Consider the following 42,004-nt stretch of genomic DNA (forward strand, 5'->3'; position numbering starts at 1 on the left):
CCGACGTGGAGGGCCTCGGCGACCACAACCCGGTGCGCACCGCCACCTGGGTGGCCAACTGGCCCGCCCTGCCCGAGGGGCGCGCCATGCTGGCCCGGGCGGAGCGTGCGCCCGGGCCGACGCTGCTCTACTTCGACGCCGGGCGGCGGCTGCACGCCACGCCGATGCGCACGGGCGCCCCGTACCGGGTGGTGATCGTGGGGCGTCACCTCGGAGTGACGGGAGCGGCGGCGCCGCTGGACGCCTACGTCAACGACGCCTGGGGGCTGGCCAGCCCGATCGGCGCGCATCTGGCGCTGGAGCGGTGGAGCTGGCCGGGGCACGAGAAGTTCCTGCGCAACTACTGGATCTTCGCCGAGTGGGCGCCCGAGCACCCGCCGCAGCGCGACCTGCTGCGGGCCGGAGCCGCACGGGAGACGGTCCTGGCGGCCCGGGCCGCGCTGGGCTGCGGCGAACTCGCCGAGCTGCGGGAGTCGGTACGCGCACCGCTCACCGCCGAGCGGTTCTGGCACAACCTCACCGGGTCGGTCGAGCGGACACGGTTCCGCTTCGCACGCTGGCCGGCGGCGGCACAGCGGGCACTGTGCGACTGACGGTCGGCAGGTGGGGGTAGCCGTCTCACCCGATGAAGTGATCCGGGGTCAGGGCAGGCGTAGGGCGGGAACATTCGGCGCATGCCCCAGACCCCCTCCGCCCTCCGGTGAGCGCCCCGGCCCTGGTCCGGCGGGCCGTGCGCGGCGCGACGGCGCTGCGCGGCGGCCGTGTCGGCAGGCTCACCCCGTACCAGTTCTACGGCGCCCTGTTCTGGCTGGTGATGACGCTGGCGTACTGGCGGATCCCGTTGTGCTGCGACGCCGGGCAGCACGCGGCGGTCGTCGAACGCCTCAAGGCCGACTTGCTGCACCCGGCCCACTCCATGGCCGACCTGCCGGGTGAGGGCAGCCCCTACTACGGCCCGTACGCCGTCGTCCAAGGGGTGCTGGCGCGGCTGACGGGGCTGTCCGGCTGGGAGGTCGTGAAGCTCGCCGGGCCGGTGCACCTGCTGGTGCTGCTGACGGGGCTCGGCCGGTTCGTCAGGACCCTCACCCCGCGCCCCTGGGCGCCGGTGTGGACGCTGCTGTTCATGACGCTGCTGTGGGGCACCGCACGGATCCTGTGGAGCGGCTACCTCGGGCTGATGTCGATGACGACGAACCTGGGCTACCCGTCCACGATCGCCATCGGCCTGACGTTCTGGGCGTGGGCCTGGACGGGCACCCGGGCGCGGGACGACGCCCCCGCCGTGCGCTTCGTCGGCCCGAGCGGGCTCGGCGGCTGGTGGGGGTACGCCGGGATCGGCGTCCTGTACGGGCTGATCCTGCTCACCCACCCCGTCACGGCGGCCTCGGCGCTCACCGGGGCGGTGGGGATCGTGGCGGCCCGGCAGCGCGGCTGGCGCCGTCCGGTCGTGGCCCGCTGGGCCCTCACCGGGGTGGCCTGCATGACGGTCGCGGTGGCGTGGCCGTACTACGACGTGCTGACGCTGGTCAGCGACACCGGCATGGACGCGATGCACCGGCAGCTGTACGAGAGGATGCTCGCCAATTCCTGGCTCGCGCTGTTCGGTCTGCCCGCGCTGTGGGCCCGGGCCCGCAGGTCGGCGCGTGATCCGCTGGTGTGGATGTTCCTGCTGGAGTGCCTGCTGGTGGCGTACGGCTGGGTGAGCGGGCACTACACGTACGCCCGGGCCCTGTGGGCCGTGCTGGTGCCGCTGCAGTTCGCCCTGGCGGTGGAGCTGGCGGCGCCCCGGCCCTGGCGGCGGGCCCGGCGCGTACTGGGCGGGGTGGCGGCGGCCGGGGTGTGCGTCGGGTTCGTCACCGTGCACGCCGGGGCGGTGGTGCCGCGCTCGGTCGACCCGGTGGGGTTCGCGCAGCCGACGCGCTGGCCGTCGTACGACTGGGCGGCCCGGCACATCGGGCCCGGCGAGGTGGTGATCACCGACGGGTACCTGGCCAGTCACGCCATCGCCGGGTACGGGCCGAACCTCGCCGCGCCCATCTGGCCCGACCCCGCCCTGGACGAGCGGGAGCGGAAGCGCCGGGCGGCCGACGTGCGCGCTTACCTGGCCGCCGGTTCGACCCGCGCCGAGCGGTCCGCCGTCGTCCGCCGCTATCACGTGCGCTGGCTGTTGCTGACGCGCTGGCACCCGGTGCCCGAGGAGGCCGTGGTGGTGGCGTGGAGCAGCCGGACGGGGGAGGTGCTGGCACGGGTCGGGGGTGGCGTGCGGGGGGTTACTCGATGACGAGGTCGACCTCGATGTTGCCGCGGGTGGCGTTGGAGTACGGGCAGACCTGGTGGGCCTGCTCGACGAGCTTGCGGCCGGTCGCCTCGTCCACGCTGTCGGGCAGCTCGACGCGGAGGGTGACGGCGAGGCCGAAGCCCTCACCCTGCTTGCCTATGGAGACCTCGGCGGTCACGGCGGCGTCGCTGACGTCGACCTTGGCCGCGCGGCCGACGAGGCCGAGGGCGCTGCCGAAGCAGGCGGCGTAGCCGGCGGCGAAGAGCTGCTCGGGGTTGGTGCCCTGGCCGTTGCCGCCCAGCGCCTGGGGCATGCCCAGGGCGAGGTCCAGCACGCCGTCGGAGCTGACGGCGCGGCCCTCGCGGCCGTGGGTGGCGGTGGCGACAGCGGTGTAGAGCGCGTCCATGGAAAACCTTCCCTCTCACGTCAACGTTCGGCGGCCCGCTTCCGGGCCGCCCGACACCCAGAATTAGAGCACACAATTCAGTTGTGCACAATTGAATGGTGGGCACGAGCTATCCTGGGAGCATGAACACGCCGGACGACGACTGGCTCCGCCTGGACCAGCAGATCTGTTTCTCCCTGCACGCGGCCTCCCGCGCCTTCAACGGCGTCTACCGCCAGATCCTCAAGGACCTCGGTCTCACCTACCCGCAGTACCTGGTGATGCTCGTGCTGTGGGAGCACGACGAGCTGCCCGTGAAGAAGCTCGGCGAGCACCTGCGTCTCGACTCCGGAACGCTGTCGCCGTTGCTGAAGCGGCTGGAGGCGGCCGGTCTGGTGCGCCGGGAGCGCAGTGCGCGCGACGAGCGGTCGGTGGAGGTGCGGCTGACCGAGGAGGGCGTCGCGCTGCGGGCGCGGGCGCTTCAGGTGCCGCGCCGGATCGCGTCCTCGACGGGCTTCGGCCCCGAGGAGGTCCGTGCCCTGCGCGCCCGCATCGACGAGCTCACCACCGCACTCGACGCGGCCGCGGCGCTCGCGGAGCCGCAGGGCGGCTCGCCCGGGACCGGGCCGTCGTAGCCGCCCCGGGCGGGATGCCGGCCGGCACACCGGGGCGTTCGTCGCCCGGCTGCCGCCGGACGTGGAGGCGGAGGACCACTCCGTCCCGGGTGTGCTGCTCCCGGACGGTGAACTCCTCCCTCAGGACGGCGAGCTTGGTCCGCTCGACCGGATCGGCCGGGGACCAGCGGGGGTTCAGCACGTGCGCCTCGGCGACGACCCAGACGCGGTCCACCGAGGCGAGCCGCCGGCGCAGCTCCCCGGGGGTCGCCTCCCGGCCCCACAGCGTCCCGGAGCGGGGCGCGGACTCCCGCAGCGCGATGTCCTGCGCCCGCCGGAACCCCTTCGGGTAGGCCAGCGCGGCGAGCCTGCCGACCGACGGCAGGAACAGCACGGGGTCGCCGGGGCGCATCCGACGGACGGCGAGCGCGGAGACCACGGCGAGGTTGTCCGGGCGGTGGGCGGCGGACCGGTCCTGGCGGTACACGGGGAGCTGGGTGAGGAAGGTGCCGATGAGGGCGAGGACAGCGATGCAGCCCATGACACCCCGCACTTGCCGACCGCCAACCGCCACCCGCCGACCGTCGGACCATGCCCGCGGTCCGCCGACCCACATCCGCCTGTCTATCCACTTTCGCCGCCCGTCGCCCCCTGCCGGGCGCCCGTCACAGCCCATCCGCCCCAGTGCCCGGCCCACTCGCCCGGCCCCGGCCGCGACCAGCAGGGACGCGCCCGCAAGCGAATAGAGCACGTACCGGTCGTGGTAGAGCGGCCGGACCTGCGAGACGGTCATCAGGATGCCCGGCGGCACGAGCAGCAGCGGCACCGCGACCGCGGCCGTGCGCCGCTCCCGGAGTCCCACGGCCATCAGCAGCAGCGCGCCCCAGAACACCGGCCCGGCCGGACCGGGAGTGAAGTTGCGGGCGAGCCTCTCGACCCGGTCCCACCCGGGCGGCACCAGCCAGGCCACCTGCCCGGCCTGCCCCTGCGACACCCACACCAGCGGCAGCAGAAGCAGTGCCACCGCCCCCGCCGCGCGCCCCCAGCAGGACCACATCCTCCTCGGCACCCGCAGCAGCGCCAGCGTCAGCGCGTGCGCGCCCAGCACGGGCACCGCCAGCTCGTGCAGCGCACAGGTCAGGGCGACGGCCGTCCCGTATCCCCACCAGGCCCGGGTCCCCGCCCCCTCCACGGCTCTCAGGAGCAGCAGTGTCGCCCCTGCCACACCTCCCGCGACCAGGGCGTACGACCGTCCCTCCTGGGCGTAGTGGCCGGTCATCGGGGTGATCGCGTAGAGGACACCGGCCCCCAGGCCGGCCCGGGGTCCGGCCAGCCGGACGCCCAGGGACGCGACCAGGCCGGCGGTCGCCGTCGCCGCGCACACCGCAGGCAGGCGCAGCACGACCTCGTCCGGGTGAATGGTGAGGACGGCGTGCATGAACAGGTAGTACAGGCCGTGCACCGCGTCCACGTCGTGCAGCAGCCGCCAGATCTGCGGGACCGTGCGCTGCGCGACCTGGAAGGTGACGCTCTCGTCTCCCCACATGCCGCCGCGGTCCAGTCCCCACAGCCCGACGGCGAGCATCACCGCCATGGGAACCGCCACGGGCAGCGCCCTCGTGGCGAACCTGCCGCTCCCCGTCGACTGTCCGCTCTTCACGGCCCGATTCTGTGCTGGATGAGAGGCTTCGCGCAGGTTTGATGGTGTGTTATCACTTTCATGTCATTCGCCCGGCTTACGATCCGTCGTGATGAGTGCCGAGAGTGAGACCGAGAGTGAGGCCCGGAACGTGACCGGGAGTACGGCCGGGAGGGACGCCGGGAAGCCGCTCGCCGAGGTCGCCGTCGTGGTGATCGGTTTCGACGACGCCGCCCATGTGACGGACGCCGTCCGGTCGGCGCTCGCCCAGGGACCGGTCGTGCGCGAGGTGGTGGCCGTCGACGACTGCTCCAAGGACGGCAGCGCCGGCCTGCTGGAACGGCTCGCCGCCTCGGAGCCCCGCCTGAAGGTGATCCGCCGCCGGGTCAACAGCGGCGGCTGCGGCACCCCCCGCAACACCGGGCTCTCCGCGGTGACCTCGCCGTACGTGATGTTCCTGGACAGCGACGACGTCCTGCCGCCGGGCGCGGCCGAGGCGCTGCTGCGAGCGGCCGAGGGCGCGCACGCGGAGGTCGCGGGCGGCCTGTGCGTACGCCGGGAGCTGCCGTCGGGGCGCGAGATCGCCTGGCAGGAGCGCCTCTACGCACTGCACGCCGTGGTACCGCACCCCGCGCGGCGACCGCGCCTGGTCCACGACACGCTCTGCGTCAACAAGCTCTACCGCACCGATTTCCTGCGCGTACACGGCATCCGTTTCCCCGAGGGCCGCTTCCCGTACGAGGACGTGGTCTTCACCGCGCGCGTGCTGGCCGCGGCCCCGCGCATCGCCCTGGTCCCGGACCGGGTCTACGTCTGGCACGTGCGCCGGTCCGCCGGGCGGCTGTCGATCTCCCTGGACCGGGCCGGTGTCGAGAACTGGCGAGCCCGCACGGAGGCGTGCCGGCAGGCGCACGAGGTGCTGCTGGGCGCCGGGCAGAAGGAACTCGCGCGGGCCGTGCGCGCCAAGTTCCTCGACCACGACCTGCGGATGTACGTGCGCGAGCTGGTGTTGCGCGACGTCGCGTACCGGCGCGCTTGGTGGGAGCTCACGCGGGCGCACCTCGCGGAGTACGACGCCGACGACTGGGCCCGCAACCCGGCCGCTCCGGGCCGGCTGGCCGGACGGGTCGTCCTGGCCTCCCCGGAGCCGTGCGACCTGCCCCGGCTGCGGGAGCTCGCCGCCCGCCCGGCCCGCCTGTGCCCGCCGTACGCCCGTGCCGGGGACGGCACGCCCGTCTGGTCGCAGCGGCTCCCGCAGGTCTCCCTGGAGCCCCTGCGGGCCCGGCCGGTGCAGGCGCTGCCGCTCGCCGTCGACGGGGAGCTGCGGCCGGGCGCGCGGGGCACCCGGCTGCGGCTGCGTCTGCACGAGCTGTACGGGCGGGTGGCGCAGGCGGGTCCGGAGGCGGTGGACGTGGAGTGGCGGCACCGGGACGGCGGCGACGTGGTGGTCCGGGGCGCGAGCGTGGCGCTCGCGCCGTGTGCGGGGGCGGGCCCCGAGGCCCCGGGGACCGCCGGCACCCCCGGCGGCCGCGAGGCCACGTGGTCGGCGGAGACGGCCGTCGACCTCGCCGCACTGGCCGCGCTCGGCGCGGGCACCTGGGACCTGCGCCTTCGCATCCGCTTCCGCGACGGCGCGAGCCGCGACGTCACGGCGCACGCGCTCAAGGGCGCCGGTCTGCTGCGCCGCAGCGCCGTTCCGAGCGCCCGGCAGGGCGTGGTACTCGTACAGCCGTACTCCACCCACTCGGGCGCGCTGGCGCTGCGCGTGGCTCCCGGCGTACGTGGTGTGCTGTCGGTCGTACGCCGACGACTGCGCCGCCTGCTTCACTGAAGGCACGACGACAGCAGCGAACACACGGATCGGCGCGCAGCACCACCACGGGCCAACTGACGAGGGGACGGCCGCACATGACCTGGTTGATCACCGGCGGCGCCGGCTACATCGGCGCTCACGTCGTACGGGCGATGACCGCGGCGGGCGAACGGGCCGTGGTGTACGACGACCTGTCCACCGGCATCGCGGAGCGCGTGCCCGACGGGGTGCCGCTGGTGGCGGGCTCGACCCTGGACGCCGAGCTGATCGCCCGCACCCTCGCGGACCACTCGGTCACCGGCGTCGTCCACCTCGCGGCGAAGAAGCAGGTGGGCGAGTCCGTCGAACGGCCGCTGCACTACTATCGGGAGAACCTCGAGGGCCTGCGGGTGCTGCTCGACGCCGTGACGGCGGCGAACGTGCCGTCCCTCGTCTTCTCCTCCTCGGCGGCGGTGTACGGCATGCCGGACGTGGACCTGGTCACGGAGGAGACGCCCTGCGAGCCCATGTCGCCGTACGGCGAGACCAAGCTGGCCGGCGAGTGGCTGGTGCGGGCGACGGGCCGGGCGACCGGGCTGTCGACGGCGTCCCTGCGCTACTTCAACGTGGCGGGCGCGGCGAGCCCGGAGCTCGCGGACACCGGCGTCTACAACCTCGTGCCGATGGTCTTCGAGAAGCTCACGGAGGGCGCGCCGCCGAGCGTCTTCGGCGACGACTACCCGACCCCGGACGGCACCTGCGTACGCGACTACATCCACGTCGTCGACCTGGCCGAGGCCCATGTCGCGGCGGCCCGGGCGCTGCGCTCCTCCCCCGGCCGCAGCCTCACGCTCAACATCGGCCGGGGTGAGGGCGTCTCCGTCCGCGAGATGATCGACCGCATCAACGCGGTCACCGGCCACGACCGGCCGCCGGCCGTCGTCCCCCGCCGCCCGGGCGACCCGGCCCGCGTGGTCGCCTCCGCCGACCGCGCGGCCACGGAGCTGGGCTGGAAGGCCCGGCTGGACGTGCAGGACATGATCACGTCGGCGTGGGAGGGGTGGGTACGGCTCCACCCGGAGGCCCGGCGGGCCTGACCGGCCCGAGCCACTCGCCGGCACCCGCACGAGCGGCTGCACGGGACGAGCGGCTGCACCGCACGAGCGACTGCCCCGCACGAGTGACTGCCCCGGATATGAGCCCGGGGCGGGCTGGGCGAGCCCCGCGTGAGCCCTGGACCAGCCGGACGAGCCCGGGCGCGCATGCCGGGGCTCACTCATGTGGGGCGCGCGCCCGGGCTCACCCGGGCCGGGCGCTCCCCTCCACCACCGTCGAGCCCCCTCCTACAACGCCTTCAGCCCCTCCGACGTGGCCCGGGCCAGGGCGGCCAGGTAGCCCTTCGGAAGCTTCGGGCTGCGGATCACCACCGAGCGCCAGTAGAGGGGGCCGGAGATCAGGTCGAGGGCGAGGTCGTGGTCGACGCCCTCGCGCAGCTCGCCACGGCGTTCCGCCGCCGTCACGATGCCGGTGGCGACGCCGTCCTGCCCCTCCCGCAGGGCCTTCTGCATGGCCTCGGCGATGTCCGGGTTGCGGGCCGCCTCCGCCTGGAGGTCGGGGATGACCTGCGAGGCGACGGGGTGGCGCAGCGCACGGGACGTCACCTCGTAGAGCAGCCGCAGGTCGCCCTCCAGGGAGCCGGTGTCCGGCGCGGGCAGGCCCTGCACCGCGAGCGCCGAGACGATGTCGAGGACCAGGTGCAGCTTGGAGCGCCAGCGGCGGTACACCGCCGTCTTCCCGACCCCCGCCCGGCGTGCGATCCCCTCGATGGACATCCGCGCGTAGCCGACGGCCGCCAGCTCCTCGAAGACGGCCGCCCGGATCGCTTCCGTCACGTCCTCCCGCAGTACCGCCGCCCCCGCGGGGGCCCGGCGACGCGGGGGCTGCTGGGGCTCGTCGGGGTTCGTCGTCATGCCGACAGCATAGGGCGTCACGACGAAACGGTTGCGTTCCGACGTCAGTCCGACGTACGCTCCCGTTGCGACGATACGGTCCCGTCCCGACGTAAGAGTTCGTGAAGAGTCCGGTAAAAGACCACCCGCCCCTTGCTCTTCGCGGCCCTCCGGTCACATACCCCCCGAGCGAAAGCAGCGGATGTGAGTACGGTCCTCCACACACCGCCCCAGCCCCCGGCCCCGGCCGACCACGACCTCGCGGCCCTCGCCGCCCGCCACGGCCTCACGGTCAGCGGCGCGCGGCCCTCCCTGCCCGAGTACGTCCGCCAGCTGTGGGCCCGCCGCCACTTCATCACCGCGTTCGCCACCGCCAAGCTCACCGCCCAGTACAGCCAGGCGAAGCTCGGCCAGGTCTGGCAGGTGATGACGCCGTTGCTGAACGCGGCGGTCTACTACTTCATCTTCGGCGTGCTGCTCGGCACCAAGCACGGCGTGCCGGACTACATCCCGTTCCTGGTCACGGGCGTGTTCATCTGGACGTTCACGCAGAGCTCGATCATGGCGGGCACCCGCGCGATCTCCGGCAATCTCGGCCTGGTGCGCGCCCTGCACTTCCCGCGCGCCGCGCTGCCGATCTCCTTCTGCCTCCAGCAGCTTCAGCAGCTGCTGTTCTCGATGGCCGCGCTGGTCGTCATCCTGCTCTGCTTCGGCGTGCCGGTGTCCGCCTCGTGGCTGCTGGCGTTCCCGGCGCTCGCGCTGCAGTTCACCTTCAACGCCGGCGTCTCGATGATCATGGCGAGGTGGGGTGCCAAGACCCCGGACATCGCACAGCTGATGCCGTTCATCCTGCGCACCTGGATGTACGTCTCGGGTGTCATGTGGAGCATCGACAAGCTGGCGAAGAACGACAGCCTGCCCCACGCGGTGAAGATCGCGCTGGCGGCCAACCCCGCCGCCGTCTACATCGACCTGATGCGCTTCGCCCTGATCGACAGCTTCCACGCGGGCCAGCTCCCCGCCCACGTGTGGGCGCTCGCGGCCGGCTGGGCGCTGCTCGCCGGCGTAGGCGGCTTCATCTACTTCTGGAAGGCCGAGGAGACGTACGGACGTGGCTGAACACCCGAACGAGAAGATCCCCACCGTCGTCGCCGACGGCGTCGACATCGTCTACCGCGTCAACGGCACCGGCGCCGGACGCGGCTCCGCGACCGCCGCCCTCAACCGCATCGTGCGCCGCAAGCAGACCGAGAAGGCCTCGGGCGTGCGCCGGGTGCACGCCGTGAAGAACGTGTCCTTCGTCGCCTACCGGGGCGAGGCGATCGGCCTGATCGGCACCAACGGCTCCGGCAAGTCGACCCTGCTGAAGGCCGTCGCCGGTCTGCTGCCCGTGGAGAACGGCCACATCTACACCGACGGCCAGCCCTCCCTGCTCGGCGTGAACGCCGCCCTGATGAACGACCTCACCGGCGAGCGCAACGTGCACCTCGGCGGCCTGGCCATGGGCATGTCCCGCGAGCAGGTCAGGGACCGCTACCAGGAGATCGTCGACTTCTCGGGCATCAACGAGAAGGGCGACTTCATCACGCTGCCGATGCGGACGTACTCCTCGGGCATGGCCGCTCGGCTGCGGTTCTCCATCGCCGCCGCCAAGGACCACGACGTCCTGCTGATCGACGAGGCGCTGGCCACCGGCGACCGCTCCTTCCAGAAGCGCTCGGAGGAGCGCATCCGCGAGCTGCGCAAGCACGCGGGCACGGTGTTCCTGGTCAGCCACAACAACAAGTCGATCCGCGACACCTGCGACCGGGTGCTGTGGCTGGAGCGCGGGGAGCTGCGCATGGACGGGCCGACGGAGGACGTCCTCAAGGAGTACGAGGCGTTCACCGGTGACAAGACGCCGAAGCCGAAGCCCAAGCCGAGGGCCGCCGTTCCCTCCTGAAGGACGCGCTCTCGTGAAAAGACGCCGTGCCCTCGTGAGGGCCGCCGTTCCCTCCTGAAGGTCGCCGTTCCCTCGTCAGGCCCACCCGGTCGGCCCTTTTGTCCCATTGGTGGCAGCATGACCGCATACGGTGTGCAGCTGTGAGAGGGGGCCCCGGGATGGCCGAGCTCAGTGTGATCGTCCACGGGCCGAACGTTCAGGACCATCTGACGGAGCTCCTCGACTCCCTCGCAGCCCACCCCCTGCCGGACGCCGAGGTGATCGTGGCCGCGGTGGGCGACTGGGCCCGGGAGACGGCCGAGCGGCACACCCCGGACGGCGTGGTCGACGTAGTGCCGCTGCCGGACGGCGCCGGTGCCGCGGCGGCCCGGGCGGCGGGAGCGTCCCGGGCCTCCGGCCGCTGGCTGCACTTCGTCCACGCCAAGGACGGCCTGCCCGCCGGCACCCCGCGCACGGTCGCGGAGCGGGTGGGCGAACTCCCCGGCGAGGTCGACGTCCTCCTGCTCGACCACGTCCGCAGCACCTGGCACACCTCCGGCATGGCCTCCCCCGACGGCCCGCTCCTCGCCCGGGCGGGGCGCGCCGAGGTCGCCCTCGACGACTGCGCGCCCCTGCTGCGGCTCACCCCGCTGCTCGGCACCCGCGTGCTGCGCGCCGAGTTCTGGCGGGCGCACGAGTCGCGGCTCAGCACCGACGACGAGCCGTACGCCGCCCTGGCCGCCCTGCTGCTCGCCGACCGCGTCGCCTGCCTGCCGCACGTCGCCTACGAGGACCGCAGGCTGCGGCCCGCGAGCCTGCCCCCGGTCGCTCCCGAGCAGCGGTACGGCCTCGTCGAGCGCTACGAATCCCTCCTCGACCTCACCCGGGACCGGCGCGCAGCGCACACCGTGCTCTACGACGTGATGGTCCGCGACTGTCTGCGCACGTTCGCGCGCGGCGGCATGCCGGAGGAGGTCGCGCGCGAGTTCTTCCGCCGGGCGTCTCTGGCCGCCCTGCGCCACCGCCCCGAGGGCTACCGCCGCCCGGCCGGGCTCGAAGGCGTCCGCCGCGCCCTGCTGGAGGAGGACGCCTACGCGAAGTACCGGGCCTTCCAGGCCGTCAACCGCGCCCGCCGCACCGCCAGATCGGCCGTACGGGCCCGGAAACGCCAGGCCGGGGCCAAGCTCCGCGACCACCAGTACCGCAGGGCCCTCGGCCGTCCCGTCAACCCGCACCTCGCGGTGTTCGCGGCGTACTGGAACCGCGGCGTCGCCTGCAACCCCGCCGCGATCGCCGCCAAGCTCGCCGAACTGGCCCCGCAGATCCACGCGGTGTGGGTGGTCACCGAGGAGAACGCGGCCCTCCTGCCGCCCGGCACCGACCACGTGGTGCCCGGCAGCCGCCGCTACTGGGAGGTGCTGGCCACCGCGAAGTACCTCGTGAACAACGTCAACTTCCCCAACGCGGTGGTCAAACGCCCCGACGCGATCCACGTCCAGACCCACCACGGCACACCCCTGAAGCGCATGGGCCTCGACCAGATGGCGTTCCCCGCCGCCGCGCAGGGCCTGGACTTCCAGGCGCTGCTGGAACGCATCGACAAGTGGGACTTCAGCGTCTCGGCCAACAGCCACACCACCCGGATGTGGGAGCGCGCGTACCCGTCGCGCTACGTCTCCCTGGACCACGGCTATCCGCGCAACGACGTCTACTACACCGCCGGCGCCGCCGAGATCCGCGCGGCCCGCGACCGGCTCGGCATCGCCCCGGGCCACCGCGCGATCCTCTACGCGCCCACCCACCGCGACTACGAGGCCGGCTGGACCCCGCGCCTGGACCTCGCCACCCTCGCCGACCGCCTGGGTGACGACACGGTCCTGCTCGTGCGCGGCCACTACTTCTACGGCGGCGCCGCCTCCCCGCTCACCAACCTGCGCCGCACGGGCCGAATCATCGACGTCTCCTCCTACGACCCGGTCGAGGAACTGTGCCTGGCGGCGGACGCCCTGGTCACGGACTACTCCTCGATCATGTTCGACTACGCCAACCTCGACCGGCCGATCGTGATCCACGCCGACGACTGGGAGACGTACCGCACCACCCGCGGCGTCTACTTCGACCTCATGGACCAGGCCCCGGGCCCCGTCGCCCGCACCCAGCAGCAGCTGACGGAGATCCTCACCACCGAGGCCTGGCGCGACGAGAGCGCGGCGAAGACCCGGGCCGTGTTCCGGCGCCGGTTCTGCGAGTACGACGACGGCCGCGCCGCCGAACGCGTCGTCCGCCGGGTGTTCCTCGGGCAGGACGAACGGGACCTGCCCCCCGTGCTGCCGATCGAGGAGCGCACCCCGGCCCCGACGCCGCAGGAGGCGACCGCATGAGCACCCCCGACGTCACCGTGACGGTCATCGTCTACAACGACGCCGAACGGCTCACCCGCGCGGTCGAATCGGTGCGCCGCCAGACCCACGCGAACCTCGAGATCATCATCAGCGACGACCACTCCACGGACGCGACCCCGGCGGTGGCACAGCGGCTGGCGGCCCAGGACCCCCGGGTGCGGCACCTCCGCCTCGAACGCAACAGCGGCGGCTGCAGCGCCCCGCGCAACCGTGCCCTGCAGATCGCGCGGGCGCCGTTCCTGATGTTCCTCGACAGCGACGACGAACTCCCCTGCAACGCGGTCGAACTGCTGCTCGCCGCGCACCGCGAACGCGAGATCGACTTCGCGATGGGAGCGGTGGAACGGGTTCGGGTGGACAACGGCCGCCGCTCCACGTGGATGCCGCACCTCGTCGCCGAGCGCCGCACGCTCGACGGTGTCGAGGCCGACCCGCGCCTGTTCTTCGAGCACCTGTCCACCAGCAAGATGTACGCCCGCGCCTTCCTCGACCGGCACGACCTGCGCTTCCCCGAGGGCATCCACTACGAGGACCAGCTGTTCTCGGCGCAGGCGTACTGCCTGGCCACGAGGTTCACGATCATCCCGGAGCCGGTCTACCGCTGGTACGTGGCGCCCTTCGCGGACTTGGAGACGGCGTCGATATCGAACCAGCGGCACAGGCTCGCCAACGTCCGGGACCGGATCCACGTCCAGCACCTCATCGACGCGTTCCTGGCCGACAGCGGGCACGAGTCGCTGCGCGAGGACAAGGATTACAAGTTCCTCAAGCACGATCTGCGGATGTACGCCGGCGACCTGCCCTACCGGGACGACGCCTGGCTGACGTCCTTCGCTGACATCGTCACGCCCTACCTCGACACGCTCGCTCCGGGCGCGTTCGCACGCCTCCCGCGCGCCGAACGCGTCGTCATCCAGCTGATCCGCGACCGCCGTCTGCCGGAGGCGCGCCTGGCCGCACGGGGCCTGGGCCACGCGGTGGGCCCGAGGACCGTGACCGCCGACGCGGCAGGCCGCACCTACTGGGGAGAGCGCGTCCCCGAGTCGGAGTGGTCACGCCGCGAACTGAGCGTCGCCGACCTGGAGCTGGAGACCCGCCCCTTCCCGAGCGCCCAGTTCCGCCACGAGATCATGGAGATCACCCGGGGCCCGGGCGCTTCGATCGACCTCACGATCCGCACCTACGACCCGGCGCTGCGCCTGCCCGTCGGCCCGCAGCGCGCGACCCTCCTCATCGCCCCGGGCGGCCGTCGCCTGCACGTCCACTTCCGCCTCTCCCCCGTCCGCCCCGGCCTCTTCGAGGGGCACGCCCACCTGGACCTCGCGGCGGCCCCGCTCCCCCTCCAGGGCTTCGCGGGCATCCGCCACCCGCTGCTCCGCCTCCAGCACCAGGGCCTGTCCCACACGGGCCTGCTGCTGGCCCCCCTGGCCTTCCCGGCCCTGACGACCCGTGTCCCTTCCCACCAACTGACGGTGGAACCGGAGGGCCACAACCCGGGCCGCCTCCAGGTCCGCTGGGAGCCGGCGGGACTGACGGCAAGGGTGATCCGCCCGACAGTACGCAGACTGGCCCGCCCGAGAGTGAAACGAGCGGTGCGGCTGGTGGCGAGCGCGTTGAAGTAGCGGCCGATGCGGACATACGCACCGGTGACACAGCTGCGGGCACGCGCACCGTGACGACATAGCTGCGGGCATGCGTGCCGCTAGGGGCGGCACGGGTGGGCGTGGGGGTCCCCCCTGCTCGAGCGAAGCCGGGAGCTTGGGGGAGGCACCCCGCTACGCCGGGCTGCGGAACCCCCCGCCCCCAGCCCCGACCCGCAGCACCCGCTACCGCACCACCGCGTACAGCACCTGCCCCTCCGGCCCCCGAGCCACCTCCCGCAACCCGGTGGCACCCCGCAAACCGACCCCCGCCATCACCCACCGCACCCCGTACTCCCGCAGAATCCCCGCCCGCTCCCCCTCCGGCGTCCCCGCCGCGAAGTACCGCCGCACAGCCTCCACCCGCCGCCCTTCATCCGGCAGGAAGAAGTCGGGATACCCGGGCGCCACCGTGTAGGCCCCGTACGCCGGGATCTGCCGGGCCGGCCGCCCCTCCCGCGCCATCACCACATCCCCGTACCTCACCCAGGGCGTCATCCACTCGTACCCCGTCCACGGCCGCCGGTACTTCTCCGCGACCGCTGCCGGCAGATCCCCCTGCCGCACCACGTACCCGACCGTCCCCACCTGCGTCCAGGCCCCCAGAGCCAGCGCGGCGCCCAGCACGCACGCCCAGCCCACCCGCACCCCGCGCCGCCCCGCCTCGCACACCTCCACGGCGACCGCGAGCTGCGCCGGAACCAGCACCGCCGGCAGGGCCCGCCCCCACGACCAGTGCCCGCTCACCCCGCCGGCCGTCACCAGCACGGCCCCCAGGACGAAGAACAGCACCAGCGGATCCCACCGGTCCCGCCACCACCGCACCCCGAGGGCCACCACCCCGAGCAGCACCAGCCAGTACCGCCCGGCCAGATCGTCGTACAACGGCCGGTGCACCGCCTCGAGCCCGCCGCCCGCCCCGAACAGCGCGAAGAAGTCGTAGTACGGCCACAGCGCCAGCACCCCGAGCCCCAGCGCCAGTCCGGCGCCGAGCCGCAGCCACGCCGTGCGGTCCGGCCGGGCGGCGACCACCGTCGCGGCCGCACCCAGCGACGCCACCACTCCCGAGAACTGGTGGCACAGCAGAATCACCGCCCACAAGACCCCGAGCCCGAGCCACGTCCCCCACCCGGCGCCCCTGCGCGCCACCCGCCCCAGCCACGCCCAGAGGTGGAACGCCAGCCCGAGCGCGAACAGGCTCGGATACGGCACCGTCAGCGCCAGCGAATTGAGCCCGTAGAAGCCGCTCCACTTGAACACGGCCGTCCCCCACAGAAGCAGCAGGCTCAGCAGGGCCAGCGCGGGCGCGGCGCGATGACCGGTCAGGGTGCGCACGTAACGCCACACCCCGGTCACCAGCAGCCCGAGCCCGATGAGCGCCCCGAGCCGCAGCACCACGAAGACCGACAGGCCGGTCACTCGCGCCACACACCCGAGGACCAGCGTCCAGGGCGAGTAGTACGGGCTCGGCGTGTCCGCGTCGACCAGCGGATCGCCCGGGTCGACGAGGTCGTGCCGCAGGCGCTGGACGGTCGCGGCGTGCATGCCGAGGTCTCCGGCCCAGGGCAGCCGGACGATGACCAGGAGGAGCAGCGCGACCACCGCCGAGGCGGCGAGCCACGCGGTGAGGACGGCCGGTCTAGGCGGGGCGCGCATCGTGCGGGAACACCCAGGTCCGGTAGACGAGGAAACGGAAGGCCGAGGCCAGCACGATGGACAGCGCCTTCACCGCGTTGGATTCCAGCGGCCCGTCCAGGCCGAGGCCGTGGTAGCCGACGTAGAACAGCCCGCTCTCCATGGCTACGCCGATCGTGCTGAGGACGAAGAACAGCGCGATCTGACGGCGGGTGCGGGACGCCCGGTCACGGTAGGTGACGTACCGGAATCCGAGGTAGTTGCCGCCCATGGCGATCAGGCTGGCCGGCACGGTCGCCACCATGGCGGCCAGGTGCAGCCCGTGCAGAAGCACGTTGAACACCAGGAAGTTCACCGCGACGCCGCTGCCGCCGACCAGCGCGAAGTGCACCACTTCGAGGACGACGCGCCTGGCCGGGCGGGCGGGGGCGGCCACGCGCTCCTCGGAGACGTTGAGAGTCACGCCCCAAGCCTTAGCCGGATCGGGTAAGTCCTCCAGTCGAATCGCCCCAGAAGGTGGTCTCGTTCGCTTGATTGTTCGTTAAGCCCACAACGAGCCCGGTCCCACTCAACGCACACCGCACACCCCCAGCTCACACCCCGACCGCCCGCTGGAACCGTGCACCCGGCCTCTCTCGACGAACCCACGACACACCAGGCCGGCAAGCCCGCGATACACCAGCAAACCCCCTCCGGGCGTTAGTGGTCGCTGATACGTCAGGTTGCGCCTGCGCCGGACCACCCCGCCCTGGCACACTCCGCCCGTGTCCCACCCCGTCACCGACTGCACGCGTTACCGCACCGTTCACTGACGCCAGACTGGAGACGCACATGCGGTTCCTCTTCACCACCGCGCCCCTGGCCGGTCATCTGCTTCCCCTCGTCCCTGTGGCCTGGGCCCTGCGAGCCGCGGGCCACGACGTGCTGCTGACGACCCGGCAGAACGCCGTCTCCATGGCCCTGCGGTCGGGACTGCCCGCGGTCTCGTGCGGTCCGGCCGCCGAGTTCACAGACCTGGTCGACGGCGAGCCGCGGCCGGACGGTGCGACCCCGCCGGACGCCATGGGCATGCCGCACGACAGGGGTGGACAGCGCTACGCGCACGGCCGCGTGCTGGCACGCATGGCGGTCGGAAGCCTGGCGGGGATCGGGAGACTCGCCCGGGGGTGGCGCCCCGATCTGATCGTCAGCGAACGTGCCGAGTCCGCCGGGCCGCTGATCGCCGCTGGCCTGGGCATCCCGTGGGTGCGGTACCACTGGTCGGTCTCCGAGCTGCGCGAGTACCGTGACGCCGCCGACGTCGAACTGGCCCCGGAGCTGGACCGGCTCGGCATCCCCGGACCACCGGAGCCGGCCCTCGTCCTCGACCCGTGGCCGGCAGGTCTGCGCGCGGCCCACGCCGTCGGCCACCACGGTGTCCGGCATGTCGCAGCCAACGGCGACGCACCCCTGCCGGACTGGCTGTTCGAACGGCGCGACAGGCCCCGGATCTGCGTGACGCTCGGCACCCTCCTGCCCCGCTACGGGGCGACCGGAGCGCCCGGCCGCATAGCCGCCCTGATCGATGAACTGACCCGGTTGGACGCCGATTTGGTGGTGGCTGTGGACGACGACGTCGTCGTCGGCTGGCCGCCGCTGCCCTCCGCCGTACGGCATGCCGGGCGGCTGCCGCTGGCCGACGTCCTGCCGGCCTGCGACGCGGTGGTGACGCACGGCGGGCAGGGAACGGCGCTGACCGCGGTCGCCGCAGGTCTGCCCCAGGTGGTCGTGCCGCACCTGGACGACCAGTTCGACAACGCCGAGGCCCTGTCCGCGGCGGGTGCCGCCGTGCTCATCCCGCCGTCGGACGCCACACCCGCGGCCGTCTCGGCGGGCTGCGCCGAACTGCTCGGAAACCCCTCGTACGCGAAGGCGACGGACCGGCTCGCCGACGACATGGCGCTGATGCCGGCGCCCGCGGACGCCGTCGCCCTGCTGGAACGCCTCGGAGGAGGTACGCGGTGAGCACCGGCCTCGAACCGCTCAACCGCTCGAACGACCCCCGCGGACCGCTCATCACCGTGCTCGGGGCTTCCGGCTACATCGGGTCCGCCGTGGTCGGCGAACTCGCCCGTCTCCCGGTACGGGTGCGGGTGGTGACGCGCGGCACCGAGCCGGTCCCGGCCGACGTGGCAGCCGGTGCCGCCGACCTCACGGTGTGCCGAGTGGACCTGACCCGGCCGGGTGCGGCCGGAGACGCCGTGGACGGCGCGGACGCGGTGATCCACCTCGCCGCCGAGATCGGCGGGGCGCGGTCGTGGAGATCGGCCGCGGAGGGGTCGCAGGACGTGGCCGCCGCCCTGATGCGGGACGTCGTCGGGGCACTGGCCGGCGGCGCGGGGACACCGCCGGCGCTGGTCTTCGCCAGCACCGTGCAGGCCGCGGCGGCGGGCGGTACCGGGCCGGGGCCGTATGCGCGCCAGAAGATCGCCGCCGAGCGGGTGCTGGCGCGGGCTACGTCCGAGGGGACGGTCCGCGGTGCGGTGCTGCGGCTCGCCACCGTCTTCGGCCGGAGCACGCCGACGGGCTCCGTCGGGCGGGGTGTGCTCACCGCGATGACCCGGCGGGCGATCAGCGGTGAGCCCCTCACGATGTGGCACGACGGCTCGGTCAGGCGCGACTTCCTCCATGTACAGGACGCGGCCCGGGCGTTCGTCGCCGCGCTGCCGCGGGTGGACGCGGTGCGCGGCGGGCCGTGGGACGTCGGTACCGGCGCCATGGCGCGGCTCGGCGAGGTCTTCTCCGACGTCGCCGCGCTCGTCGCCGAGCACACCGGACGCGCGCCGGTTCCGGTCGTCTCCGTGGCCCCTCCGGAGTACGCCGACACGGGCGACTTCCACAGCCCGCGCTGCGACCCTTCCGCCTTCCGCGCCGTGACGGGCTGGCGCCCCCGGGTGCCGCTGTCGGAGGGGCTGGACGATCTGGTGAGGGCCATGACGGCTACGACGGCTACGACTGCTACGACGGCTACGACGGCTACGACGGCTACGACGGCTACGACGACAACTGCGCGGTCGAAGGGCGGGATCCGGAAGTGAACGAGAAAAGCGGACAGGGACGGTACACCCGGCTGGGGCGCAGCGCGACGCTGGTGAGCCGGCTGTGGCTGGGCACGGTGAACTTCAGCGGGCGGGTCCCGGACTCGGCGGCCATCCGCCTCATGGACGAGGCCCTCGACCGGGGCATCAACTGCGTGGACACCGCCGACATCTACGGCTGGCGCGTCCACAAGGGGCACACCGAGGAACTGCTAGGGCGTTGGCTGGCCCGCAGCGGCGTACCGCGCGAGGACATCGTGATCGCCACGAAGGTGGGCGAGGAGATGAGCGGGCGGGTCAACGACGGCGGCCTGTCGGCCCGGCACATCATCTCGTCCTGCGAGCAGTCGCTGCGGCGGATGAAGCTGGACCACATCGACCTGTACCAGATGCACCGGGTGGACCAGTCCGCGCCGTGGGACGAGATCTGGCAGGCGATGGACCAGCTGGTGACTTCCGGGAAGGTCCGGTACGTGGGCTCGTCCAACTTCGCCGGCTGGAACATCACCGCCGCGCAGGAGTGCGCGAGGCGCCGGCAGTCGTTCGGGCTCGTGGCTGAGCAGTGCCTGTACAACCTGGCAGTGCGCCACGCCGACCTGGAACTGCTGCCCGCCGCCCGCGCCTACGGCCTCGGCGTGTTCGCCTGGTCGCCGCTGCACGGGGGTCTGCTCAGCGGGGTGCTGCGCAAGCTCGCGGCCGGTACGGCGGTGAAGTCGGCGCAGGGACGGGCCGAGCGTCTGCTGCCGGAGGTGCGGCCCGCCGTCGAGGCGTACGAGCGGTTCTGCGAGAAGATCGGCGAGGATCCCGCCGTCGTCGGACTGTCTTGGGTGCTGTCCCGGCCCGGCATCAGCGGTGCGGTGATCGGGCCGCGCACCACACAGCATCTGGACTCCGCCCTCCGCGCCCTCGACCTCGTCCTGGGCGACGCCGAGCTGGCCGCCCTGGACGAGATCTTCCCGGCCGTGGGCAACGGCAGGGAGGCCCCGGAGGCCTGGATCGCCTGAGTCGGGGACCGGGCGGCCCCGGGCCGCCCGGGTGGTTGCCTGAACGCCAGGCCGCCCCGCCCGGAGAACGACGGGGCGGGGCGGTCGGAGACGGCGAGAGACGCGAACCGTGCGGGACGGGGGCGTGGCCCCTGCTGCTACACGACCTCGAGCCGCGGCAGCGGGAAGACCAGTCTGCCGCCGTTGTCCAGGAACTGCTGCTCGCGCTCGACGAAGCCGTCTCGGTAGATCCACGGCAGGACCAGCAGTTGGTCGGGCTTCCGGGCCTTCGCCTCCTCCTCCGGGACGATGGGGATCCCCGTGCCCGGTGTGAAGCGGCCCGCCTTCTCGGCGCTGACCTCGCCGATGCAGGGCAGGTCCGCCTCGGTGAGCCCGCAGTACTGCAGGATCACGTTGCCCTTGGTGGAGGCGCCGTATCCCAGGGTTTGCAGGCCGGCCTCACGGGAGGTGGCGAGGAACTCCCGCAGGGTGTCCCGCTGACCGCGGACGCGCCGGGCGAACGTCTCGAAGGGCGCCATCGTGTCGAGCCCGAGTTCGCTCTCCCGGGCGCGGATCCGGTCCAGGCCGGCTTCGTCCGGGCGGTGGCGGGTGCCGTTCCTGGCCAGGATCACGCAGAGGCTGCCGCCGTACACGTCGGTGAGTTCGGCACGGATCACGGTCAGGCCGACCCGCTCCGCCATCCACTCGATCTGCCGCAGCGCGTAGTACTCCAAGTGCTCGTGGCAGACGACGTCGTAGGCGTCGGCCTCCAGCATGGCGGGCAGATAGCTCTGTTCCAGGAGCCAGATCCCGTCCTCGGTGAGGATGTCGCGCACGTCCCGCATGAAGCCCATCGGGTCCGGCAGGTCGTAGAACATCGCGATGGAGGTGACGACCTTGGCGCGCCGCGCCCCGAACCGGTTCGCGAAGGTCTCGCGGGAGAAGTAGTCGGTGATCAGCTCGGCGTTCGGCGGGTACAGCTCGCGGAACTTCGCGCCGGTGGGGTCGATGCCGACCAGTCGGGGCCCGTCGGCGGGGTAGGCGCGCAGCAGCGTCGCGTCGTTGCTGCCGATGTCGACGACCAGGTCACCGGGGCCGGGGTCGGCCAGTTCACGGACGGCGGCGACCTTGCCGCGCAGGTGGTTGATCATGAAGGGCCGGATCCCGGACCGGTATCCGTACCCCTCGCCGTACATCAGGCCGGGGTCCGGTGTGTGCCGCAGCTGCACCAGACCGCAGCCTCCGGGCGAGCACTTGACGAGTTCCAGCGGGATCGAGGGGACGACCTCGTCGCGGCGCGTCGGGAACACCCCGGTGAGCGCCTGTTCTCCCAGGTCCAGTACGGGCAGCAGCTCCCTGTTGGCGCAGATGCGGCACGCGTTGACGATCATCGGGGTCCTTTCGGGGCGCTCGGCGGTGGCGGCGTGCGATGGCGTCGGCTCAGGGGCGCGCCAGTTCGGGAGCCTCCAGCCGGAGGGTGTCGGCGGCGGGCTGCGCGGAGGGCACGAGGTGCAGCGGGCTGATCCCGGCGGTGCGCTCCAGGGCGGCCTGGCAGGGGCAGGGTTCGTCGGTGAAGCCGGCGAAGCGGTAGGCCACTTCCATCATCCGGTTGCGTTCGGTGGGGCGGAAGTCGGCGTTCAGATGGACTCCGCCGCGGTGTGCCTGGTCGGTGAGCCAGCGCAGGATCGCCGCGCCGGCGCCGAGTGACACCACCCGGCAGGAGGTGGCGAGCAGCTTGATCCGCCAGCTGCCGGGGAGGCGCTGGAGCAGGACCACACCGACCGCGCCGTAGGGGCCGAAGCGGTCGCTGAGGGTGACGACGAGCACCTCGTGCCCGGGGTCGTCGATCAGGTTGCGCAGGTCGTCCTCGGAGTAGTGGACGCCGGTGGCGTTCATCTGGCTCGTGCGCAAGGTGAGTTCCTCGGCCCGGGACAGCTGCTGCGGGGTGGCGCGGCCGATCCGCATCCTGATGTCCAGCGACCGCAGGAAGTCCGCGTCCGGCCCGGTGAACTCGGCCCGCTCGGCGTCGCGCCGGAATGACGCCTGGTACATCGACCGGCGGCGCCGCGAGTCGACTGTGACGGTGGCCGGGGTGAACTCCGGGCGGGCCGCGAGGTGCGCTGCCTGCTCGGCGTCGTAGATCCGGACCTCGGGCAGGGTGTAGGCGACCTCGGCCCGCTCGACCGGATGGTCGTCGATGAATGCCATGGTGCTGAGGGCGAAGTTGAGCCGTTCGGCGATGGAGCGGACGGACGCCGACTTGGGGCCCCACCCGATCCGCGGGAGCACGAAGTACTCCGCGAGGCCGAGCCGTTCGAGTTGCTCCCAGGCGTGGTCGTGGTCGTTCTTGCTGGCCACGGAGTGGAGGATGCCGCGCGCGTCGAGTTCGGCGAGCGTGTCGCGCAGGCCCGGCAGCAGCCGGACCTCGCCGTGCTCCAGTAGCGTGCCCTGCCACAGGGTGTTGTCGAGGTCCCAGACCAGACACTTGACGGTGGGCGCGGTGGTGTTCGTGGTCGTGGTGGTGTCGTCACGGCGCATGATGTCCCCTCCGTAAGACGCCATCACGCGGTCGCCACCGCGTGCTGGGCCAGGATGAGTTCGCAGATCTCACTGCTTCCCTCGATGATCTCCATGAGCTTGGCGTCGCGGTGGGCCCGTGCCACCACGTGCCCGTCGTGGGCGCCGGCTGAGGCCAGCACCTGCATGGCCCGTGCCGCGCCCGCCGCGGCGCCGGTGGCGGCGACGTGCTTGGCGAGGACGACGGCGGTGACCAGGTCGGGGCTGCCGCGGTCCCACAGGTCGCTGGCGTGCTCGCAGGCCCTGGCCGCGTTCTGCTCGGCGATCAGCAGTTCGGCGAGGTGCCGGGCGACGAGCTGGTGGTCCGCCAGCCGGGTGCCGAACTGCTTGCGGCCGACGGCGTGCCGTACGGCGGCGGTCAGACAGCCGCGCAGGATGCCCACGCACCCCCAGGCCACGGACATCCGCCCGTAGCTCAGCGCCGTGGTGACCAGCAGGGCGGAGCTGCGGTCGACGCCCCGCAGCAGGGCGTCGGCCGGTACCCGGACACCGTCCAGGCGGATGTCGGCGTGGCCCGCCGCCCGGCAGCCGTGCGCGTCGGTGATCCGCTCGATCCGTATGCCGGGCGCGGACGCGGGCACGACGACGGCGCCGACGCCGTCCTCGGTGCGGCCGAACACCACGAGCAGGTCGGCGTAGGCCGCGTTGGTCGTCCACACCTTGGCGCCGTCGACGACGATCTCGTCGCCGGACCGGGTGAGGCGGGTGGCCAGGGCGGACAGGTCGCTGCCCGCCTCCGCCTCGGTGAAGGCCACGGCGGCCAGTTCACCGCCGGTGAGCCGGGGCACGAGGGCGGCCTGCTGTCCGGCGTCACCGAGTCGGCGCAGTGTCCAGGCGGCCATGCCCTGGGAGGTCATGACGCTGCGCAACGAGCTGCACAGGGATCCCACATGGGCGGTGAGCTCCCCGTTGCGCCTGCTGGTGTAGCCGAGCCCGCCGTGCACGACGGGCGCCTGCGCGCACAGCAGCCCCCGGGCCCCGAGCCTGCGCAGCACGTCCCGCGGAATCTCCCCGGCCCGGTCCCACTCACCGGCACGGTCGCCGACCGACTCGGTGAACAGCTCCTCGGCTTCCCGATCCGGGCCTGAGGCGGCAGGGGCCGTTGTCTCACTCACCGGTGGATCCGGAGGCGGAGGCGGAGCCGCGCAGTTTGTTCACCAGGCGCACCATCGCTTCGACCGTGCGGAAGTTGTCGAGCATCAGGTCGGCGCCACTGATGGCGATCTGGTGGGTCTGTTCGAGGTGGACGACGAGTTGCATGGCGAACAGGGAGGACATGCCGCCGACGGCGAACAGGTCCTGGTCGGGCTCCCAGCGGGTGCGGGTGCGCTCCGCAAGGAAGTCGAGCAGCTCGGCGGCTATGTCCTCGTCGCTCGGGAGCGGGCCCGCGGTGTGAACGGCGTCCGCCCGGCCGGAGGGCGTGGTCATCGTATGGCCTCCTCGTAGTCGTAGAATCCCCGGCCGCTCTTGCGGCCGAGGTGGCCTCGCCGGACCTTCTCCAGGAGCAGTTCGCTCGGGCGGAAGGCCGCGTCGCCCGTCCTGTCGTGCAGCACCCGCAGCGAGTCGGCGAGGTTGTCCAGGCCGATCAGGTCGGCGGTGGCGAGTGGCCCGGTGCGGTGGCCGATGCAGTCGCGCATGAGCGCGTCCACCGTCTCGGGGGTGGCGCGGCCCTCCCGGACCAGCTCGATCGCGTCGTTGATCATCCGGTGCAACAGCCGGCTGGTGACGAATCCGGGCCCGTCGCCGACGACGATGCCCCGCCGGCCGAGGCCGGCCAGCAGCGTGTGCACGGTCGTCGCCGCGGCGTCCCCGGTGCGCGGCCCGAGGACCACCTCGACGGTCGGGATGAGGTACGCGGGGTTCATGAAGTGCACCCCCACCAGGTCCTCGGGGTGCGGCACGGCGTCGCCCAGCTCCTCGATGGGAACCCCGGAGGTGTTGGTGACCAGCAGCGTGCCGGGGCCCGTCGCGGCGGCCAGGCCGGCCAGCACCTCCGCCTTCTCCTTCGGGTCCTCCGTGACCGCCTCGATCGCCGCGAACGCTCCCGCCGCGGCGTCCTGCGTGCCGGCCACGGTGAGCGCGCCCACGGGCCGGTCGTCAGGCAGCGCGTTCATCATCCGCGCGGTACGCAGCTGGAACCGGACCCGGTCGGGGGCGTCCTCGCGCGCCCGCGGTGAGCTGTCGATCAATGTCACCGGATGTCCATGACCGACGGCGAGCGCCGCGACGGCCGTGCCCATCACACCCGCCCCCACCACGGCGAGCGGCTCATCCGAATTGTTGTCGGACACCGAAACCCTCCAGTTCCCGGACGCTTTTTCTGAGAAATCAATCCACGGCGGATTTCGAGATTGTCTCCCGTGCCGGGCACGCGAACCACGAACCTAACGGGACTCTGTCAGATGGAGACCGCCGAGGCCCACCCCGGCCGCAATTCGGGGAACTATGTCATCTCGGTCTTGTGTTTTCCCGTTCCGGCGCTCAAGATTCCGTCGGCCAGCTGCCGCCGACTTTTCCGGAGTTTCTCACATGGCTCATATCGCGTTCTTCATCCTGCCGGCCGCCGGTCATGTGAACCCGACGCTGGGGGTGGCGGAGGAACTGGTGGCCCGCGGGCACCGGGTGACCTACGCGCTGTCCGGTGACCTCGCGGAGCGGGCCCGCCTGGTGGGCGCCGAGGTCGTCACCTACCCGCTGGACCGGGAGCGGTTCCTCGCCCAGATGGTGCCGCAGCAGGACTCCGACGCCTACACCGACCAGGACGAGTTCACCCGCGTACTGGAGTGGCTGCTGGACATGACGCGGCAGACTTTGCCCGCGCTCGAGCAGGTCTTCGCCGGGGACCGGCCGGATGTGATCGTGAACGATCCTTCCTCGTTCTGGACGGGACGGCTGCTCGCGGACCGCTGGGACATTCCGGTCATCCGCAGCACGCCGACCTACGCCGTCAACGAGCACTGGTCGCTGCACCCGGCCGTCGACACGGCAGCACCGCCCGACGACCCCGAGCTGCGCGACCTGCTCGACCGCATCGAGCGACTGCTGCACGACCAGGGCGCCAAGGGCGACCTCGCCGCCTTCACCGAGGTCCTGCACGGCGGGCCGGCACTGCTCTACATGCCGCGCTCCTTCCAGTACGCGGGTGAGACCTTCGACGACGACCACCACTTCGTCGGCCCGTGCCCGCCGAGTGTCGCGCTGCACGGCACATGGTCTCCGCCGGGCGACGGCCGGCCGCTGATCATGGTGAGTCTGGGCACGCTGTACAACGCGCGGCCGCAGTTCTTCCGCACCTGCGTGGAGGCGTTCCGCGACGAGCCCTGGCACGTCCTGCTGGTGCTCGGCGGCGGCCTGGCCGCACTGGAGCTGGGCTCGCTGCCGGACAACGTGGAGGTGCACGACTTCGTTCCGTACAACGATGTCCTGCCGCACGCCTCCCTGGTGGTGAACCACGGCGGAATGAGCACGTCCATGGAAGTCTTCGCCCACGAGGTCCCGGTCGTGGCGGTGCCGGTCATGCCCGAACCGCGGGCCACCGCGCGGCGGATCACCGAATTCGGCCTCGGCGCCCAACTGCTCGCCTCCGACCTCACCGCCGAGAGTCTGCGGGACACCGTCCGCGGGGTGCTCACCGATCCCGGGATCCCGGACCGGCTGCGGCGGATGCGGGACGAGATCCGGGCGGCGGGCGGCGCTGGGGCCGCCGCCGACGCGATCGAAGGGCTGCTCCGGGCCACCTGAGGGCTGTCCCGCATCCCCGGCGGGCACCCCCAGCGGTTTCCTTCACGCAATTTCCCAGGCCGCTTCTTCGCAGCGCCGGGCCTTCTTCGTACTGCCTTCTCGCCACACCGCCTTTCCTCAACACCGCGCTTCCCTCTCGCGACCACTTCCGACCACCCAGGGGCCCACGATGCTCATCACTGAGACGGCGGTGCTCGACGCATACCGGGCCGAGCCGGAGCCGATACCGGACCACAGGGGCCTGTTCTACGAGACGCTGCGGCACGAGGCGCTGCTGGCCGCCACCGGGCAGCCCCTGCAGGTCCGGCAGGTCCACTTCACGGTCTCCGGGCGCAACGTCCTGCGGGGCATCCACGGCACGACGCTGCCGCCCGGCCAGGGCAAGATCGTCACCTGTGTGCGGGGCGCCGCGCTGACCGTCGTCGTTGACCTGCGAGTGGGGTCGCCGACCTTCGGAGCCCACGACGTGGTGCGGCAGGACGCGCGCTCCGGCACCGCGCTGTGCCTGGCCGACGGGCTGGGCCTCGCCTACCTCACCCTCTCCGACGACACCTGCATGAACTACCTGTGCACCAAGGAGTACGTCCCCGGCACGATCATCGACATCGACGCGCTCGACCCCGCGCTCGGCCTGCCGTGGGAGCTGTCGGAGCCCCCGGTACGGTCCGCCCGGGACGCCGCGGCCCCGACGCTCGACGCCGCGGCGGACCGGGGACTCCTGCCCACCTACGAGGATTGCCTGCTGGCCTACAGTTCATTTCCGGACACACTCACTTCGGAGGAGGCGGCCAAAAACCGGTAGCCAACGACGTACGACCTATACAACGGTTTCACACAATCCCGCACCTTCTCGGGACCCTGGACAAGCACAGTAACGCCCCCTACCCTTCTTAAAGACCAAGCAAAGCATGGAACGAGGGGCGTGCATGGGTGACCTGGCTTCTGCGGACGGGGAAGACGAAGACACCGAAAATCAGGCAGAAGACTCTTTGGCATTTCTGGAGTTAGTGGCCCGATCCGCACCACGGGCGGAATACGATCAGCTCGTCGCGCTCGCGGAACGCCAGGGCGCCGACGAAAAGCGGTTGCGTCATATGGAGCGGCTCAACCGGCTCGCTCACACCGCGCACTCGCTGATCGAGTACCGCCGCAACCGCGAGGCCGAGCTGCTGACGCTGGTCGACGCCGCGCACGAGTTCGCCGCCACGCGGCACCACCGGCAGCTGCTGGACGCCGTGCCCCGCCGGGCCCGGCTGCTGCTCAAGGCGGGCGTCGCCTACATCCTCATGGACCACGCGGACGCCGAGGGCGGGTCGGGGACGGTGGTGGAGAGCGCGGACGGCAACGCCACTCCGCTGTTCGTCGGGCTCAAGGTGCCCGCCGACAGCGGGCTGGGCGGCATGGTGCGCGCCCGCCAGGCGCCCTTCTGGACCTCCGACTACCTGGCCGATCCGGGCATCCCGCACGAGGACGGCATCGACGAGGTCATCCGGGCGGAGGGGCTGCGCGCTGTCCTCGGCGTGCCGTTACGCGTGGGTGAACACCATCTGGGCGTGCTGTTCATCGCCGACCGTCAGGTCCGGTACTTCAGCCCCAACGAGGTCACCCTGCTGGGTGCGCTCGCCGATCTCGCCGCGGCCACCATGGAGGGGATCCGACTCATAGAGGAACTGCGCTCGGACATCCGGCAGTTGCGTGCCAACGCGTCGAGCGCCGGCGCCGTGCTCGCGGTGGCCCGCGACTCGTCACGGCTCCAGTCGGATCTCATCGAGCTCCTCCTCGACGGCAGCGGGCTCGACGCGGTGCTGCGCACCGCCGGTGAGGCGCTGGGCGGCGGGGTGGGCATCTGCGGGATGCGGGGGGAGCCGCTCGCCGAACACGGGCGGCTGCGCCGGGCCGGCCGCGCCGACCTGCGTACGGCCTGCGCCGACGCGCTGAGTTCCGGGCGGCCGGTCCGCGTCACCGACGGTCTCTGGCTGGTGGCGCTGGACCCCGAGGCGCGGGACGCCGGCTTCCTCTTGGCCGACACGGGCGGCACGGCCGAAGACGCCGTCGTCCCCCTGCTCGTCGTCATCTCACAGGCCGTCGCCCTGCATCTGCGGTTGCGGCGCGGCACTCCGGCCAAGGACCGATGCCGGCAGGAGTTCTTCGACGAGCTGGTCGGGGCCTTGCCCTCCCTCGAACTGAGGCGGGAACGCGCACTGATGTTCTCCCTGACGCTGGGGCGCCCGCATGTCGTGCTCGTCGCGCGCGGCCCGCGGCAGGTCTCCCGGGAGTTCGCGGCGTGTGCCACCGCGTACGCACGCCGGCTGGGGGGACTGCGCAGCGCACGGGACGACGCCGTCGTCCTGCTCGTGCCGGGCGACGACCCGGACGCGGCGGCGCAGGACGCCCGGCAGGAACTTTCGGGGCGGTTGAACCACCCGGTCACCGTGGGAGCCGCCGGGCCCGCCGACACGGTCGACGCCGTGGGCGAGGCGTACCGGGAGGCCACGCAGTGCATGGAGACCCTGCTGGCACTCGGTGGTGAGGGCGGCACCGCCTGCGCCTCGGACCTCGGCTTCCTCGGCATGCTGCTGGCCGAGGACAACGATGTCCCCGGATACATCAACCAGATCATCGGAGAGGTCGTCGACTACGACACCGAACGATACACCGACTTGGTCGGCACGCTCCGCGTCTATCTGGAGTCCGGCAGAAGTCCCACCCGCGCCGCGGAAATCCTCAACGTCCATCCGAACACCGTGTCCCGACGACTGGAGCGCATCTCCCAACTCCTCGGTGAGGACTGGCAGACCCCGGACCGCGTACTGGACATCCAACTGGCCTTACGCCTCCACCAGGTCCGCTCGGCGCTGTCGGGCCGCCAGGGGGCGGCTTGAGGGAGGGCGCTGCGGGGAGCACCGTCGGGGTGCGCGGACCTTGACAGTCCTCGCCTCCCCGACCCGCAGCAGGCTTGCCCGCGGGCAGGGGTGCGCGCCGTGGGGCGCGCGGCAGCCCGGGCAGCCCCGCTCCACGAGCGGGGCTGCCCGGCAAAGCGGCCACGTAGCCGGCGTAGCACGCCGGCCCGCCCGGGCGGGGTGTCGAGGAGCTGTTGGGCGAGCAGGTGCTCAACTACCTCGTCCGAGGCGCCCCGTGACCTCACCGTCAGCGGGACAGGGCCGGGGCCGTGGGGGTGCGGGCGGTGTCGGTGCAGGAAAGGCGTAGGGCGTGGGCTATCGAGGCCAGTGTCACGTGACGGTGCCAGCCCTGGAAGGAGCGGCCCTCGAAGTCGCGGATGCCGACGCCCAGGCTGACGCGGGCGAAGTCGGCGTCCACGCGGCAGGTCAGCATGGCCAGCCGCAGCAGTGCGCCGCGGTTCCAGGACGTGAGGTCGGTGAGCCACAGGTCCGCGGGTCGCCTGCGGTTGGCGCGCCACACCCCGAACAGCAGGAGCGTGCGCTGCGGCAGCTGATCGGTCAGCACCACGTTGCACGGGGCGACGAAGCTGATGGAGCCCTGCCACTCCACAGGGCGCCTGAGCCGCTTGAGCTGTTCCATGAGGTGCTGGGCGGGCCAGACCTGCGCGCGCCTGTCCAGTTGGCCCCGGCTGCCGGCGAGGGCGAGCGGAAGATCGCCGCTCACCCTTAAGAGAAACGATTGATCAGCCGCGGACAGCGCCCGAACCAGCCGGGGCAGCGTGGCGATCCGCGCGTCCATCACCACCGGACGCGCCAACACCCGGTTCGAGCGCGTGAGTTCCGCCACCAGGTCGACGAGCTTCTCCTCCTCGCCGTACGCGCTCAGCTGCCGATCGTGACGGTCGCCCGGTCCGCCGCCCAGCGTCAGATGCCAGTTCACCGGTGCCGACATGGCGTCGGAGGCGAGCCAGAGCCCGTAGCTCTGCTGACAGCTGACCACCCGCCCCAGGTCGGGTACGAAGCGCCGGCCCACGCCGACCGACCGTCCCCCTGCCTTGTAGACCACCATGGGGCGGATCACCCACGCGTCCCCGCGTACCGTCTGGTCGGCGTAGCGGGCCAGCGCGGCACGCACGGAGCGCCAGTCCCAGGTGGATCCGGCCACGAAGTGGTGGAGGTTCTGGTCCGCGGCGCCTTCACCGACGAACGCGGCGAGGTTGCGGGCGGTCTTGCGTCCCTGAGCGGTGAGCAGACCACGGACGTACTGTTCGCCCCTCTTGCGCTGGTCGGCCCGGCGCAGCGAACTGAACAGCTCCGAGCAGGTCTCGGAGATGTGCGTATCGAAGTCGTCATGGACACCGGTGTCCCACATGGAGGCCGACGGTTTTGAGCCACACGGAATACTGTGCACTATGACCCTCACAAGCCGCTTGATCCACTGGAAAAGACCTGCTGGCCAGCCTCAGTTAATTCGTTCCGTAAATCCAGGTGCCGAGGCCACACAATTCTTCCCGCACACCTCGCGTCACACCGCCGCGAAGAACCGTCGTCCGTGTTTCCGGATGATTAAATCCGCGTCGCCCGGTGACGAAACCACCGTCGCCGGCCGTGCAGCGGTGGGAACACACCACTGTCGCGCGGCGGCTCACACTCTTTGTCAGATACGCCTTGCCCGGCGGCCGCGCGGTGCCTTAGACATCTGCTCCCACCCACCCGTCCGCCGCGAGGTCACCCATGCCCCTGCCGAAACATCTTCCCGCGCTCGGCGGGATGCGTTTCATCTCCGCTCTACTGGTATTCACCTCCCATATATCGACACAGCCGTTCTTCAAGAACACCGAGATCAATTCCGCGCTGCAGTTCCCGCTGAACCGGCTGGGCCCGCTGACGGTCTCGTTCTTCTTCATGCTCAGCGGTTTCGTCCTCACCTGGGCGGGTCTGCCCGACAAGTCCAAGGTGAACTTCTGGCGGCGGCGCACGGTCCGCGCGTACTCGCTGCACCTGCCCGTGCTGCTGGTGACGCTGCTGATCGTGCTGGCCCTCAACGAGCCCAACATGGGCCGATCGGTGTGGGACGGACTGCTCACGAACCTGCTGCTGATCCAGGCATGGTTCCCCGACCACCACGAGTACGGCAGCATGAACCCGGTGGCGTGGTCGCTCTCCTGCGAGCTGTTCTTCTACGCCATGTTCCCGTTCCTCTTCGCCTTCTTCACCAAGGTCCGTACGGACCGGCTCTGGCGGTGGGCCGCCGCGGTGTCCGTGGCCGCCGTCTCCATCCCCCTGGTCGCACTGCTGCTGCCGGCCAGCCCGCCCCTGCCGTGGGACCCGGACATGCCGCAGCTGCGGTGGTGGTTCATCTACATGTTCCCGCCGGTGCGGCTGCTGGAGTTCGTGCTCGGGATGCTCATGGCCCAGATCGTGATCCGGGGACGCTGGAGGGGCCCGCGTCCCCTGGCCTGCGTCGCGCTGTTCTCAGCGGTGTTCGCGGTGACGTTCGCGGTGCCGAACCACTACGACCCCGGCGCGTTGACCGTCCCGGTGATCGCGCTGCTGCTCGCCTCGGTGGCCGTCGGTGATGTGCGCGGCGTCCGCTCCTGGCTGGGGACCAGGACGATGGTGCTGCTGGGGGAACTCACCTTCGCCTTCTACCTCGTGCACTACCTGATCATCCAGTACGGGCACCGCTTCGCCGGCGGGAAGCAGGGCTATTACCGGCAGTGGGACACACCGGCCGCCGTCGGGCTGACCCTGCTCGCCTTCACGCTGGCGCTGGGGCTGTCGGCGTTCCTGCACTTCTTCGTGGAGAAGCCGGTCATGCGAACCCTGGGACGGCCGCGGCGGTCCCCGGACGCCGGCTCGACACCCAGGTCCGAACCCGCCCCGTCCGGCACTCCGTAGCCGACGCGGGACGACCGGTGCGGGGCGCGCCCTCGGGCGCGCCCCGCACCGGTGTGCGTCAGCGCCCGTGGAGTTCCTCGAAGAGTGTGATCCATTGGCCCGGGGTGACGTAGGCGACGACCACGCCCTGCTCCAGGCGGGCCCTGCGGAACCCGGCGGCCACCCGCCGGGCCGGGAAGCGCCGGCGCAGCGAGGCGTCCAGCGAACCGCCCTTTCCCGTGAACCCGGTCTCCACCAGGTCCCGGAAGTCGTGCATCAGACCGGGTGGGATCAGCGGCACCGGTCGCCGTTCCAGTCGCAGTACCGCGGAGTCGACGGCGGGGACGGGCCGGAACCAGCGGCGGCTGATCCGCTCGCCCATCCGCCACTCCACCTCGGGCCAGGTGGCCACGGTGAGCCGTGACCAGCGCCGATAGCCGCCGGTGCGCTTGCGGGCGTATTCGAGCTGGGTGACCAGGGTGGTCGTACGCAGCCGCCGCGCGTTCAGGCACCAGTCCACTATGTCCGCGGTGTTGCCGAACGGGATGTTGCCGACCACGGAGAACGGGACCTTGGGCTGCGAGGTCTTCAGGAAGTCGCCGGCGACGACCTCGATCCGCGGATCCTCGGCGGTCGCCTCACGTAATCGGTCCGCGAAGTGCCGGTCGATCTCATACGCCACCACTCGTCGGCATAATCGCGCCAGCTCGCGCGTGATCGCACCATTACCGGCACCGACCTCGAGAACGACCTCCCCGGGGTCCGGATCGGCGAAACGCACAAACCGTTGTACTGTTTCCCGGTCGACGAGGAAATTCTGCCCGTGGACTCTTCTTCTACGGTCAGCCTCACTCCGGCCCGACCGCTGTGCCGTTTTACGCGACTGAGCTCCGGTTGTACGCGCTGCGGCCATGCGCCCGCGTCCTGACCTCTTTTCAGCCATGCGTCTCCTAAGTATGCGCTTCAGGAGCGCAGCCATTACGTACAGGAACCCCGGCGGACGGACACCTTAACCTCCCTTTACCTTCGCTGCCACTACGCACACCCCCCGGGGAGGTGAAATCAAGCCGCGGCAGAGGACAACCCGAAGCGGCCGCAGCCCGGGTACGGGATGCGGCCGTGGGGGTGGCGCGGCGCCGGCGGCGGACACCGGCCCGTGGCTGGCCCCGCCGTGCGGGCGGACGGGCGAAATGCCTGCTCAAAACCGGGCGGCAGTCCAGCGGATCCAGGTGCTGACCTGCGCCGTTCACCGATCGCCTACGGCCACCGACCTGTGCCGGGAGCCCTCGTCTAGTAGGTCGCGTGTGCGCAGGTGATGAGCGTGCGAAGCTCGACATTGAGGTAATTTCCGTGCGCAAGCAGTTCGGTGAGCTGTCCGAAGGTCGCCCACCGGAAACCGGGCGGACAGTCCGCCCGGATCTCCGCACCCGCCTCGATCACGAGGTAGCGATTCCGCGCGTGATAAAACCGGCCGCCCTCCTCGGAATGGATCACGTCGTACCGGATGCGGTCGGTCCCGCAGGCGCGGACATAGTCGAGGTAGGGGGGCGCGTCTCCGGACAACTCGGCCGGCCTGCACTGCACGCTCGGGCCGAACTCGGCCACGTTCAGTGTCCCGGCGCCGGACCGGGCCGCCACCAGGGCGTGCAGCACGCCGTCGAAGCGGCGGGTGATCAGGGCCACCAGCCCCTGGGAACAGGGGCGCAGCAACGGCTGGGTCCAGGACGCCACTTCCCGCCGCTCCGCGTTGACTTCGACGGCCATGATCTCGAAGTGCCGTCCGTCGCGGTGCCGGATCGTGGTCTCCGTCCGCTCCCAGCCGTGCGCGTAGGCCTGCTCCAGCGGCACACTCTGCTGACGCAGGATACGCAGCGCCCGCACGTCGGTGAGGCAGCCGGTGATGGCGTGCGGCTCGTACAGCGGCTCGGCCTCGCCGTAGAAGGACTTGCGCAGCGCGCCCGCGAATTCCTCCCCGCCGTCCGGCGTCCCGGCCCCGTGGGAGGCCCCGCCCGCTGTCGGCAGGCAGGCCAGGACGCTGCGGGTGTCCATGTTGACCAGGTCGTCCTGCAGCATCAACTGCCGTATCTGACCGAGCGTCAGCCAGCGGAAGGCGTCGTCCGCCTCCACCACCGCGTCGGTCTCGACGACCATGTTGCGGTTGTGTTTGTGCAGGAACCAGTCGGCCTGTTCCGACTGGATGCTGTCGGCCAGCACGCGCCGGCCGGGGTGCTGGATGAACCAGTCGAGGAACGGGGTCGGGCGGCCGTGGTGCACCTCGTCGAAGTTGCTGCGGGTGGCCTGCACGGTGGGTGACAGCTGCAGCCCGTTGACGTTGCCGGGCTCGGGCTTGGCCTGCATCAGGAAGTGCAGAACTCCGTCGAACTCGTGGGCCAGGATGCCCAGCAGCCCCACTTCGGGCTGCGCGATGATCGGCTGGACCCGGTCGGCGGGGTCGTTGTCCGAGCCGGTGCGCAGCCCCTCGACGGCGAAGAAGCGGCCGCTCTCGTGGCGCAGGTCGCCGGTGCCGGGTTCGAAGTACCACCGCCGGAGCCGGTCGAAGGGGATCGGCTCGGCGTGGAAGTGGTGGGCCCGCGCGTAGCCGTCCAGCCATCCGGGCACCTCCGCCATCGGGTGCACCCGGCTGTCGGCCGCGTCGGCCGAGACACGCACTCGCTCGGCCGTGCGCCGCCTGTCGACGTAGTCGGCGCCGAACACGGCCCCCGGCTCCGGCCGCCGCGCCCCCCTCCCGTGTGCCGGCCCCGCCGGGTGTCCCGGCGCTCCGTGCGCGCGTCCCGGGATTCCCGCCGAACGCCCCGGCGTTCCCGCCACTTGCCCCACGGGCCCCGGGTCCCCCGTCGCCGGCCCCGGCGTTTGGGCCGAGGGTCCCGGTGTGCCGTATCCGCGTCCCGCGGGCCCCGGCAGGAGGGGCGGCGTTCCCGGCGGGAGTGCCGGGGCGATCGCGCCCACGACAGCCGCGCAGACCTCCGTCGGTCGCTCGAACAGGAAGAAGTGACCGCCCGGCCAGGTGTGCACATGGGGGTCGGCGGCGGCCACCTGGCTCCAGGCCGCTGCCTCCGCCGCGCTCACGTTGGGGTCGTCGGCGCCGGTGAGGACGGTCAGCGGGCAGGACAGCGGCGTGCCGGGACGGTGCACGTAGTGCCCCACCGCGCGGTAGTCGTTGCGGATCGCGGGCAGGACCAGCTCCAGCAACTCGGGGTCGGAGAGCAGGCTGCTGTCCGTGCCGTCCAGGGAGCGCAGTTCCTCGATGAGCCGGTCGTCGTCGTACAGGTGCACCGCACTGACCGTGTTCACGGTGGGGGCCCGGCGGCCGGAGACCACCAGCGCGGCAGGCCCTGCCCCCCGCTGTTCCAGGATGCGCGCCACCTCGTAGGCGACGGTGGCCCCCATGCTGTGCCCGAAGAGCACCAGGGGCGGCCCGGTCTGCGCCTGGAGCACGTCGGCGAGCGGGGCGGCCAGCTGCTCGATGCTGTCGACCAGCGGCTCCGCCCGGCGGTCCTGGCGGCCCGGGTACTGGACGGCGAGCACCTCGATCTCCTGGGGCAGTTCCCGGATCAGCGGCAGGAAGGCACTCGCCGAGCCGCCGGCGTGCGGGAAGCAGGCCAGCCGTGCCACGGGCGCGGTGCTCGGACGGTACCGGCGGAGCCACAGGTCGCACAGGTTACGCAGATCCGCAGATGTCGACACGGGGGTCATCGTCCTTTCCTCGGGGGCTGCGACCAGGTCCGCTGGGCGCTCTCCGGTCGCCGGGCCTCCGTGAAGCCATCGGTGAGGCCGCCCTCGTCGCCCGTGCGGGAGGCAACCTCCGTCAGGTAGGCGCCGTACGTCGAGTTGCCGTACTCCCGGCCCAGCGCGAACAGCGCGTCCGCGTCGATGAACCCCATGCGCAGCGCTATCTCCTCGACGCAGGCGATCCTCACGCCCTGGCGCTGTCCCAGCAGCTGTACGTACTGGCCGGCCTGGAGGAGGGAGTCGTGCGTGCCCATGTCGAGCCAGGCGAAGCCGCGGCCCAGTTCGATCAGCCGGGCCCGCTTCTGTTCCAGGTACACCTGGTTGACGTCGGTGATCTCCAGTTCGCCCCGCGCGGACGGCCTGATGTCCGCGGCGATGTCGACGACGTCGTTGTCGTACAGGTACAGCCCGGTGATGGCGAGGTTGGAGCGCGGGTGGGAGGGCTTCTCCTCGAGCGACAGCAGCAGCCCCTGGTCGTCGATCTCGCCGACGCCGTAGCGCCACGGGTCACTCACCGGGTAGCCGAACAGCGCACAGCCGTCGAGGTGCAGGATGCTGTCCTGGAGGACCGAGGCGAAGCCGGGGCCGTGGAAGATGTTGTCGCCGAGGATGAGCGCCACCTGCGAGTCGCCGATGTGTCCGGAGCCGATGGTGAGGGCCTGGGCGATGCCCCGCGGCTCGGGCTGCTCGGCGTAGCTGATGTCCAGGCCGAGGCGGGATCCGTCACCGAGCAGCCGTCGGAACAGGTCGAGGTGCTCGGGCGAGGAAATGACCAGGATCTCGCGGATGCCGGCCAGCATGAGCACGGACAACGGATAGTGGATCATGGGCTTGTCGTAGACGGGCAGCACCTGCTTGGACAACACGCCGGTCAGTGGCCGCAGCCGGGTGCCCCCGCCGCCCGCGAGGATGATCCCCTTGACGCCGCAGCCGGTGCCGGGACGCCGTGACGTGGTGTCGGTCATGGCCGCTCCGTCACCGGCAGGAGCCTGTCGTCGGCCGCCTCGGCGGCGGCTCGCACCGCGTCCACCACGGCGCTGACCGCGTCCTCGCCCAGGTGGGGGCCCATGGGCAGGCTGAGCACCTCTGCGGCCAGGCGCTCGCTGTTGGGGTGGGTGCCCGCTGGTCCGCCGGCCGGCTCGTCGGCGTAGGCGGGCGACCGGTGCGGCGGTACGGGGTAGTGGATGTGGGTCTCCACCCCGGCCGAGTGGAGTCTGCGGCGCAGCGCGTCGCGTTCGGGGCTGCGGATGACGTAGAGGTGCCACACCGGGTCCGCCCAGGGCGCGCGGGGCGGGACGGTGATGCCGGGGACGGCGGCCAGGGCGCGGGTGTAGCGGTCGGCGACCTGGACCCGGTGGGCGTTCCAGGCGCCGAGGTGCGGCAGCTTGGCCCGCAGGACGGCGGCCTGGAACTCGTCGAGCCGGGAGTGCGGGGAGCGCACCTCGTGCAGGTACTGCTCGCGGCAGCCGTTGTTGCGCAGCACACGTATCCGCTCGGCCAGCGCGGCGTCTGCGGTGACCACCGCGCCGCCATCCCCCATGGCACCCAGGTTCTTGGTGGGGTAGAAGCTGAACGCGGCCACATGGCCGGAGCCGATCCGACGGCCCCGGTAGCGGGCGCCGTGCGCTTGGGCGGCGTCCTCCACGACGGCCAGCCCGTGCCGCTCGGCGAGGGCCAGCAGCGGGTCGAGGTCGGTGGGATGGCCGTAGAGGTGAACCGGCATCACGGCGGCGGTGCGCGGGGTGAGGGCGGCCTCGACGCGGGCGGGGTCCATGGACAGCCCGTCCGGGTCAGGGTCGACGGGCACCGGCCGCGCCCCGGCGGCGGATATGGCGAGCCAGCTGCCGATGAAGGTGTGTGCGGGCACGATCACCTCGTCGCCGCGGCCGATCCCCAGGGCGCGCAGCGCCAGTTCCAGCGCGTCGGTACCGCTGCCGACGCCGACGCAGTGTTCGTTGCCGCAGGTCGCGGCGTACTCGGCTTCGAACGCCGCGAGTTCGGCGCCGAGCAGGTAGCGCCCGGACGCGGCGACCCGGGCCAGGGCCGCGTCGATGCCGGCCCGCACCTCCTGGTAGGTCGCCTTCAGGTCGACGAAGGGCACGGTAGGGGCGGCTGCGGTCACTTCAGGCTCCAGGCGTCGCGCAGGAAGGCGTCGTAATCGCGGTAGTAGTCCGACTCCTCGTAGTGCTGCGAGGCCAGCACGAGGGCGACGGAGTCCGCGGAGAAGTCCTTCAGGACCCGCCACACCATGGGGCTGATGTAGAGCCCCGCGCCTGGCTCGTCGAGCCGGTAGGTGGTGCTCTGGAAGCCGTCGTCCAGAGTGATCGAGAACCACCCGTGCACGGCGATCACCAGCTGTTCCAGGGTGCGGTGGGCGTGCAGACCGCGCGGCGGCGAGGACTCGTCCTGGCCGTGCATGTAGTAGACGCGCTCGATGGCGAAGTCCACGGTCGTGCCGGCCTCGACAACGGAAAGGCTGCCCCTCGGATCGGTGTGCTGTTCGAGTCCGATCATTCGGCACGGCTTGATCCTGCCGACCCGGTTGGCGTTGGACGGCTCGGCTGTCTTCTCAGCGATGGCGGCGCTCCTCTCAGGCGGCGCGGCTCCACCGGCCGTCATCCGGGCCGCGAAGCCCGGGGCCGGCGGCTCTCGTCAGCGCCACTCGATGTGGACGGGCAGGTACTTCGCGGTGAGCTGGTCGGCCTCGTAGTAGCCGGCGTTGTCGTGATCTATGCGGAACCCCTCGATCCGTTCCAGCATGAGTTCCAGCAGCACCTTGCCTTCGAGCCTGGCCAGGAAGGCGCCCAGACAGTGGTGGATACCGTGTCCGAACGCCATGTGCCGGGCGCCGCCGGAACGCCGGATGTCGAATGTGTCGGGGTCCGGGAAATGCTCGGGGTCGCGGTTTGCCGACTGGCTCCAGGCAATGACCAGTTGCCCTTTCCGCATGGTGGGGCCGAGTATGTCGGTGTCTTCCTTGAGGAATCGGAAGATATTGTTGAAGGGGCCGCGATAGCGCAGCGTCTCCTCGATCGCACCCAGTACCAGTTCACGGTCGGCGCGCAGATCTGCCCACGCCTGCGGGTTCTCCTCCAGCACCAGAAAGAGATTGCTGAGCAGGGTGCTCGACGAAACGTGTCCCGCGGTCAGCAGCAGCGCGACGATATTGATGATCTCCAGGTCGGTGAGCCGGCGCCCGTCCTGTTCGGCCTGGACCAGACCGCTGATCAGGTCGCCGGATGGATTCTCCCGCTTGGCGCTCACGTGTCCCAGGAGATATTCGGTCATCTCCCGCAGCGCGGGGGCGATCGTCTCCGCGAAGTTGTCGGGCAGGTTGGGGTACTCCATGGCCTCGTTGGAGAGCAGGGTGTCGACCCATTCCCGGAACAGATCCCGGTCACTGGCGGGAATGCCCAGCAGTTCCGCGATGACGATCACCGGCAGCGTATAGGCGACGTCACCGACGACGTCGATGGTCTTCTGCCCACGCACCCGGTCCAGCAGTTCCTCGGCGATGACCCGGATCCGCTGTTCCTGACCGGCCATCCGCCGCGGTGTGAACGCCTGGCTGACCAGCTTGCGCATGGGGCCGTGGGCGGGCGGGTCCAGGGCGCCGATGGTGCCGGGCCCGAGGATCATCTCCAGCTCGGGCGGGGTCGGCGCGACCTCCGTGAAATCCGACGAGAAAAACTCGGGATGATTCGAGACGGTCAGGTAGTCGTCATACCGGAACACCTGCCACGCTTGACGGCCCTCGTCCCAGAAGACGGGGTGGTGGGTCCGGTTATGACTGAACCAGACGAGCAGCTCCTTGGCATTCGCGTCCTTGCTGAGCTCCATCGGCCCGGTCACGCTGTCGACCATCGGCATTCTCCTAGCGGAAAGTATTCGAGACCCTCGACGCTGGCGGAGCATAGGAACCCGTGCGGCCCCGAGCCAAGACGGACCTGACACACTTACGATCCAGAGTCCCCCCGTCCGGACCTGACATATTCGCCACCGCTGCGTTGTCCCGCTCCTCCCCCGTGCTGTTGAGTACTGCCGATCACTACTGTTGTCGGTGGCTCGTGTATCGGGGAGGCAGGAACTGCATGGCGGGGCATGGTGACGCCATCGCGCAAAAGGCGCAGGACGCGAAGAAAAGCGAAGACCGATCCGATGCCATCGCTGTCATCGGCATGTCCTGCCGCTTTCCGGGCGCACCGGGAACGGCAGAATTCTGGCAGTTGCTGAGCAGCGGGGCCGACGCGATCGTCACGGCGGCCGACGGCCGGCGGCGCGGCACGATCGACGCCCCCGCGGACTTCGACGCCGCTTTCTTCGGCATGTCACCCCGCGAGGCCGCCGCCACCGACCCGCAGCAGCGCCTGGTGCTTGAACTCGGCTGGGAGGCGCTGGAGGACGCCGGGATCGTGCCGGAGTCACTGCGCGGCGAGGCGGCGAGCGTGTTCGTCGGCGCCATGAACGACGACTACGCGACGCTGCTGCACCGCGCCGGTGCCCCGACCGACACCTACACCGCCACCGGCCTCCAGCACTCGATGATCGCCAACCGGCTGTCGTACTTCCTCGGCCTGCGCGGCCCGAGCCTGGTGGTCGACACCGGCCAGTCGTCCTCGCTGGTCGCCGTGGCCCTCGCGGTGGAGAGCCTGCGCGGCGGCACGTCCCGGATCGCCCTCGCCGGAGGCGTCAACCTGGTCCTCGCCGAGGAGGGTTCGGCCGCCATGGAACGGGCCGGAGCCCTGTCGCCCGACGGCCGCTGCCACACGTTCGACGCCCGCGCCAACGGTTACGTACGCGGCGAGGGCGGCGCCATCGTCGTCCTCAAGCCCCTCGCCGCCGCGCTGGCCGACGGTGACCGGGTGTACTGCGTCGTACGCGGCGTCGCGACCGGCAACGACGGCGGTGGCCCTGGGCTGACCGTCCCCGACCGCGCCGGCCAGGAAGCGGTGCTCCGGGCGGCCTGCGACCAGGCCGGGGTACATCCCGCGGACGTACGCTTCGTCGAACTGCACGGCACCGGCACCCCCGCCGGCGACCCGGTCGAGGCCCAGGCGCTCGGCACGGTGTACGGCACCGGACGCCCTGCGGACAAGCCCCTCCTGGTGGGCTCGGTCAAGACGAACATCGGGCACCTGGAAGGCGCCGCCGGCATCGCCGGCTTCGTCAAGGCCGCGCTCTGCCTGCGCGAACGGGCACTGCCCGCGTCCCTGAACTTCGAGGCACCGAATCCGGCGATACCGCTGGAGCGGCTGCGGCTGAAGGTGCAGACGGCGCACGCGGCACTCGAGCCCGGTGCCGGGGGTGAGCCGCTGCTCGCCGGGGTCAGCGCGTTCGGGATGGGCGGCACGAATTGCCATGTGGTGCTGGAAGAGACGCCCGGGGGGAGGCGGCGGCCGGCCGGCACGGGGCGGGCGGATGGGTGCCTCTTCTCCGCGGCGCCGATGCTGCTGCTGTCGGCCCGCTCGGAGCACGCGTTGCGGGAACAGGCGGCACGGCTGCGCAAACACCTGGAAGACTCCGGCGCCGACCCGCTGGACATCGCCTACTCCTTGGCCACCACCCGCACCCGGTTCGAGTATCGCGCGGCAGTGCCCTGCGGGGACCCGGACCGCCTGTCCTCGGCCCTCGCCGGACTGGCCGCCGGGCAGACTCCCCGGGGCATGCGGATCGGCAGCACGGACGCGGACGGCCGCCTCACTCTCCTCTTCACCGGCCAAGGCGCCCAACACCCCGGCATGGGCCGCGAGCTCTACACCACCGACCCACACTTCGCCGCCGCCCTGGACGAAGTACTGGAAGAACTACACCGCTGCGGCGCCGAAGGACTGCGCGAGGTGA

34 protein-coding genes (1 of these 34 only partly in view) are annotated in these 42,004 nt (G+C 71.7%); 17 read left to right on the top strand and 17 right to left on the bottom strand.

What is annotated here, in order from left to right; all coding sequences use genetic code 11:
* Positions 1–593, top strand: the 3' end of a protein-coding gene (locus AB0B29_RS04400) for a hypothetical protein (protein WP_362233753.1). The gene continues 1,213 nt to the left of window position 1, outside the view; only the last 593 of its 1,806 coding nucleotides appear in the window; its start codon lies off the left edge, out of view; it ends in the stop codon at positions 591–593.
* Positions 594–700: 107 nt separating this feature from the next.
* Complete coding sequence (locus tag AB0B29_RS04405; protein WP_362233756.1) at positions 701–2,281, top strand: hypothetical protein; 1,581 nt, start codon at positions 701–703, stop codon at positions 2,279–2,281.
* On the opposite strand, the gene AB0B29_RS04410 is transcribed toward AB0B29_RS04405, so the two are convergent.
* Positions 2,271–2,684: an organic hydroperoxide resistance protein gene (locus AB0B29_RS04410; protein ID WP_161368937.1), complete on the bottom strand. Its 414-nt coding sequence runs from the start codon at positions 2,682–2,684 to the stop codon at positions 2,271–2,273. The two genes, AB0B29_RS04405 and AB0B29_RS04410, sit on opposite strands and share 11 nt — an antisense overlap.
* A gap of 95 nt (positions 2,685–2,779) precedes the next feature.
* Here AB0B29_RS04410 and AB0B29_RS04415 point away from each other — a divergent pair, with 95 nt between their 5' ends.
* On the top strand, positions 2,780–3,298 hold the full coding sequence (locus AB0B29_RS04415; RefSeq protein WP_436845774.1) for a MarR family winged helix-turn-helix transcriptional regulator: 519 nt from the start codon (positions 2,780–2,782) through the stop codon (positions 3,296–3,298).
* Here AB0B29_RS04415 and AB0B29_RS04420 read toward each other — a convergent pair.
* Complete coding sequence (locus AB0B29_RS04420; RefSeq protein WP_362233929.1) at positions 3,225–4,871, bottom strand: glycosyltransferase family 39 protein; 1,647 nt, start codon at positions 4,869–4,871, stop codon at positions 3,225–3,227. The two genes, AB0B29_RS04415 and AB0B29_RS04420, sit on opposite strands and share 74 nt — an antisense overlap.
* 157 nt (positions 4,872–5,028) lie before the next feature.
* On the opposite strand from AB0B29_RS04420, the gene AB0B29_RS04425 reads away from it, so the two are divergent.
* Together AB0B29_RS04425 and galE are read left to right on the top strand one after the other, a co-directional pair.
* Positions 5,029–6,747, top strand: a complete 1,719-nt coding sequence (locus AB0B29_RS04425) for a glycosyltransferase family 2 protein (protein WP_362233761.1) — start codon at positions 5,029–5,031, stop codon at positions 6,745–6,747.
* Positions 6,748–6,824: 77 nt separating this feature from the next.
* A complete protein-coding gene (galE, locus tag AB0B29_RS04430) occupies positions 6,825–7,805 on the top strand; it encodes a UDP-glucose 4-epimerase GalE (protein ID WP_362233764.1) in 981 nt (326 codons plus the stop codon).
* Positions 7,806–8,051: 246 nt separating this feature from the next.
* On the opposite strand, the gene AB0B29_RS04435 is transcribed toward galE, so the two are convergent.
* Complete coding sequence (locus AB0B29_RS04435; RefSeq protein ID WP_362233766.1) at positions 8,052–8,678, bottom strand: TetR/AcrR family transcriptional regulator; 627 nt, start codon at positions 8,676–8,678, stop codon at positions 8,052–8,054.
* Positions 8,679–8,861: 183 nt separating this feature from the next.
* Between AB0B29_RS04435 and AB0B29_RS04440 the strand changes: the two genes are divergently transcribed.
* From AB0B29_RS04440 to AB0B29_RS04455, 4 genes are all read left to right on the top strand, one after another.
* On the top strand, positions 8,862–9,776 hold the full coding sequence (locus tag AB0B29_RS04440; RefSeq protein WP_362233769.1) for an ABC transporter permease: 915 nt from the start codon (positions 8,862–8,864) through the stop codon (positions 9,774–9,776).
* Entirely contained in the window at positions 9,769–10,599 is an 831-nt protein-coding gene (locus AB0B29_RS04445) for an ABC transporter ATP-binding protein (protein WP_362233771.1), read from the top strand. Before AB0B29_RS04440 ends, AB0B29_RS04445 begins: the two co-directional genes overlap by 8 nt.
* A 158-nt stretch (positions 10,600–10,757) precedes the next feature.
* Positions 10,758–12,959 carry a CDP-glycerol glycerophosphotransferase family protein gene (locus AB0B29_RS04450; RefSeq protein ID WP_362233773.1) on the top strand — a complete coding sequence of 734 codons (2,202 nt, stop codon included), beginning with the start codon at positions 10,758–10,760 and terminating at the stop codon, positions 12,957–12,959.
* Positions 12,956–14,602 carry a glycosyltransferase family 2 protein gene (locus AB0B29_RS04455; protein WP_362233776.1) on the top strand — a complete coding sequence of 549 codons (1,647 nt, stop codon included), beginning with the start codon at positions 12,956–12,958 and terminating at the stop codon, positions 14,600–14,602. Before AB0B29_RS04450 ends, AB0B29_RS04455 begins: the two co-directional genes overlap by 4 nt.
* A 204-nt stretch (positions 14,603–14,806) precedes the next feature.
* Here AB0B29_RS04455 and AB0B29_RS04460 read toward each other — a convergent pair whose 3' ends face one another.
* Together AB0B29_RS04460 and AB0B29_RS04465 are read right to left on the bottom strand one after the other, a co-directional pair.
* A complete protein-coding gene (locus tag AB0B29_RS04460; protein WP_362233779.1) occupies positions 14,807–16,276 on the bottom strand; it encodes a hypothetical protein in 1,470 nt (489 codons plus the stop codon).
* Entirely contained in the window at positions 16,260–16,718 is a 459-nt protein-coding gene (locus AB0B29_RS04465; protein ID WP_362233781.1) for a GtrA family protein, read from the bottom strand. The genes AB0B29_RS04460 and AB0B29_RS04465 overlap by 17 nt, the downstream gene beginning before the upstream one ends.
* A gap of 368 nt (positions 16,719–17,086) precedes the next feature.
* On the opposite strand from AB0B29_RS04465, the gene AB0B29_RS04470 reads away from it, so the two are divergent.
* Genes AB0B29_RS04470 through AB0B29_RS04480 form a run of 3 tightly spaced genes read left to right on the top strand, consistent with a single transcriptional unit; the run spans position 17,087 to position 20,336 of the window.
* Positions 17,087–18,259, top strand: a complete 1,173-nt coding sequence (locus tag AB0B29_RS04470) for a nucleotide disphospho-sugar-binding domain-containing protein (protein WP_362233783.1) — start codon at positions 17,087–17,089, stop codon at positions 18,257–18,259.
* Positions 18,256–19,332 (top strand): NAD-dependent epimerase/dehydratase family protein, encoded by a 1,077-nt coding sequence (locus tag AB0B29_RS04475; RefSeq protein ID WP_362233786.1) that lies wholly within the window; start codon positions 18,256–18,258, stop codon positions 19,330–19,332. Before AB0B29_RS04470 ends, AB0B29_RS04475 begins: the two co-directional genes overlap by 4 nt.
* Positions 19,329–20,336: an aldo/keto reductase gene (locus tag AB0B29_RS04480; RefSeq protein ID WP_362233788.1), complete on the top strand. Its 1,008-nt coding sequence runs from the start codon at positions 19,329–19,331 to the stop codon at positions 20,334–20,336. Before AB0B29_RS04475 ends, AB0B29_RS04480 begins: the two co-directional genes overlap by 4 nt.
* A 137-nt stretch (positions 20,337–20,473) precedes the next feature.
* Here AB0B29_RS04480 and AB0B29_RS04485 read toward each other — a convergent pair whose 3' ends face one another.
* Genes AB0B29_RS04485 through AB0B29_RS04505 form a run of 5 tightly spaced genes read right to left on the bottom strand, consistent with a single transcriptional unit; the run spans position 20,474 to position 25,183 of the window.
* On the bottom strand, positions 20,474–21,706 hold the full coding sequence (locus AB0B29_RS04485) for a class I SAM-dependent methyltransferase (RefSeq protein WP_362233791.1): 1,233 nt from the start codon (positions 21,704–21,706) through the stop codon (positions 20,474–20,476).
* A gap of 49 nt (positions 21,707–21,755) precedes the next feature.
* Positions 21,756–22,853 carry an HAD-IIIC family phosphatase gene (locus AB0B29_RS04490; RefSeq protein WP_362233794.1) on the bottom strand — a complete coding sequence of 366 codons (1,098 nt, stop codon included), beginning with the start codon at positions 22,851–22,853 and terminating at the stop codon, positions 21,756–21,758.
* 23 nt (positions 22,854–22,876) lie between these two features.
* A complete protein-coding gene (locus AB0B29_RS04495; protein ID WP_436845776.1) occupies positions 22,877–24,007 on the bottom strand; it encodes an acyl-CoA dehydrogenase family protein in 1,131 nt (376 codons plus the stop codon).
* The gene (locus tag AB0B29_RS04500; RefSeq protein WP_362233796.1) at positions 24,000–24,320 is read right to left on the bottom strand and encodes an acyl carrier protein; all 321 of its coding nucleotides are present in this window, start codon (positions 24,318–24,320) and stop codon (positions 24,000–24,002) included. Before AB0B29_RS04500 ends, AB0B29_RS04495 begins: the two co-directional genes overlap by 8 nt.
* A complete protein-coding gene (locus tag AB0B29_RS04505; RefSeq protein WP_362233798.1) occupies positions 24,317–25,183 on the bottom strand; it encodes a 3-hydroxyacyl-CoA dehydrogenase family protein in 867 nt (288 codons plus the stop codon). Before AB0B29_RS04505 ends, AB0B29_RS04500 begins: the two co-directional genes overlap by 4 nt.
* A 238-nt stretch (positions 25,184–25,421) precedes the next feature.
* On the opposite strand from AB0B29_RS04505, the gene AB0B29_RS04510 reads away from it, so the two are divergent.
* The 3 genes from AB0B29_RS04510 to AB0B29_RS04520 all read left to right on the top strand — a co-directional run bounded on the left by AB0B29_RS04510 (position 25,422) and on the right by AB0B29_RS04520 (position 29,515).
* Positions 25,422–26,633: a macrolide family glycosyltransferase gene (locus AB0B29_RS04510; protein WP_362233801.1), complete on the top strand. Its 1,212-nt coding sequence runs from the start codon at positions 25,422–25,424 to the stop codon at positions 26,631–26,633.
* Between the two features lie 169 nt (positions 26,634–26,802).
* Positions 26,803–27,435 carry a dTDP-4-dehydrorhamnose 3,5-epimerase family protein gene (locus AB0B29_RS04515; protein WP_362233804.1) on the top strand — a complete coding sequence of 211 codons (633 nt, stop codon included), beginning with the start codon at positions 26,803–26,805 and terminating at the stop codon, positions 27,433–27,435.
* Between the two features lie 205 nt (positions 27,436–27,640).
* Positions 27,641–29,515 carry a helix-turn-helix domain-containing protein gene (locus AB0B29_RS04520; protein WP_362233806.1) on the top strand — a complete coding sequence of 625 codons (1,875 nt, stop codon included), beginning with the start codon at positions 27,641–27,643 and terminating at the stop codon, positions 29,513–29,515.
* Positions 29,516–29,780: 265 nt separating this feature from the next.
* On the opposite strand, the gene AB0B29_RS04525 is transcribed toward AB0B29_RS04520, so the two are convergent.
* Positions 29,781–30,905: an IS701 family transposase gene (locus AB0B29_RS04525; RefSeq protein ID WP_274564207.1), complete on the bottom strand. Its 1,125-nt coding sequence runs from the start codon at positions 30,903–30,905 to the stop codon at positions 29,781–29,783.
* Between the two features lie 362 nt (positions 30,906–31,267).
* Here AB0B29_RS04525 and AB0B29_RS04530 point away from each other — a divergent pair, with 362 nt between their 5' ends.
* On the top strand, positions 31,268–32,434 hold the full coding sequence (locus AB0B29_RS04530; RefSeq protein WP_274564209.1) for an acyltransferase family protein: 1,167 nt from the start codon (positions 31,268–31,270) through the stop codon (positions 32,432–32,434).
* 58 nt (positions 32,435–32,492) lie between these two features.
* Here the strand turns inward: AB0B29_RS04530 and erm are convergent, their stop codons facing one another.
* The 6 genes from erm to AB0B29_RS04560 all read right to left on the bottom strand — a co-directional run bounded on the left by erm (position 32,493) and on the right by AB0B29_RS04560 (position 40,027).
* Positions 32,493–33,326 (bottom strand): ErmE/ErmH/ErmO/ErmR family 23S rRNA (adenine(2058)-N(6))-methyltransferase, encoded by an 834-nt coding sequence (gene erm / locus AB0B29_RS04535; RefSeq protein WP_436845777.1) that lies wholly within the window; start codon positions 33,324–33,326, stop codon positions 32,493–32,495.
* A gap of 377 nt (positions 33,327–33,703) precedes the next feature.
* Positions 33,704–36,118, bottom strand: a complete 2,415-nt coding sequence (locus AB0B29_RS04540) for an alpha/beta fold hydrolase (RefSeq protein WP_362233813.1) — start codon at positions 36,116–36,118, stop codon at positions 33,704–33,706.
* A gap of 5 nt (positions 36,119–36,123) precedes the next feature.
* Positions 36,124–37,128, bottom strand: a complete 1,005-nt coding sequence (rfbA, locus tag AB0B29_RS04545) for a glucose-1-phosphate thymidylyltransferase RfbA (RefSeq protein ID WP_362233816.1) — start codon at positions 37,126–37,128, stop codon at positions 36,124–36,126.
* Positions 37,125–38,285: a DegT/DnrJ/EryC1/StrS family aminotransferase gene (locus tag AB0B29_RS04550; RefSeq protein WP_362233819.1), complete on the bottom strand. Its 1,161-nt coding sequence runs from the start codon at positions 38,283–38,285 to the stop codon at positions 37,125–37,127. The genes rfbA and AB0B29_RS04550 overlap by 4 nt, the downstream gene beginning before the upstream one ends.
* Positions 38,282–38,677: a sugar 3,4-ketoisomerase gene (locus tag AB0B29_RS04555; protein WP_362233821.1), complete on the bottom strand. Its 396-nt coding sequence runs from the start codon at positions 38,675–38,677 to the stop codon at positions 38,282–38,284. Before AB0B29_RS04555 ends, AB0B29_RS04550 begins: the two co-directional genes overlap by 4 nt.
* A 138-nt stretch (positions 38,678–38,815) precedes the next feature.
* Positions 38,816–40,027: a cytochrome P450 gene (locus AB0B29_RS04560; protein ID WP_362233823.1), complete on the bottom strand. Its 1,212-nt coding sequence runs from the start codon at positions 40,025–40,027 to the stop codon at positions 38,816–38,818.
* Positions 40,028–40,341: 314 nt separating this feature from the next.
* Between AB0B29_RS04560 and AB0B29_RS04565 the strand changes: the two genes are divergently transcribed.
* Positions 40,342–42,004 (top strand): type I polyketide synthase (locus AB0B29_RS04565; RefSeq protein WP_362233825.1); only part of this gene is annotated, 1,663 nt, incomplete at its 3' end.

Source organism: Streptomyces tibetensis, from assembly GCF_040647715.1.
In the GTDB taxonomy this organism is placed as follows: Bacteria; Actinomycetota; Actinomycetes; order Streptomycetales; family Streptomycetaceae; genus Streptomyces; species Streptomyces tibetensis_A.

Coding starts and splice junctions, on each gene's coding strand:
- AB0B29_RS04410 (WP_161368937.1), bottom strand. CDS start 2,684: ATGGACGCGCTCTACACCGCTGTCGCCACCGCCACCCACGGCCGCGAG.
- AB0B29_RS04415 (WP_436845774.1), top strand. CDS start 2,780: ATGGTGGGCACGAGCTATCCTGGGAGCATGAACACGCCGGACGACGAC.
- AB0B29_RS04420 (WP_362233929.1), bottom strand. CDS start 4,871: ATGGCGGTGATGCTCGCCGTCGGGCTGTGGGGACTGGACCGCGGCGGC.
- AB0B29_RS04425 (WP_362233761.1), top strand. CDS start 5,029: ATGAGTGCCGAGAGTGAGACCGAGAGTGAGGCCCGGAACGTGACCGGG.
- galE (WP_362233764.1), top strand. CDS start 6,825: ATGACCTGGTTGATCACCGGCGGCGCCGGCTACATCGGCGCTCACGTC.
- AB0B29_RS04435 (WP_362233766.1), bottom strand. CDS start 8,678: ATGACGACGAACCCCGACGAGCCCCAGCAGCCCCCGCGTCGCCGGGCC.
- AB0B29_RS04450 (WP_362233773.1), top strand. CDS start 10,758: ATGGCCGAGCTCAGTGTGATCGTCCACGGGCCGAACGTTCAGGACCAT.
- AB0B29_RS04455 (WP_362233776.1), top strand. CDS start 12,956: ATGAGCACCCCCGACGTCACCGTGACGGTCATCGTCTACAACGACGCC.
- AB0B29_RS04460 (WP_362233779.1), bottom strand. CDS start 16,276: ATGCGCGCCCCGCCTAGACCGGCCGTCCTCACCGCGTGGCTCGCCGCC.
- AB0B29_RS04470 (WP_362233783.1), top strand. CDS start 17,087: ATGCGGTTCCTCTTCACCACCGCGCCCCTGGCCGGTCATCTGCTTCCC.
- AB0B29_RS04485 (WP_362233791.1), bottom strand. CDS start 21,706: ATGATCGTCAACGCGTGCCGCATCTGCGCCAACAGGGAGCTGCTGCCC.
- AB0B29_RS04490 (WP_362233794.1), bottom strand. CDS start 22,853: ATGCGCCGTGACGACACCACCACGACCACGAACACCACCGCGCCCACC.
- AB0B29_RS04500 (WP_362233796.1), bottom strand. CDS start 24,320: ATGACCACGCCCTCCGGCCGGGCGGACGCCGTTCACACCGCGGGCCCG.
- AB0B29_RS04510 (WP_362233801.1), top strand. CDS start 25,422: ATGGCTCATATCGCGTTCTTCATCCTGCCGGCCGCCGGTCATGTGAAC.
- AB0B29_RS04515 (WP_362233804.1), top strand. CDS start 26,803: ATGCTCATCACTGAGACGGCGGTGCTCGACGCATACCGGGCCGAGCCG.
- AB0B29_RS04525 (WP_274564207.1), bottom strand. CDS start 30,905: ATGTGGGACACCGGTGTCCATGACGACTTCGATACGCACATCTCCGAG.
- AB0B29_RS04530 (WP_274564209.1), top strand. CDS start 31,268: ATGCCCCTGCCGAAACATCTTCCCGCGCTCGGCGGGATGCGTTTCATC.
- erm (WP_436845777.1), bottom strand. CDS start 33,326: ATGGCCGCAGCGCGTACAACCGGAGCTCAGTCGCGTAAAACGGCACAG.
- rfbA (WP_362233816.1), bottom strand. CDS start 37,128: ATGACCGACACCACGTCACGGCGTCCCGGCACCGGCTGCGGCGTCAAG.
- AB0B29_RS04555 (WP_362233821.1), bottom strand. CDS start 38,677: ATGATCGGACTCGAACAGCACACCGATCCGAGGGGCAGCCTTTCCGTT.
- AB0B29_RS04560 (WP_362233823.1), bottom strand. CDS start 40,027: ATGGTCGACAGCGTGACCGGGCCGATGGAGCTCAGCAAGGACGCGAAT.